The 55212-nt window shown below is 66.3% G+C and carries 54 protein-coding genes and 1 tRNA gene (1 of these 55 only partly in view); 38 read left to right on the forward strand and 17 right to left on the reverse strand.

What is annotated here, in order from left to right; all coding sequences use genetic code 11:
* Positions 1-69: 69 nt before the first annotated feature.
* Positions 70-1317 carry a TIGR03862 family flavoprotein gene (locus ACTJJM_RS06640; protein WP_126560460.1) on the reverse strand — a complete coding sequence of 416 codons (1248 nt, stop codon included), beginning with the start codon at positions 1315-1317 and terminating at the stop codon, positions 70-72.
* Positions 1304-1738 carry an FKBP-type peptidyl-prolyl cis-trans isomerase gene (locus tag ACTJJM_RS06645; RefSeq protein ID WP_010486019.1) on the reverse strand — a complete coding sequence of 145 codons (435 nt, stop codon included), beginning with the start codon at positions 1736-1738 and terminating at the stop codon, positions 1304-1306. The genes ACTJJM_RS06640 and ACTJJM_RS06645 overlap by 14 nt, the downstream gene beginning before the upstream one ends.
* A 70-nt stretch (positions 1739-1808) precedes the next feature.
* On the opposite strand from ACTJJM_RS06645, the gene ACTJJM_RS06650 reads away from it, so the two are divergent.
* From ACTJJM_RS06650 to ACTJJM_RS06665, 4 genes are all read left to right on the forward strand, one after another.
* A complete protein-coding gene (locus ACTJJM_RS06650; RefSeq protein ID WP_010486017.1) occupies positions 1809-2174 on the forward strand; it encodes a DUF6164 family protein in 366 nt (121 codons plus the stop codon).
* Between the two features lie 185 nt (positions 2175-2359).
* A complete protein-coding gene (locus tag ACTJJM_RS06655; RefSeq protein WP_010486015.1) occupies positions 2360-3127 on the forward strand; it encodes a sulfurtransferase in 768 nt (255 codons plus the stop codon).
* A gap of 193 nt (positions 3128-3320) precedes the next feature.
* Positions 3321-4316: an LLM class flavin-dependent oxidoreductase gene (locus ACTJJM_RS06660; RefSeq protein ID WP_010486013.1), complete on the forward strand. Its 996-nt coding sequence runs from the start codon at positions 3321-3323 to the stop codon at positions 4314-4316.
* 69 nt (positions 4317-4385) lie between these two features.
* Positions 4386-4883 (forward strand): pyridoxamine 5'-phosphate oxidase family protein, encoded by a 498-nt coding sequence (locus ACTJJM_RS06665; protein WP_010486012.1) that lies wholly within the window; start codon positions 4386-4388, stop codon positions 4881-4883.
* Between the two features lie 57 nt (positions 4884-4940).
* Here the strand turns inward: ACTJJM_RS06665 and ACTJJM_RS06670 are convergent, their stop codons facing one another.
* Positions 4941-5600: an exopolysaccharide biosynthesis protein gene (locus ACTJJM_RS06670; protein ID WP_010486010.1), complete on the reverse strand. Its 660-nt coding sequence runs from the start codon at positions 5598-5600 to the stop codon at positions 4941-4943.
* A complete protein-coding gene (locus tag ACTJJM_RS06675; protein WP_032952709.1) occupies positions 5584-6888 on the reverse strand; it encodes a hemolysin family protein in 1305 nt (434 codons plus the stop codon). Before ACTJJM_RS06675 ends, ACTJJM_RS06670 begins: the two co-directional genes overlap by 17 nt.
* Before the next feature lie 292 nt (positions 6889-7180).
* Here ACTJJM_RS06675 and ACTJJM_RS06680 point away from each other — a divergent pair, with 292 nt between their 5' ends.
* Entirely contained in the window at positions 7181-7807 is a 627-nt protein-coding gene (locus tag ACTJJM_RS06680; protein ID WP_004152833.1) for a DUF47 domain-containing protein, read from the forward strand.
* Between the two features lie 13 nt (positions 7808-7820).
* A complete protein-coding gene (locus ACTJJM_RS06685; RefSeq protein ID WP_010486005.1) occupies positions 7821-8942 on the forward strand; it encodes an inorganic phosphate transporter in 1122 nt (373 codons plus the stop codon).
* Between the two features lie 330 nt (positions 8943-9272).
* Here ACTJJM_RS06685 and ACTJJM_RS06690 read toward each other — a convergent pair whose 3' ends face one another.
* From ACTJJM_RS06690 to parE, 3 genes are all read right to left on the reverse strand, one after another.
* Complete coding sequence (locus ACTJJM_RS06690; protein WP_099559598.1) at positions 9273-10769, reverse strand: S10 family serine carboxypeptidase-like protein; 1497 nt, start codon at positions 10767-10769, stop codon at positions 9273-9275.
* 109 nt (positions 10770-10878) lie between these two features.
* Positions 10879-11457, reverse strand: coding sequence for a GNAT family N-acetyltransferase (locus ACTJJM_RS06695; RefSeq protein ID WP_010486002.1), 579 nt, complete (start codon positions 11455-11457; stop codon positions 10879-10881).
* A gap of 153 nt (positions 11458-11610) precedes the next feature.
* Positions 11611-13500 (reverse strand): DNA topoisomerase IV subunit B, encoded by a 1890-nt coding sequence (gene parE / locus ACTJJM_RS06700; RefSeq protein ID WP_106467663.1) that lies wholly within the window; start codon positions 13498-13500, stop codon positions 11611-11613.
* A gap of 172 nt (positions 13501-13672) precedes the next feature.
* Between parE and ACTJJM_RS06705 the strand changes: the two genes are divergently transcribed.
* From ACTJJM_RS06705 to truD, 10 genes are all read left to right on the forward strand, one after another.
* Positions 13673-13906 (forward strand): hypothetical protein, encoded by a 234-nt coding sequence (locus ACTJJM_RS06705; RefSeq protein ID WP_010485998.1) that lies wholly within the window; start codon positions 13673-13675, stop codon positions 13904-13906.
* A gap of 400 nt (positions 13907-14306) precedes the next feature.
* A complete protein-coding gene (locus ACTJJM_RS06710) occupies positions 14307-15971 on the forward strand; it encodes a CTP synthase (RefSeq protein WP_019338186.1) in 1665 nt (554 codons plus the stop codon).
* Positions 15972-16061: 90 nt separating this feature from the next.
* Positions 16062-16892 carry a 3-deoxy-8-phosphooctulonate synthase gene (gene kdsA, locus ACTJJM_RS06715; protein WP_126559567.1) on the forward strand — a complete coding sequence of 277 codons (831 nt, stop codon included), beginning with the start codon at positions 16062-16064 and terminating at the stop codon, positions 16890-16892.
* Positions 16889-17236, forward strand: a complete 348-nt coding sequence (locus ACTJJM_RS06720) for a hypothetical protein (RefSeq protein WP_126559569.1) — start codon at positions 16889-16891, stop codon at positions 17234-17236. Before kdsA ends, ACTJJM_RS06720 begins: the two co-directional genes overlap by 4 nt.
* Positions 17236-17565 carry a hypothetical protein gene (locus ACTJJM_RS06725; RefSeq protein ID WP_010485991.1) on the forward strand — a complete coding sequence of 110 codons (330 nt, stop codon included), beginning with the start codon at positions 17236-17238 and terminating at the stop codon, positions 17563-17565. Before ACTJJM_RS06720 ends, ACTJJM_RS06725 begins: the two co-directional genes overlap by 1 nt.
* A gap of 95 nt (positions 17566-17660) precedes the next feature.
* Positions 17661-18953: a phosphopyruvate hydratase gene (gene eno, locus ACTJJM_RS06730; RefSeq protein WP_049409213.1), complete on the forward strand. Its 1293-nt coding sequence runs from the start codon at positions 17661-17663 to the stop codon at positions 18951-18953.
* A 4-nt stretch (positions 18954-18957) separates the two neighbouring features.
* A complete protein-coding gene (gene ftsB / locus ACTJJM_RS06735) occupies positions 18958-19311 on the forward strand; it encodes a cell division protein FtsB (protein WP_043402126.1) in 354 nt (117 codons plus the stop codon).
* Positions 19308-20006 (forward strand): 2-C-methyl-D-erythritol 4-phosphate cytidylyltransferase, encoded by a 699-nt coding sequence (gene ispD, locus ACTJJM_RS06740; protein WP_126559571.1) that lies wholly within the window; start codon positions 19308-19310, stop codon positions 20004-20006. Before ftsB ends, ispD begins: the two co-directional genes overlap by 4 nt.
* A gap of 34 nt (positions 20007-20040) precedes the next feature.
* Complete coding sequence (ispF, locus tag ACTJJM_RS06745; RefSeq protein ID WP_005409005.1) at positions 20041-20538, forward strand: 2-C-methyl-D-erythritol 2,4-cyclodiphosphate synthase; 498 nt, start codon at positions 20041-20043, stop codon at positions 20536-20538.
* Positions 20535-21566: a tRNA pseudouridine(13) synthase TruD gene (truD, locus tag ACTJJM_RS06750; protein ID WP_010485982.1), complete on the forward strand. Its 1032-nt coding sequence runs from the start codon at positions 20535-20537 to the stop codon at positions 21564-21566. The genes ispF and truD overlap by 4 nt, the downstream gene beginning before the upstream one ends.
* Positions 21567-21665: 99 nt before the next feature.
* Here truD and ACTJJM_RS06755 read toward each other — a convergent pair whose 3' ends face one another.
* Complete coding sequence (locus tag ACTJJM_RS06755; RefSeq protein WP_005409007.1) at positions 21666-22205, reverse strand: Smr/MutS family protein; 540 nt, start codon at positions 22203-22205, stop codon at positions 21666-21668.
* A gap of 209 nt (positions 22206-22414) precedes the next feature.
* On the opposite strand from ACTJJM_RS06755, the gene surE reads away from it, so the two are divergent.
* Genes surE through ACTJJM_RS06775 form a run of 4 tightly spaced genes read left to right on the forward strand, consistent with a single transcriptional unit; the run spans position 22415 to position 25280 of the window.
* Complete coding sequence (gene surE, locus ACTJJM_RS06760) at positions 22415-23194, forward strand: 5'/3'-nucleotidase SurE (protein ID WP_010485979.1); 780 nt, start codon at positions 22415-22417, stop codon at positions 23192-23194.
* Positions 23191-23868, forward strand: coding sequence for a protein-L-isoaspartate(D-aspartate) O-methyltransferase (locus ACTJJM_RS06765; protein WP_010485977.1), 678 nt, complete (start codon positions 23191-23193; stop codon positions 23866-23868). Before surE ends, ACTJJM_RS06765 begins: the two co-directional genes overlap by 4 nt.
* A gap of 18 nt (positions 23869-23886) precedes the next feature.
* On the forward strand, positions 23887-24501 hold the full coding sequence (locus tag ACTJJM_RS06770) for a YqaA family protein (protein ID WP_043402113.1): 615 nt from the start codon (positions 23887-23889) through the stop codon (positions 24499-24501).
* A complete protein-coding gene (locus ACTJJM_RS06775) occupies positions 24498-25280 on the forward strand; it encodes a peptidoglycan DD-metalloendopeptidase family protein (protein ID WP_126559573.1) in 783 nt (260 codons plus the stop codon). Before ACTJJM_RS06770 ends, ACTJJM_RS06775 begins: the two co-directional genes overlap by 4 nt.
* 138 nt (positions 25281-25418) lie before the next feature.
* Here ACTJJM_RS06775 and ACTJJM_RS06780 read toward each other — a convergent pair whose 3' ends face one another.
* Both ACTJJM_RS06780 and yhbY read right to left on the reverse strand, forming a co-directional pair.
* The gene (locus ACTJJM_RS06780; RefSeq protein WP_126559755.1) at positions 25419-25793 is read right to left on the reverse strand and encodes an Mth938-like domain-containing protein; all 375 of its coding nucleotides are present in this window, start codon (positions 25791-25793) and stop codon (positions 25419-25421) included.
* Positions 25794-25806: 13 nt separating this feature from the next.
* Positions 25807-26112, reverse strand: a complete 306-nt coding sequence (gene yhbY / locus ACTJJM_RS06785; protein WP_004152868.1) for a ribosome assembly RNA-binding protein YhbY — start codon at positions 26110-26112, stop codon at positions 25807-25809.
* Positions 26113-26177: 65 nt separating this feature from the next.
* Between yhbY and rlmE the strand changes: the two genes are divergently transcribed.
* The 15 genes from rlmE (at position 26178) to ACTJJM_RS06860 (ending at position 41477) form a co-directional block, all read left to right on the forward strand.
* Positions 26178-26810, forward strand: a complete 633-nt coding sequence (gene rlmE / locus ACTJJM_RS06790) for a 23S rRNA (uridine(2552)-2'-O)-methyltransferase RlmE (RefSeq protein ID WP_005409014.1) — start codon at positions 26178-26180, stop codon at positions 26808-26810.
* Positions 26811-26879: 69 nt separating this feature from the next.
* Positions 26880-28814 (forward strand): ATP-dependent zinc metalloprotease FtsH, encoded by a 1935-nt coding sequence (gene ftsH, locus ACTJJM_RS06795; protein ID WP_043402105.1) that lies wholly within the window; start codon positions 26880-26882, stop codon positions 28812-28814.
* A 102-nt stretch (positions 28815-28916) separates the two neighbouring features.
* Entirely contained in the window at positions 28917-29102 is a 186-nt protein-coding gene (locus ACTJJM_RS06800; RefSeq protein ID WP_010485963.1) for a hypothetical protein, read from the forward strand.
* A gap of 587 nt (positions 29103-29689) precedes the next feature.
* Positions 29690-30586 (forward strand): dihydropteroate synthase, encoded by an 897-nt coding sequence (gene folP, locus ACTJJM_RS06805; protein WP_010484246.1) that lies wholly within the window; start codon positions 29690-29692, stop codon positions 30584-30586.
* Entirely contained in the window at positions 30586-31539 is a 954-nt protein-coding gene (gene miaA / locus ACTJJM_RS06810; protein WP_049412635.1) for a tRNA (adenosine(37)-N6)-dimethylallyltransferase MiaA, read from the forward strand. Before folP ends, miaA begins: the two co-directional genes overlap by 1 nt.
* Before the next feature lie 96 nt (positions 31540-31635).
* Positions 31636-31911: an RNA chaperone Hfq gene (gene hfq / locus ACTJJM_RS06815; protein WP_004152891.1), complete on the forward strand. Its 276-nt coding sequence runs from the start codon at positions 31636-31638 to the stop codon at positions 31909-31911.
* A gap of 14 nt (positions 31912-31925) precedes the next feature.
* Positions 31926-33236 carry a ribosome rescue GTPase HflX gene (gene hflX / locus ACTJJM_RS06820; RefSeq protein WP_019338214.1) on the forward strand — a complete coding sequence of 437 codons (1311 nt, stop codon included), beginning with the start codon at positions 31926-31928 and terminating at the stop codon, positions 33234-33236.
* 103 nt (positions 33237-33339) lie between these two features.
* The gene (locus ACTJJM_RS06825) at positions 33340-33834 is read left to right on the forward strand and encodes a CinA family protein (RefSeq protein ID WP_010484249.1); all 495 of its coding nucleotides are present in this window, start codon (positions 33340-33342) and stop codon (positions 33832-33834) included.
* A 34-nt stretch (positions 33835-33868) separates the two neighbouring features.
* Positions 33869-35551: a 2-polyprenylphenol 6-hydroxylase gene (gene ubiB / locus ACTJJM_RS06830; protein WP_049412675.1), complete on the forward strand. Its 1683-nt coding sequence runs from the start codon at positions 33869-33871 to the stop codon at positions 35549-35551.
* 165 nt (positions 35552-35716) lie between these two features.
* Complete coding sequence (gene lexA / locus ACTJJM_RS06835) at positions 35717-36352, forward strand: transcriptional repressor LexA (RefSeq protein WP_126559299.1); 636 nt, start codon at positions 35717-35719, stop codon at positions 36350-36352.
* Between the two features lie 204 nt (positions 36353-36556).
* A complete protein-coding gene (recA, locus tag ACTJJM_RS06840; RefSeq protein WP_010484252.1) occupies positions 36557-37594 on the forward strand; it encodes a recombinase RecA in 1038 nt (345 codons plus the stop codon).
* A gap of 110 nt (positions 37595-37704) precedes the next feature.
* Positions 37705-38196 carry a recombination regulator RecX gene (gene recX / locus ACTJJM_RS06845; RefSeq protein WP_049412637.1) on the forward strand — a complete coding sequence of 164 codons (492 nt, stop codon included), beginning with the start codon at positions 37705-37707 and terminating at the stop codon, positions 38194-38196.
* Positions 38197-38306: 110 nt separating this feature from the next.
* On the forward strand, positions 38307-40955 hold the full coding sequence (alaS, locus tag ACTJJM_RS06850; protein ID WP_126559301.1) for an alanine--tRNA ligase: 2649 nt from the start codon (positions 38307-38309) through the stop codon (positions 40953-40955).
* 147 nt (positions 40956-41102) lie between these two features.
* Positions 41103-41306: a carbon storage regulator CsrA gene (gene csrA / locus ACTJJM_RS06855; RefSeq protein WP_004152909.1), complete on the forward strand. Its 204-nt coding sequence runs from the start codon at positions 41103-41105 to the stop codon at positions 41304-41306.
* A gap of 78 nt (positions 41307-41384) precedes the next feature.
* A tRNA-Ser gene (locus tag ACTJJM_RS06860) sits at positions 41385-41477 on the forward strand.
* A 95-nt stretch (positions 41478-41572) separates the two neighbouring features.
* On the opposite strand, the gene ACTJJM_RS06865 is transcribed toward ACTJJM_RS06860, so the two are convergent.
* Positions 41573-42028 carry a DUF4189 domain-containing protein gene (locus ACTJJM_RS06865; protein WP_032953406.1) on the reverse strand — a complete coding sequence of 152 codons (456 nt, stop codon included), beginning with the start codon at positions 42026-42028 and terminating at the stop codon, positions 41573-41575.
* 114 nt (positions 42029-42142) lie between these two features.
* Positions 42143-44473, reverse strand: coding sequence for a TonB-dependent receptor (locus ACTJJM_RS06870; RefSeq protein WP_440865329.1), 2331 nt, complete (start codon positions 44471-44473; stop codon positions 42143-42145).
* A gap of 139 nt (positions 44474-44612) precedes the next feature.
* Here ACTJJM_RS06870 and ACTJJM_RS06875 point away from each other — a divergent pair, with 139 nt between their 5' ends.
* On the forward strand, positions 44613-45548 hold the full coding sequence (locus tag ACTJJM_RS06875; RefSeq protein WP_126560116.1) for a helix-turn-helix transcriptional regulator: 936 nt from the start codon (positions 44613-44615) through the stop codon (positions 45546-45548).
* A gap of 111 nt (positions 45549-45659) precedes the next feature.
* Positions 45660-47831, forward strand: coding sequence for a TonB-dependent alcaligin siderophore receptor FauA (gene fauA / locus ACTJJM_RS06880; RefSeq protein WP_053092550.1), 2172 nt, complete (start codon positions 45660-45662; stop codon positions 47829-47831).
* Positions 47832-47848: 17 nt separating this feature from the next.
* Here fauA and ACTJJM_RS06885 read toward each other — a convergent pair whose 3' ends face one another.
* From ACTJJM_RS06885 to ACTJJM_RS06900, 4 genes are all read right to left on the reverse strand, one after another.
* On the reverse strand, positions 47849-48955 hold the full coding sequence (locus tag ACTJJM_RS06885; RefSeq protein ID WP_010484259.1) for a YdcF family protein: 1107 nt from the start codon (positions 48953-48955) through the stop codon (positions 47849-47851).
* Positions 48955-51450, reverse strand: a complete 2496-nt coding sequence (locus ACTJJM_RS06890) for a TonB-dependent receptor (RefSeq protein ID WP_126560114.1) — start codon at positions 51448-51450, stop codon at positions 48955-48957. The genes ACTJJM_RS06885 and ACTJJM_RS06890 overlap by 1 nt, the downstream gene beginning before the upstream one ends.
* 86 nt (positions 51451-51536) lie before the next feature.
* On the reverse strand, positions 51537-52694 hold the full coding sequence (locus ACTJJM_RS06895; protein ID WP_126560112.1) for an ROK family protein: 1158 nt from the start codon (positions 52692-52694) through the stop codon (positions 51537-51539).
* On the reverse strand, positions 52691-53920 hold the full coding sequence (locus ACTJJM_RS06900; RefSeq protein ID WP_126560110.1) for an MFS transporter: 1230 nt from the start codon (positions 53918-53920) through the stop codon (positions 52691-52693). Before ACTJJM_RS06900 ends, ACTJJM_RS06895 begins: the two co-directional genes overlap by 4 nt.
* Before the next feature lie 191 nt (positions 53921-54111).
* Here ACTJJM_RS06900 and ACTJJM_RS06905 point away from each other — a divergent pair, with 191 nt between their 5' ends.
* Complete coding sequence (locus ACTJJM_RS06905) at positions 54112-54594, forward strand: hypothetical protein (RefSeq protein WP_010484263.1); 483 nt, start codon at positions 54112-54114, stop codon at positions 54592-54594.
* A gap of 51 nt (positions 54595-54645) precedes the next feature.
* Here ACTJJM_RS06905 and aceE read toward each other — a convergent pair whose 3' ends face one another.
* Positions 54646-55212, reverse strand: partial view of a pyruvate dehydrogenase (acetyl-transferring), homodimeric type gene (aceE, locus tag ACTJJM_RS06910; RefSeq protein ID WP_440865330.1) — the end only. It continues 2106 nt past the right edge of the window; the window shows 567 of its 2673 coding nt (coding positions 2107-2673); the start codon falls outside the window, past its right edge; the stop codon is at positions 54646-54648.

A 55212-nucleotide genomic window follows, 5' to 3' on the forward strand; every position in this document is an offset into this window, starting at 1 on the left:
GCCATCATCCAGCGCACCCAAGCGCACGCCGCCGGCGGTGCTGATCACTTCGGCCGTACAAGGCAGGCGTCACCGCTCCGCCAGCCACCCGATCACGCCTTCTGCAGCGCGCAGGCCACTGGCGTAGCACGCGGTCAGCAGGTAGCCACCCGTCGGTGCCTCCCAGTCCAGCATCTCGCCGGCACAGAACACGCCGGGCACTGCCCGCAGCATCAGGCCATCATCCAGCGCACCCAAGCGCACGCCGCCGGCGGTGCTGATCACTTCGGCCATCGGCCGGGGACGCAGCAGGCGCAGCGGCAGGCGCTTGAGCGTAGCCGCCACGGCAGGCAGATCATTGCCCGCTTCTTTACCCAGAATCTCGAACACCAGCGCGGCTTTCACTGCATCCAGGCCGGCCTGGCGGCGCAGGTGCTCGCCGAAGCTGCGGCCCTTGCGCGGGCGTGACAGATCGGCCAGCAGGCGCGCCTCGTCACGGCCCGGCACCAGGTCCAGCCACAGCATCGCGTGGCCATCGCGGTTGATGGTCTCGCGCAGGTCCGCCGCCAACGCATAGATCAGGCTGCCTTCGATGCCGTACTCGCTGGCCACGCATTCGCCCTGCAGCGACTGTGGCTGTCCGGCCAGGTCGATCCAGTGCGCGACCACCGGCTTCAACGGCGCGCCGGCATTGCGCTGGGCGAAGAATGGGGTCCAATCCACGTCGAAACCGCAGTTGGCCGACTGCAGCGGTGCGATGTCCACGCCACGGGCCTGCAGTGGCGAGACCCAGGTGCCGTCGCTGCCCAGCTGCGGCCAGCTGCCGCCGCCCATGGCCAGCAGGGTGGCATCGGCATGTACTTCAACGGCGCCGTCTTCGGTTTCAAAGCGCAAGGCGCCGTCGTCACGCCAGCCGATCCAGCGGTGGTTGGCGTGCAGGCGCACACCCTGTTCCTTCAACCGGCGCACCCAGCCGCGCAGCAGCGGCGCTGCCTTGCGGTCGACCGGGAACACGCGGCCAGAGCTGCCCACGTAGGTCTCCACGCCGAAGCCGGCGGCCCAGTCACGCAGTGCCTGCGCGTCGAAGTCATCCAGCCAGCTGCCGACCACGGCAGCCTGCTCGCGGTAGCGGCTGTCGAACAACGGCCGCGGATCGGAATGGGTGAGGTTGAGCCCGCCCTTGCCGGCGATCAGGAACTTGCGGCCGGGTGACCCCTTGGCCTCGTACAGGTCGACCTCCAGCCCAGCGGCGCACAGGCGCTCGGCGGCGAACAGGCCGGCTGGGCCGCCGCCGATGACGGCGACCCGCTGGGGCAGTGCAGTATTACGGTTTGACATCGAGCAGCTCGACGTCGAACACCAGCGACGAGCCAGCCGGAATCGGGCCAACCCGGCGGTCGCCGTAGCCGTAGTCCGGCGGGATCATCAGCGTGCGCTTGCCGCCGACCTTCATGCCGGCCACGCCCTCATCCCAGCCGCGGATGACCTGGCCGGCGCCGAGTGCGAAGGTGAACGGTTCGCCACGGCTGACCGAGCTGTCGAAGGTCTTGCCGTGCTTGGTTTCGGTGCGGTTGTCGTAGATCCAGCCGGTGTAGTGCACGGTCACCTTGCTGCCGGAGACGGCTTCGGCGCCGGTGCCGGGCACAGTATCGATGCGCTCGAAGGTGGTCAGGGTGCCGCCGGGCGGCGGGCCGGACGGTTCGGTCGAGCAGCCAGCGGCGGCGAGGGACAGCAGCAGGGGAAGCAGCAGGCGGCGCATCGGGCGTCTCCGGAAGGGCGCAGGGCGAGGGCGGCAAGGGTAGCGCATCGGCGCCGGGTATCATGGGTACATGGCAAAACTCCTGCTCAATCTGCGCAATGTCGGTGACGACGAATATGCCGATGTCTGCACGCTGCTCGACCAGCACGGCATCGCCTGGTATCGCACCGAACCCAGCCCCTGGGGCATTTCCAACGGCGGCCTGTGGCTGCGCGAGGACGCCGATCATCCGCGTGCGAAGGCGCTGATGGCGGAGTATCAGGCCGAACGCGGGCCGCGGATCCGTGCCGAGCGCGAGCAGGCGTTGCGCGAGGGGACGGCGGAGACGTTCGGCAGCCTGTTCCGGCGCCGACCGGGGTATGTGGTGCTGGTGCTGCTGGCGATGGCCGGTGCGGCGGCGCTGGTGCTGCTGCCGTTCGTGTTATTGCGGGGGTAAGGGGGTTCGGCCGGGTTGCACCCGGCACCCGCAGAGGCAACGGCAACGTCAACGTCAAAAGCTGGTTCCCGTGGGATGGCGCGGCTGTTGGTAGGTATCGACCTTGGTCGACACAGCAGACCCACCCCATGCGTGGATGAACGGGTAAATCTGACCCTGGGGCACTCTGGCGCTAAAATGGCGGGATGATCGCCAATACCGCTGCCTACCATTTCGCCGTCATCGACGCTCCCCAGGCCCTCTGCGACCAGCTGCTGGCGTGTGCCGAGGCGGCGGAGCTGCGCGGCACGATCCTGGTGGCGGGCGAGGGGCTGAACCTGTTCCTGGCAGGTGCGCCAGAGGCGGTCGAGGGTTTCTACGTGGCACTGCGTTCCGACGCGCGCTTTGCCGATATGCGGGTCAAGACCAGCCTCAGTGAGCACCAGCCGTTCGCGCGGCTGAAGGCCAAGGTGAAGGACGAGATCATCAGTTTCCGCCGCAATGATGGCCAGCCGCTGGACTATCCGCGTGCGCCGGCGGTCGATCCGGCCACGGTGCAGCGGTGGCTGCGCCAGGGGCATGACGACGCCGGCAAGCCGGTGGTGATGCTCGACACGCGCAACCTGCAGGAAGTGGAGTACGGCACCTTCAAGGACGCGCTGGTGCTGCCCATCCACAAGTTCACCGACCTGCCCGAGGCGTTGGCGCCGCATCGCGAGGCGCTGAAGGGCAGCACCGTGGTCAGTTTCTGCACCGGCGGCATCCGCTGCGAGAAGGCCGCGCTGTGGATGGTCAATGACGGCATGGACAATGTACTGCAGCTCGATGGCGGCATCCTCGGCTACTTCGAGGAGGTGGGCGGCGAAGGCTACGAAGGCCGCTGCTTCGTGTTCGATGAGCGCGTGGCGCTGGACGCCGAGCTGAAGCCGATGGTGGACCAGCCGCTGCCGGAGCCGCGCCCCAGCGCGTTCTGACCGCGCCTCTGTAGCGCCGAGCCCATGCTCGGCCGCTGTTGGTCGACGAACGGCAGCCGAGCATGGGCTCGGCTCTACACGATCCGGTGGGCGCTGAACCTGCCCCCACGGGAATCAGCATCCCGCCACCGTCACTGGCCGCGGCGCCGGGCCGTCCCCATGCATGGGGGATCCTGTGACGGAAAAACGCCTGATGATCCCGTTGTCGATCCTTGACCTGGCCCCGGTCTGCGAGGGCAGTGACACCACAGCCGCTTTCGCCAACATGCTGGAACTGGCCCAGCACACCGATGCGCTGGGCTACCGCCGCTACTGGCTGGCCGAACACCACAACATGCCCGGCATCGCCAGCGCGGCCACCGCTGTGCTGATCGGCCATGTGGCCGGGGGTACAAAGCGCATCCGCGTCGGTGCCGGCGGCATCATGCTGCCGAACCATGCCCCGCTGCAGGTGGCTGAGCAGTTCGGCACGCTGGCCTCGCTGTATCCGGATCGCATCGACCTCGGCCTGGGCCGCGCGCCGGGCACCGATCAGCCGACCGCGCGTGCACTGCGCCGCTACTTCGACAGCGCCGACCAGTTCCCGCAGGATGTGCGCGAGCTGCTGCACTACTTCGAGCCGGTACAGCCCGGGCAGGCGGTGCAGGCGGTTCCAGGTGGTGGCCTGCGGGTGCCGACCTGGATCCTCGGTTCCAGCCTGTTCGGTGCGCGCATGGCCGCCTCGATGGGCCTGCCGTATGCGTTCGCCTCGCACTTCGCGCCCGACGTGATGGACGAAGCGCTGGCGGTGTACCGCCGCGAGTTCCGCCCTTCGGCCACGTTGAAGCAGCCGCACGCGATGCTGGCCCTGAACGTTGTCGCCAGCGACAGCGAAGCCGAGTCACGCCGCCTGTTCACCAGCCAGCAGCAGAGTTTCGTCAATCTGCGCCGTGGCCGGCCGGGCAAGATTCCGGCGCCCATCGACGACATCGAATCGTTCTGGGAACCGCATGAAAAGCTGGGTGTGGAGCGGGCATTGGCCTGCACCGTGCTGGGTGATCCGCAGCAGGTGGCCGAGGGCATCGCCGCCTTCGTCGAACGGCACAAGCCCGACGAACTGATGCTCACCGCCAATCTGTACGACCACCGCGCACGCCTGCGTTCGTTCGAACTGGCGATGCAGGCCTGGCACGCCCGCCACGCGGGCTGAACAATTGCGTCACGGCCTGTTGCGGCCGATCCGCGTCTGATGGGGGCTCCCACTTCTGGAGTCCCCACCATGGCCGAGACCCGTGCCGAACACATTGCCCAACTGGCCGAGCTGATCAAGGACGTGGAGGTGGCCATGTTCACCACCACCGGCGTCGACGGGCGACTCTACAGCCGGCCGCTGGCCACCCAGCAGGTCGCCTTCGACGGTGACCTGTGGTTCGTGATCACCGGCGACAGCCCGAAGGTGGCCGAGATCGCGCTCGATCCGCGGGTCAACGTGGCCTACGCCTCGCCCTCGAAGAACACCTACGTGTCGGTGGCGGGGCGGGCACGCGTGGTCGATGATCGCGCGAAGATCGAGGAGCTGTGGTCACCGGCGATGAAGCTGTTCTTCCCCGGTGGCAAGGATGACCCCAACCTTCGCCTGATCCATGTGCGCGCCGACAGTGCCGAATACTGGGATGGCCCGGGCACTCTGCTGGGCACGGCGCTGAGCTTCGTGCTGTCTGCAGTGCAGGACGAGCCGACGGCGTTGGCCGACAACGGGTTCATCGACCTTCGGTGATGGCCGATGTCCGGTAGTGGTAGTGCCGGCCAGCGGCCGGCTCTACCGGCTTCCGGCTCAGAACCAGCGCTGGAACAGTTCCACCGTATAGCCCACCAGCTGCCCCGAACTGAAACCGAAGAATGCGATCGCTGCCAGCGCCGCGATCCAGTTGAACAGCATCAGCGCGCCATCGCGTTCCAGCAGCGCCAACGAGAACAGCAGCAGCTGGAAGCCGAACAGGAAGTTGGTGAAGGGAATCGGCAGCGACAGCAGCAGGCCCAGCAACACCAGCAGCAGGCCGCTGAAGGCGTGGGCGGGCAGCGGTGTCAGCAGTTGCGGCATGCGTGGTTTCAGCATCTTGTCCAGGCGCCGAAGCGGGCGGTCGATGCGGTCCAGGAAACGGTGCATGGTGCCGCGCTTTGGCCCGCGGCGGGCGATGAAGCCCGGCAGCCAGGGGCGGCGCAGGCAGCACAGCATCTGCAGGCCGATCAGGATCACCAATGGACCGCTGACCGCGCCGCCCATGCCCGGAATCGGAATGAACGAGGGCAGGATCGCCACGAACAGGAACACGCCGAACGCGCCCTGCTGCAGGTTGCACAGGATCTGGCCCAGCGGCATGTGCTCGGCCGGATCGCCGGAGGCGAACATCTCCAGCAGGGTGCGGATGCCCTCGTTGCGGTAGGCCGGGCGCTGGGCGCCCGGACCCTGGCCGGCCTCAGGCGGTGAGCTCATCGGCCTGCTCGTCGGACAACGTGCGCAGCAGCAGCTTGTCCACCCGCGCACCGTCCAGGTCGACCACCTCGAAGCGCCAGCCGGCCCAGTCGAAGTACTCGCCCGCGTGCGGAATGCGGCCGAAGTAGTGGATGCACATGCCGGCCAGCGTGTAGTAGTCGCCGTCCTCGGCGTCGGGCAGGTCGTTGCTGCCGATCAGTTCGCGCACGTCTTCGATCGGCAGTGAGCCGTCCACCAGCAGCGAGCCGTCCTCGCGGGTCACCACCAGTGCATCTTCGTCGGCGTTCTCCACCGCCTGCAGGCGGCCGACCACGGCACCCATCAGGTCACTGATGGTCACCAGGCCCTGGATCTCGCCGTACTCGTCCACCACCAGCGCCATCGACTGCTGTTCCTCGCGGAAGATCTCCAGCAGCTTCATCGCGTGGGTTGATTCGGAAACGTACAGCGGTTCCCGCAGGGTCTGGAACAGCGCGTTGTCGCCGCGCGCCATGCGCGTGGCCAGCGATTTCAGTTCGAGCACGCCGACCACGTCCATGTCGTTGTCGCGGTACACCGGGTACCGCGAGAACTCGTGCTCGGCCATGATTTCCAGGTTGCGCTCCAGCCCGGCCTGGGTGTCGAGCCAGGCGATGCGGTTGCGCGGGGTCATCAGGCTGTCGGCGGTGCGGTCGCCCAGGCGCATCACGCGGTTCATCATGTCGCGCTCGTGGGCGTCGATCACCCCGGCCTCGTGGCTCTCGGCCACCAGCATGCGGATCTCTTCTTCGGTCACCGAGGCGACTTCATCCTTGCCCAGGCCGAACAGCCGCAGGACCAGCTGGGTCGTCTTGGACAACAGCCAGACGAAGGGCAGGGCCAACCTGGCCAGCCAGCTCATCGGCATGGCGACCAGGCCGGCAATGGCCTCGGAGCGGGTCAGGGCCAGGCGCTTGGGAACCAGTTCGCCGAAGATCAGCGTGATGAAGGTGATCAGCGAGACCGCCAGGGCGGTGCCTACCTCGCGCGCGTACGCAAAGCCGGGCATCAGGCCCTGCAGCCAGCCGGCGATCGCGTCGCCGATCGCATCACCGCCGAGGTAGCCGGTCAGCACGCCGATCACGGTGATGCCGATCTGCACGGTGGACAGGAAGCTCTCCGGCTTTTCCGACAGCTCCAGCGCCTTGGCGGCGCGCTTGGAGGTGGCGGCCATCTGCTTCAGGCGGCTCTTGCGCGAGGTCATGACCGACATCTCGGACATGGCGAAGAAGCCGTTCAGGAGAACCAGCGCGAAGACAATCAGGATCATTTCAAACACGGGCATCGTCCCCGGTTGATGGCAGGGAGGGCGGGTGCTTGCGATGGCGGCTGGCGCTCAGGAACAGGGTCCGGCGCGGCGCAGGGAGATAAGGGTCGTCGTCCATAAGGTGCGCCCGAGGGCGCGCTGGCATCTTAGCAAAGGGGCGTAGCAGGGTGGCAACCGCCTGTTCAGGTTGGGGGCTCCAGAGCCCCGAAAGGGGACGGGGATACCCGTGATGGTCATCTAGCCGTCATAATTCCGTCTGGTGCCGTCCTTCCCGCGACGGCTGACAGGTTTCTCAATGTTCTCTCTGCAGACCATTTTCGGTTCCGGCAAACAGTTCTACACCCTGCTTGATGAGGCTGCCGTCGCGGCCTCCGACGCCGCCAAGGCGCTGCATTCCATGCTGCGCGAGGCCGACCGCCAGCCCGCGCTGGACGCCTTCAAGCTGGCCCGCCTGCGCGAGCGCGCGGCCTCGGACAAGATCAGCCAGGCGCTGGTAGACAGCTTCATGACCCCGATCGAGCGCGAAGACATCGAAGCGCTGGGTTCGGCCCTGTACAAGATTCCGAAGCAGATCGAGAAGTTCGCCGATCGCTATTCGCTGGCCACGACCCACCTGGAGCACATCGACTTCGCGCCGCGCGCGGCGATGCTGGAACAGGCTGCCGGCGTGGTGGTGGAGATGGTCGCCGACCTGCGCCACATGAACCTGGACCGGATGACCGCGCTCAACGAGAAGCTGCGCTCGCTGGAGAACGAGGCCGACCGCCTGATGCTCGAGCTGTACCGCGATATCTATTCCGGTCGCCTGGACAACCTGCAGATGTTCCTGCTGAAGGAATTCTTCGAGATCCTGGAAAAGGCCATCGACCGTTGCCGCGAGGCCGGCGTGGTGGCGTACCAGATCGTGTTGAAGAACAGCTGACGGACGCCGCCGCATGTTGACCCTTGTCCTGGTGGTGATCCTGGCCGCGCTCGTTTTCGAGTTCATCAACGGCTTCCACGACACCGCCAACTCCATTGCCACCGTGGTGGCGACCAAGGTGCTCTCGCCCGGCTGGGCGGTGATGCTGGCCGCCTTCATGAACCTCATCGGCGCGTTGACCGGTACCGCGGTGGCGCTGACCATCGCCTCGGGCCTGCTCAACACCAACGTGGTCGACGTCACCCCGCAGGTGATCCTGTGCGCCCTGCTGGGCGGCATCATCTGGAACCTGATCACCTGGTGGAAGGGCCTGCCGTCCTCGTCCTCGCACGCCCTGATCGGCGGCCTCTGCGGCGCCGGCCTGGCTGCGGCCCACAACAACTGGGACGCCCTGATCTGGTCCGAGCGGCTGGGCAGCTGGGCGCAGAACAAGGGCCTGCTGTGGAAGGTGTTCGTGCCGATGATCACCTCGCCGATCGCCGGCTTCCTGCTCGGCATCGTGGTGATGGTGCTGCTGTGGGGCCTGATTGCCGGCCTGGCCAAGATCGGTGGCGCCATCGGCCGCCTGGCCCGCCCGCGCATCGTCAACGCGTTCTTCGGCAAGGCGCAGATCGCCTCGGCGGCCTACATGGGCTTTGCCCACGGCCACAACGATGCGCAGAAGACCATGGGCATCATCGCCATGACACTGATCGGTGCCGAAGCCACCGGCGCACTGAACGACCTGCCGTCCTGGCTGGCCTTCATGCACCCGGACGCCCACGCCGGTGACGGCATCGCGATGTGGATCGTGCTGACCTGTGCGGTGGTGATGGCGGCCGGTACCGCCTCGGGTGGCTGGAAGATCATCAAGACCCTGGGCCACAAGATGGTCAAGCTGCACCCGATCCATGGCTTCGCCGCGGAGACCAGCTCGGCCACCATCCTGACCCTGGCCGCCCACTTCGGCATGCCGGTCTCGACCACGCACAGCATCTCCACCGCGATCATGGGCGTTGGCTTCGCCAAGAACCCGCGCTCGCTGAAGTTCGGCGTGATCGAACGCATCGTCTGGGCCTGGATCCTGACCATCCCGGCAGCAGGCGGTTGTGCGTACCTGATCCTGAAGCTGTTCGAGCTGGTCGGCTGGACCTGATCTGCACGCACACGTTGCACAAAAAAAGCCCGCCGTATTCCGGCGGGCTTTTTTCATGGGCAGATCATTCTTCCGTATCAAGCGTGTCGACCAAGGTCGACACCCACCAGAGCAGTGCACGACGCCGTTCCGACAGTTCGCGGAGATCTGTCGAAGGCGGGGCGGGGCCGGTTGTGGGGGTGTCCGCGGCATGGATGCCGCGGCCAAGCCCCCAGGGACGGGTTTACGGCGTCCCCCGCAACCGGCCCCACCCCGCCCAACCACGGAAAGCCCGCTTTTGCCGTTGCCGTTGATTCGGCGGGTGCCGGGCCGCAGGCCCGGCCGAACCCCTCAATTACGCTGGAACAGCGCCTGCACATCCTTGCGGAACGCCGCCTGGCTGTCGGCCCGGCTGTAGAACATGTGCCCACCCGGATAACTACGCACCTGCACCCGGTCCGGATTGCTGCCCATCGCCGGCATCTGGTCCACCGTCAGGATCGACCCCATGAACGGGCACGACAGGTCGTTCCACCCATGCACGATCAGCACCTGGAGGTGCGGGTCGATCGCCACCGCCTGGCGCAGCTGGGTCACCGCGCCCTGGCGCAGCTCGCCGTTGCGGTCCCACAGCCGGTTCACGTCGTAATTCAGCGCCTGGTAGCGCGCATCCACCTTCCAGCCGACCACGCGCGTCACGAAGTCGACCATCGCCGTGGTGGTCGGTGCAATGATGCTGTCCAGCAGCGGATCATTGGCGCGCTGCTCCGGATCATTCGGGAACGGATCGAACGCGGTCACGTTCGAGTCGTAGCGGCTGCCCAGCGTGCCCTTGTCGCGGAACACCTCACGCAGATAGGCCTGCGTCTCCAGGCGGCCACCGGCGCGACGCACGAACTGCGGGTCCAGCCCGGTCAGCTCGGTTACCCGGCGCAGCATCGCCTCGGTCGCCTGCGGGTCGCTGCGGCCCTTCATCAGCGCGGTGGCGTAGTCGCCACGGGTGTACTCCACCACGTCACGCATCGCTGCATCCGTCAGCTTGCCCTGGCGCTCCAGGTGCGCTGCAGCGATCGACGGCAGCGTCTGCATCCATGCCATCGGCGAGACATCGGCGTTGTCTTCCAGGGTCGGGCTCAGGTAGGGCGAGACCAGCACCAGGCCGTTCATCGCCACGCCCAGCCGGGTCTGCAGGAAGTGGGTGATGCGGGGGCCGCGATAACCACCGTAGCTCTCGCCGGTCAGGTACTTGCGTGCGCCCATGCGCTGGTTGCGCAGCAGCCAGTCGTAGATCGAGCGCGACAGGTATTCGATGTCGGCGCTGGGGTTGTACAGCTGCTTCTTCGCTTCGTCATCGCCGATGCGCGCGCGGCTGAAGCCGGTACCCACCGGATCGATGAACACCAGATCGGTGAAGTCCAGCCAGGTGCCGGGGTTGTCGTGCAGGGTGGCGGGTGCCGAGGCGCTGTCACCCTCCGAACCAAAGGTGACCACCTTGGGTCCGATTGCGCCCATGTTGAGGTAGACCGACGATGCACCCGGGCCGCCGTTGAGCGCGAAGGTCACCGGCCGGTCCTTGCCCGGCATCGTATAGGCGGTGAACACCACATCGGCGATCACCTTGCCTTTCGCATCACGCACCGGCAGGGTACCGACGGTGGCGGTGTAGTCCAGGGTGCGGCCCGCCAGGCGCATGCTCTGGCGGGCCGAGGCATCGGCGGGCAGCGCAGTCGCTTCGGTCTTGTCGTCTTTCGGATCGGCCTTGGCCTCGGCGTCAGGCGCGGCCAGCACGCTTGCAGGGGCGATGAGCAGGCCGACGCAGAGCGCGGCAGTATGCAGCAGGGACTTCATGGCACCGGATTGGCAGCGGAAGGGGGTTCCGATGCTAGGCCGGTGGCGGGCATGCCGTATGTGTCCAAAGGCATGGCCGCGCGTCGAGGCCGCCACTGGCCAGATTGGGTCAAGCGGGCAGAGGAGTGCGCACGTCGTCGTCGGCCAGCAGGCCGTATACCGCCGAATCGGACAGTTCGCCCTGGATGCGCCAACGCTGCCGCAGCACGCCCTCCAGGTGAAAGCCCAGCCGTTCAAGCACGTGTGCCGAGGGCCGGTTGCGCGGGTCGACTTCGGCTTCCACGCGATGCAGGTGCAGGGTCTGGAACAGGTAGTCCAGCAGGTGCTGAAGCGCTTCGTGCATGTAGCCTTGGCCCTGCCTGTCGGGGGCCAGCAGGTAGCCGATCTCGGCACGTGCGGCATCGCGGTCCAGGGCGAACACCACGCAGATGCCCAGCAACGGTCCGTCCAGCGTTTCGCGCACGGCCAGCTTGAGCTGGGTGCCGGTGGCCTGTGCGGCCAGGTCATCGTCGATCTGCGCACGCGCCTCGGCCGGTCGTGTCCACGCCGGGTGGTTCCAGAACCGCATCACGTCCGGATCGGACTGGATCGCGAACAGGGCGGCCGCATCGTCGCGGCGGATCGGGCTCAGGACCAGGCGTGCGCTGTGCAGCGGCAGGCCCGGGAACAGCAGCGAGTGGCTGGCCAATACGATGATCCACGCGGATGGACGCGCATTATGGCGCCGCCGGGTTTGCCGATGGGGGCGGGATGTCTGTAGAGCCGAGCCGATGCTCGGCTGCCCGGCACGGCGCGGAATGCAGCCGAGCGTGGGCTCGGCTCTACAGGAGGGCTGCGGGAGTCAGACTTCCAGCGAAGCCAGGTCGCCCTTCGACTCCAGCCAGCCCTTGCGGTCGGATGCACGCTTCTTGGCCAGCAGCATGTCCATCAGCGAACTTGTCTGCTCGCGATCGTCCACGGTCAGCTGCACCAGCCGGCGCGTATCGGGGTGGATGGTCGATTCACGCAGCTGAGGCGGGTTCATCTCACCCAGGCCCTTGAAGCGGGTCACGTTGATGGCGCCCTTGATCTTCTCGCGTTCGATCTTGTCCAGCATCGAGCGCTTTTCTTCCTCGTCCAGGGCGTAGAACACCTGCTTGCCCACGTCGATGCGGAACAGCGGCGGCATCGCCACGAACACGTGGCCGGCATCGACCAGCGCCGGAAAGTGCTTGAGGAACAGCGCGGTGAGCAGGGTAGCGATGTGCAGGCCGTCGGAGTCCGCGTCGGCCAGGATGATGACCTTGCCGTAGCGCAGGCCGCTGATGTCGTCCTTGCCCGGGTCGCAGCCGATCGCGATCGCCAGGTTGTGCACTTCTTCCGAGGCCAGCACGCTGTTGGAGGAAACCTCCCAGGTGTTCAGGATCTTGCCGCGCAACGGCATGATGGCCTGGAAATCCTTGTCGCGGGCCTGCTTGGCGCTGCCGCCTGCCGAATCACCTTCCACCAGGAACAGCTCGGTGCGCGACAGGTCCTGGCTGATGCAGTCGGCCAGCTTGCCGGGCAGGGCCGGGCCCTGGGTGACCTTCTTGCGGACGACCAGCTTTTCGGTCTTCAGGCGCGCACTGGCGCGCTCGATGGCGATCTGCGCGATCTTCTCGCCCAGTTCCACGTTCTGGTTCAGCAGCAGGCTGAAGGCATCGTGGGCGGCACCTTCGATGAAGCCCGCAGCCTGGCGCGAGGACAGGCGTTCCTTGGTCTGGCCGCTGAACTGCGGGTCGGTCATCTTCAGCGACAGCACGAACGACACGCGGTCCCACACGTCTTCCGGGGCCAGCTTGACGCCACGCGGCAGCAGGTTGCGGAAGTCGCAGAACTCGCGCAGCGCCTCGGTCAGGCCGGTACGCAGGCCGTTGACGTGGGTGCCGTGCTGGGCAGTGGGAATCAGGTTGACGTAGCTTTCCTGCACCAGCTCGCCTTCCGGCAGCCAGGCCACGGCCCAGTCAACAATTTCGGTGTCCTTCTTCAGGTTGCCGACGAACAGCTCGGCCGGCAGCATCTCGCGATCGCCCAGTTCCAGCTTCAGGTAATCGCGCAGGCCGTCTTCGTAGTACCAGGTATCGACTTCACCGGTGGCTTCGTCGGTCAGCTTCACGGTCAGGCCCGGGCACAGCACGGCCTTGGCGCGCAGCAGGTGCTTGAGCGCGCGCACCGCGAACTTGGGCGTGTCGAAGTACTTCGGGTCGGGCCAGAAGCGCACGCGGGTACCGGTGTTCTTCTTGCCGACGCTGCCGACCACTTCCAGCGGGGTGGCACGGTCGCCGTTGCGGAAGGTGATGCGGTGTTCGGCACCTTCGCGCTTGATGTGCACTTCCACCAGGGTCGACAGCGCGTTGACCACGCTGACGCCGACGCCGTGCAGGCCGCCGGAGAAAGTGTAGTTGTTGTTGCTGAACTTGCCGCCGGCGTGCAGGCGGGTGAGGATCAGCTCGACGCCCGGGATCTTCTCTTCCGGATGGATGTCCACCGGCATGCCGCGGCCGTCATCGCTGACCTCCACGCTGCCGTCCTTGTACAGGGTGATCTCGATCGAGCGGGCGTGGCCGGCGAGGGCCTCGTCCACCGAGTTGTCGATCACTTCCTGCGCCAGGTGGTTCGGGCGCGCGGTGTCGGTATACATGCCGGGACGGCGCTTGACCGGGTCAAGGCCGGACAGGACTTCAATATCGGCGGCGTTATAACGGGCGTTCATCTGTCTTCGAAAGCTTGGAGCGACGGGCAAGTGTGGGGTCTGGCACGGGATTTTGCACGCCTGCGGTTCAGTCTCGGCGACGCAGAGGGGGTAAAATGGCAGCCGCTGGAATCTGAACGCCGGCGACCCCCGTTGGGTCGAAACATCCAAGCCGTACCGCGAGGAGGACCTCATGAAGAAGTTGCTGACCATTGCGATCCTGGCCGCTGCCGCCGTTGCGGTGCCGCTGGTGATGGCGCAGAACGCCGGCCAGCCGGCCCCGCAGCAGGGTGACCAGGCCGACAAGGCGCAGGCCGAGGCCGATGCCAAGGCCAAGCGTCGGGCCCAGGCCAATGCCGAAATGAAGGCGCAGGGCCAGCCGGCCCCGCAGCAGGAAGAGGAAGAGGAGGCGCGCAAGAAGCGCTGATCCCGCAACCTGCCAGGCGCCCTTGCGACAAGGGCTGCGCTCCGGAACGCCCCGCATTGCGGGGCGTTTCTTGTTAGTGGCGTGCCATCTGCCTCTTGGGTTGGCGGCCATCAATCTGTAAACTATGGCTTTCCGGGAGTAAGTGCGTGTCCACCCTTTGCGAATGGGCTGGAGCGGCCAAGCGTGGCTTCCAGCATGGCGGGTCGCAGGTGACGGTCGATTTGACCGGCACGGCCGCCCCGACCTCGCACGGTGGTCCCGGTCCGGCGCCTGCCGCCGCACGGATCCGCACCTCCCTCGCTGTCCCAGCGAACCGGAAAACCCCCTCTGAGCACCATGCCTGCCCTCCGGGCGCGCGTGGTGCTGCCGTTTTCCATTTCCAGACAGGATGCTTGCAGCCATGACTCCCTTGATTTTCGTAACCGGCGGCGTGGTGTCCTCGCTCGGCAAAGGCATTGCCGCTGCGTCACTGGCCGCCATTCTTGAAGCCCGTGGCCTGAAGGTCACGATGATGAAGCTCGACCCGTACATCAACGTCGACCCGGGCACCATGAGCCCGTTCCAGCACGGTGAGGTCTACGTCACCGACGACGGCGCCGAGACCGACCTCGACCTGGGCCACTACGAGCGCTTCGTGCGCACGCGCCTGAGCCGCAAGAACTCGGTCACCACCGGCCGCATCTACGAGAACGTGATCCGCAAGGAGCGCCGCGGCGACTACCTGGGCGCGACCGTGCAGGTCATTCCGCACATCACCGATGAAATCCGCCGTTGCATCGACGAAGCCACCGAAGGCTACGACGTGGCGCTGGTCGAGATCGGCGGTACCGTCGGCGACATCGAGTCGCTTCCGTTCCTGGAGGCGATCCGCCAGGTGCGCACCGAGCGTGGCCCGGAGAAGGCGCTGTTCATGCACCTCACCCTGGTGCCGTACATCGGCGCCGCCGGTGAGCTGAAGACCAAGCCGACCCAGCACTCGGTGAAGGAACTGCGCTCGATCGGCATCCAGCCGGACGTGCTGCTGTGCCGCTCCGAGCAGGCGGTGCCGGATTCGGAGCGCCGCAAGATCGCCCAGTTCACCAACGTTTCCGAGCGCGCGGTGATCAGCGTGCCGGACGTGGACGTGCTGTACCGCATTCCGTCGGGCCTGCACGCGCAGGGCCTGGACGAAATCGTGGTCAACCAGCTGAAGCTGGCCGACAAGGCCGGTCCGGTCGATCTGTCGATGTGGGAAGACGCGGTCGACGCCACCCTGCACCCGTTGGACGAAGTGACCATCGCCGTAGTCGGCAAGTATGTGGACCATCAGGACGCCTACAAGTCGGTCGGTGAAGCGCTCAAGCATGGCGGCCTGCGCCAGCGCACCAAGGTCAACCTGAAGTGGCTGGAAGCACAGGACCTGGAAGGCACCGACATGGCCGCACTGGCCGATGTTGACGGCATCCTGGTGCCGGGTGGCTTCGGTGACCGTGGTTTCGAAGGCAAGGTGCAGACTTCGAAGTTCGCCCGCGAGCAGCACGTGCCGTACTTCGGCATTTGCTACGGCATGCAGGCGGCCGTGGTCGATTACGCGCGCAACGTGGTCGGCCTGGAAGGCGCCAACAGCACCGAGAACGACCGCCAGTCGCCGAACCCGGTGATCGGCCTGATCACCGAATGGCGTACCGCCACCGGCGATGTCGAGAAGCGTGACGACAAGAGCGACCTGGGTGGCACCATGCGCCTGGGCCTGCAGGAGCAGCGCCTGAAGCCGGGCACGCTGGCCCGCGAGCTGTACGGCAAGGACGTGGTCGCCGAGCGCCACCGCCACCGCTACGAGTTCAACAACCGTTACCGCACCCAGCTGGAAGACGCCGGCCTGGTGATCGCCGGCAAGTCGATGGACGACACCCTGGTGGAAGTGGTTGAGCTGCCGCGCGATGCGCACCCGTGGTTCCTGGCCTGCCAGGCGCACCCGGAATTCCTGTCCACGCCGCGTGACGGCCATCCGCTGTTCATCGGTTTCATCCGTGCCGCGCGCGAGCGCAAGGCCGGTGGCAAGCTGCTTTCCGAAGCGCGCGCCTGACTTGTGAATGGGGGCTTCGGTCCCCATCCTGCATGCTTCAACCCCCCAGCGCACCGGCCCGGCCGGTGCTGCGGACAACAAGGAAACGCCATGAAACTGTGTGGATTCGAGGTCGGGCTGGACCAGCCCCTGTTCCTGATCGCCGGCCCCTGCGTAATCGAGTCGATGCAGCTGCAGCTGGATACCGCCGGCAAGCTGAAGGAGATCACCGACAAGCTCGGCGTCAACTTCATCTTCAAGTCCAGCTTCGACAAGGCCAATCGCACCTCGGGCACCGCCTTCCGCGGCCCGGGCATGGAAGAAGGCCTGAAGGTCCTGGCCGAAGTGAAGAAGCAGATCGGCGTGCCGGTGCTGACCGACGTCCACGAATACACCCCGATGGACGAAGTGGCCTCGGTGGTGGACGTGCTGCAGACCCCGGCGTTCCTGGTCCGCCAGACCGACTTCATCCGCAAGGTGTGCTCGGCCGGCAAGCCGGTCAACATCAAGAAGGGCCAGTTCCTGGCACCGTGGGACATGAAGCCGGTCGTGGAGAAGGCCAAGGCCACCGGCAACGAGCAGATCATGGTCTGCGAGCGTGGTGCCAGCTTCGGCTACAACAACCTGGTCAGTGACATGCGCTCGCTGGCAGTGATGCGCGATACCGGTTGCCCGGTGGTGTTCGACGCCACCCATTCGGTGCAGCTGCCGGGTGGGCAGGGCACCAGTTCGGGCGGTCAGCGCGAACACGTGCCGGTGCTGGCCCGTGCCGCGGTGGCGGTGGGCATCTCCGGCCTGTTCGCCGAGACCCATCCGGACCCGTCCAAGGCCCTGTCCGATGGCCCCAATGCATGGCGGCTGGACCAGATGGAAGCGCTGCTCGAGACCCTGATGGAACTCGATGCGGTGACCAAGAAGCACGGCTTCTCGCGCTTCGCGTGAGTCGTGACCCTTGGCTGGCGCTGGAGGCCCAGCGCCGCCGCCGGCACTGGAAACAGGGGCCCTGGGGCCTGATTGCACTGGGCCTGGCCGTGCTGTTCACCGTGGGCATGTTCGGGCTGGTGCTGATCGGCGCAGCGTCCGTGCGGCCACCGGGTGATGGTGGCAGCGCGCTCAATCTGCGCGCGTACTTCATTGCGCTGCTGGTGGCAGAGCTGCTCGGTGCCGTGGGATGCGTCGCTGCCGCTGTACTGGCCTGGCGGCTGAATCGCGGCAAGGTGATGGCTGGCCTGGCGATCATCCTGCTGTCGCTGTGGTTCGGCGCCCTGTTCTACGGAGTGCTTTGATGAATACGACCACGTCGGCGCGCGGCTGGCCATGGGGGCTGATCGCTCTGGGCCTGGCCGTGTTGACCTGGATGGCCCTTGTGGTGGGCGTGCTGGCCTTCACCGCCAGTTTCCGGCCGCCGGGGGACGGAAACAACGGCGTGCAGGCCACGCAGTGGTGGTTGCTGGGCGCGCTGGTCACGATGGTGCTGTCCTTCCTGGGTAGTCCGGTGGCGATGGTGCTGGCCTGGCGACGGCGGCGTGGCCCCATCCTGGCGGCGATTGCCGGTGCGTTGCTGGTGATGTTGGTGTCGCTGGTGCTGATCGTGATCGGGTCCAGCTGGGGCTGAAGCCGCCCATTCCATTTGGCAAGTGGCGGGCAGCCGGGGATAATCACGCGGCATTCGTTTTGTCGCCCCTCTCCAGACAGGTAACCGGTCCGACCATGAGTACGATCCGCAGCATCCACGCCCGTGAAATCCTCGACAGTCGTGGCAACCCCACGCTGGAAGCCGAAGTCATCCTGGAGGACGGTTCGTTCGGTCGTGCCGCGGTTCCCTCCGGCGCCTCGACCGGCACCAAGGAAGCGGTCGAGCTGCGTGACGGCGACAAGACCCGTTACCTGGGCAAGGGCGTGCGCAAGGCCGTCGACAACGTCAACACCACGATTGCCGCCGCACTGAAGGGCTTCGAGGCCACCGACCAGGCCGGCCTCGACCGTCGCCTGATCGATCTGGATGGCACCGAGAACAAGGGCCGCCTCGGCGCCAACGCACTGCTGGGTGTTTCGATGGCCGCCGCGCACGCCGCTGCCGCATCAAGCAAGCAGGCGCTGTGGCAGTACCTGGCCGCCAAGACCGGCGTGACCCCGTCGCTGCCGGTGCCGATGATGAACATCATCAACGGCGGCGCGCATGCCGACAACAACGTCGACTTCCAGGAGTTCATGGTGCTGCCGGTCGGCTTCACCTCGTTCTCCGAAGCGCTGCGCGCCGGTACCGAGATCTTCCATTCGCTGAAGTCGGTGCTGAAGGGCCACGGCCTGAGCACGGCGGTCGGCGACGAAGGCGGCTTCGCACCGGACTTCCGCAGCAACGTCGAAGCGCTGGACACCATCCTTGAAGCGATCGGCAAGGCCGGCTACACCGCCGGTGAAGACGTGCTGCTGGGCCTGGACGTGGCCTCCAGCGAATTCTTCGAGAATGGCAAGTACAACCTGGTCGGCGAGAACAAGCGCCTGACCTCCGAGCAGTTCGTCGACTTCCTCGCCGACTGGGCCGCGCAGTACCCGATCATCACGATTGAGGACGGCCTGGCCGAGAACGACTGGGCCGGCTGGAAGCTGCTGACCGACCGCATCGGCAAGAAGGTGCAGCTGGTCGGTGACGACCTGTTCGTGACCAACCCGAAGATCTTCCAGGAGGGCATCGACTCGGGCACCGCCAACGCGATCCTGATCAAGGTCAACCAGATCGGCACCCTGAGCGAAACCCTGGAAGCGATTGCCATGGCTGACCGCGCCGGTTATGCCGCGGTGGTCTCGCACCGTTCGGGCGAAACCGAAGACACCACCATCGCCGACATCGCAGTGGCCACCACCGCCACCCAGATCAAGACCGGCTCGCTGTGCCGCAGCGATCGCGTGGCCAAGTACAACCAGCTGCTGCGCATCGAGGAAGCCCTCGGCGCCGGCGCGCGTTACGCCGGTCGTGACGCGTTCGTTTCGCTGAAGCGCTGAGCCGATGCGCGACTGGCGCTGGATGCTGCTGGTGCTGGCCCTGCTGCTGGGCTGGCTGCAGTACCGCTTCTGGTTCGGTCCGGGCAACTCGGGCGAAGTGATGATGCTCGAAGCCCAGGTCACCAACCAGGAGCGGGACAATGAGGGCCTGCAGCAGCGCAACGATGCGCTGGCTGCCGAAGTGAAGGACCTCAAGGAAGGCCAGTCCGCCATCGAGGAACGCGCGCGCAGCGAGCTGGGCATGATCAAGCCTGGCGAAAAGTTCTACCGCGTGGTCGAGGATGCGCCGGTCCACCCGGCGCAGCCTGCTGCAGGCGTCACTGCCCAGGCTGGCGAACATCCGGCGGACGTGCCATGAGCGCGGCCATCTGGGTCGTGGTTCCGGCTGCTGGCCGTGGCACCCGCTTCGGTGCGCCGCTGCCCAAGCAGTACCTGCAGGCAGGTGGGCAGATCCTGCTCGCCCATACCCTGGACGCCCTGCTGGCGCACCCGGCCGTGGCCGGTGCGATGGTGGTGATCGGCCAGGACGACACCGACTGGCCGGGCTGGAACGAGTGGGCGGGCAAGCCGGTGCTGACCTGTGTCGGGGGTGCGACCCGTGCAGCCTCGGTGCTGGCCGGGTTGCAGGCGTTGCCGGAGTCGGTGCGCGCCGATGAGTTCGTGCTGGTCCACGATGCGGCGCGACCGAACCTGTCCCTGGCCGATCTCGGCCGCCTGCTTGAAGTCGGCCGTGCCGACCCGGTTGGCGCGATCCTGGCCGCCCCGGTGCGCGACACGCTCAAGCGTGCAGGCGACGACGGTGGCATCGACGGCACCGAGCCGCGCGAGCGCCTGTGGCGCGCACTGACCCCGCAGCTGTTCCGTCGCCACCAGCTCAGCCGCGCGCTGTCCGAAGCTGCCGCCGCCGGCGTTGAAGTCACCGACGAGGCCATGGCCATGGAGCGCCAGGGCCAGCGTCCGCTGCTGGTGGAAGGCAGCGAGGACAACTTCAAGGTCACCACCCCGGCCGATCTGGACCGGTTCGAATTCGTACTTTCCCGCCGCGCCAGCTGATTGCCCGCGCGGCCCTGCTGCAAGGGTTGCATCCATGAGCACCGCACCTTTCCCGCCCGTCCGCATCGGCCAGGGCTATGACGTCCATGCCTTCGGTGAAGGCGATCACATCATGCTGGGCGGCGTGAACGTACCGCACAGCTGCGGCGTGCTCGCCCACAGCGACGGCGACGTGATCTTGCATGCGCTGTGTGATGCGATGCTCGGCGCATTGGCGCTGGGTGACATCGGCCAGCATTTCCCGCCGAGTGACGACCGCTGGAAGGGTGCCGACAGCAGTGATTTCGTGCGCCACTGCGACAGCCTGCTGCGTGAGCGTGGCTGGCGTGTCGGCAACACTGACATCACCGTGATCTGCGAGCGACCCAAAGTCGGCCCGCATGCGCTGGCCATGCGCGAGCGCATCGGCGGACTGCTGCAGTTGCCGCTGGATGCGGTCAGCGTCAAGGCCACCACCTCGGAAAAGCTGGGCTTCACCGGCCGTGGTGAAGGCATCGCCGCGCAGGCCGTGGTGCTGCTGGTGGCCGCATGATTCCGCTGCCGCTTGCATTCGGTGCGCCATTGCTCTCGGCGCGCATCCGTACCACCCCGGAAGATTTCCAGGTGGACGAACTGCCGGCCTTCGAAGCCACCGGCGAAGGTGAGCACCTGCTGCTGCACATCCGCAAGCGCGGCGCGAACACCGTGCATGTGGCCAAGGTGCTGGCCAAGTGGGCCGGCCTGCCGGAAATGGCGGTCAGCTACGCCGGCATGAAGGATCGTCACGCGGTCACCACCCAGCGTTTCAGCGTGCACCTGCCCAAGCGCATTGCGCCGGACCTGGCCGAGTTGGCCAGTGATGAGATCGAAGTGCTCGAAGCGACTTGGCACAACCGCAAGCTGCAGCGTGGCGCACTGGCCGGCAACCGTTTCAAGCTGGTGTTGCGTGAAGTGCAGGGCGATGCCGCAGCGATCAGCGAACGCCTGCAGCAGGTTGCCGAGCGCGGCCTGCCGAACTGGTTCGGCGAACAGCGCTTTGGCCGCGACGGCGGCAACGTGCCGGCGGCACTGGCGATGTTCGGTGGCCGCCGCATGCGCAAGGATCAGCGTTCGCTGCTGCTGTCAGCCGCGCGTTCGGCGCTGTTCAACCGCGTGCTGGCCGCGCGCGTGGAGCAGGGCAACTGGGATCAGCCGCTGGAGGGCGAAGTGTGGATGCTCGATGGCAGCCGCAGTGTGTTCGGACCCGAGCCGTACACCGACGTGCTGGCCGAGCGCCTGGCGCGTTTCGACATCCATCCCAGCGCGCCGCTGTGGGGCGAAGGCGAGCTGCGCAGCACCGATGCGGCACGCGAGCTGGAGCTGGCCGCGCTGGACGACGAGGAATCGAAGGCCCTGCGGGCCGGCCTGGAAGACGCACGCCTGAAGCAGGAGCGCCGCGCGCTGCGCCTGCGTCCGGCGCTGCTGCAGCACCAGTGGCTGGCCGATGACGTACTGGAGCTGTCGTTCGCGCTGCCGCCTGGCTGCTACGCCACCGCCGTGCTGCACGAGCTCGGCGCGGTGGAAGACGCCTCGCAGGCCTGACAGAAAAAGGGGACGGAGGCGAAGAGCATCCACGCATGGCGTGGATCTACTTTCCTCCGCTCACCACAGTAGATCCACGCCATGCGTGGATGCGTTACCTCACCGCCGTGCCAGCAGCACCAGTACCGCGCCGGTGCCGCCTTGTCCGGTCGGCGCCGAATGGAAGGCCAGCACGTCGTTGCGCAGCCGTAGCAGGCGATCAACCAGGTTCTTCAGCACCGGCGCACCGCCATCGGACTGCAGGCCCTTGCCGTGGATGATGCGCACGCAGCCATACTCGTGTGCATGCGCCTCCAGCAGGAACTGGCGCAGCAGCGTCTCCGCCTGCGCGGCGGTGGCACCATGCAGGTCCAGCTCGTCCTGCACCGAATACTGGCCACGCTTGAGGCGCTGGAACAGGCGCGGTGGCAGGTTGTCGCGGCGATAGCTGGCCACGTCGCCGGCTTCCAGCGGCGTGCTGTCGCGCAGCAGCCGGGCGAACTCGCCGGCGGCTTCGGCCTCGTCACGTTCGGCCATGCGCGCGCGCGGCTTCGGCCGGGGCGCAGCCGGTGCCGGCTCGGCATCCTTGCGCAGCGGCGTCACTTCGCCGATGGCTGCACGGAACAATGCGGCCGGATCTTCATCTTCAGGGTGCGACATGCGCACAGGGTAAACCGCCGGCGCAGGTCTGCCTATGACGGTTCGATGTCGGCCGTGACCGCCGGCAGGGTAGGACCAGCGGCTCGCATGCGGCACAATAGACGATGCCCTTGCAGGGTCGACGGCTTCCGCAGGGGAGTACGACGGTCCCGCCCACACTGCACGGTGATGGAATCGAATTCTTGGAAAATCAAGCGGTTAAATCGAAGATGCGAATCCTGGTCAGTAACGACGATGGCGTCGACGCCGCAGGCATCCGGATGCTTGCTTCGGTGCTGCGCGAGGCCGGACACGAAGTCACGGTGGTGGCACCCGACCGCGATCGCTCCGGCGCCAGCAATTCGCTGACCCTGGACCTGCCGATCCGCCTCAAGCGCATCGACCATTACACCGTCTCGGTGGCCGGCACCCCGACCGACTGCGTGCACCTTGCGCTGACCGGGCTGCTCGAGTTCGAACCCGACATTGTCGTGTCCGGCATCAACAACGCCGCCAACCTCGGCGATGACGTGATCTATTCCGGCACCGTCTCGGCGGCGATGGAAGGCCGCTTCCTCGGCCTGCCGGCGGTGGCGGTCTCGCTGGTCACCCGCAACCACGATCCGAAGCACTTCGAGACTGCTGCGCGCGCCGCGGTGGAGATCGTCGCCCGGCTCAAGGCCGATCCGTTGCCGGCTGACACCATCCTCAACGTCAACGTGCCGGATCTGCCGTGGAGCGAGGTCAAGGGCTTCGAGGTCACCCGCCTCGGCAACCGCCATCGTGCAGAAGGCTGCATCGCGCAGAAGGACCCGCGCGGCAACGAGGTGTACTGGATCGGCCCGGCTGGTCGTGAGCAGGACTCCGGTCCCGGCACCGACTTCCATGCGGTGCGCACCGGCCACATCTCCATCACCCCGATCCAGGTCGACCTGACCCGCTACCAGGCACTGGAGAAGGTGGCCAGCTGGGTTGGCGGCCTCAGTGCGGCGCTGGACCAGCCGGCATGAGCCCACGCCTGCGCCTGCAACCGGAAGCCGTCGGTATCGGCATGACCTCGCAGCGCGTGCGTGACCGCCTGGTCGATCGCCTGCGCGAAGCCGGTATCGTCGACGAGCCGACCTTGAACGCGATCCGGGTGGTGCCGCGCCATCTGTTCATCGACGAGGCACTGGCCTCGCGCGCGTATGAAGACACCGCGCTGCCGATCGGCCACGGCCAGACCATCTCGCAACCCTGGGTGGTCGCGCGGATGACCGAGGCGGTGCTCCAGGTCGCGCCGAAGCGGGTGCTGGAAGTCGGCACCGGTTCCGGTTACCAGGCCGCCATCCTCGGTGCGCTGGGCCTGGAGGTCTACACCGTGGAGCGCATCGGTGATCTGCTGCGCCAGGCCCGCAAGCGCTTCCGTGCGCTGGGCATGAACATCCGCACCAAGCATGACGACGGCCGCGTCGGTTGGGCCGAGCACGGTCCGTTCGATGCCATCGTGGTCACTGCGGCGGCGCCGGCACTGGTCGACGCCCTGATCGAGCAGCTGGCCGAGGGCGGCCGCCTGGTGGCGCCGGTCGGTGGCCCCGGAGCGCAGTCGCTGGTACAGCTCGACCGCAAGGCCGACGGCAGCATCGAACAACACGTGCTGGCGCCGGTCACGTTCGTGCCGCTGCTGTCTGGCATGCTCGACTAATCCACGGAGCAGGGTTGCATGAAGATTTTCGGGCCGCTGTACGAGCGGGCGATGAAGTGGGCGGCGCACGAACGCGCGCCGACTTACCTGACGGTGTTGAGCTTCTTCGAGGCGATCATTTTCCCGGTGATGCCGGAGGTGATGCTGGCGCCGATGTGCGTGGCCCAGCCCAAGCGCGGCTGGTGGTTCGCCACCCTCAGCCTGGCCGGCTCGATGGTCGGCGCGCTGGTTGGCTATGCACTGGGTCATTACGCCTTCGAGGCGATCAAGCCGCTGTTCGAAGCGCTGGGCATGCTGCCGGCGATCGAGCAGGGCATCATCACCGTGCAGGCGAAGATGGCCGAGTCGCCCTGGGCGGTGTTCACCTTCCTGGTGCTGGGCGGATTCATGCCCATCCCGATGAAGGTCTTCACGTGGGCATCGGGTATCGTCGGCGTACCGATGCCGCAGTACCTGCTGAGCATGCTGATCGGTCGCGGCAAGCGCGTGTTTGTGCTGGCTGCGGTCATCCGTATCGGTGGTGCGCGTGCCGAAGCGGCACTGCGTCGCTGGATTGAACCGCTGGGCTGGATCGCCACCGCGTTGGTGGTGGTGCTGATCGCCTGGCTTGTATGGAGGTCGAAGTTCGCATGAGTCCTGATCGTCTGAGCAAGGGAGTGCGCATCGGCGCGCTGGCGTTGCTGGTTTCCACCCTGGCCGCCTGCGGCACCGCCACCGTGGTCCGCCCGGGCGGCGGCAGCACTGGTGGCGTGACCACGCCGAAGACCTCGGTGCCCAAGCCCGGGCAGACCGTGGTGGTGCGCAAGGGCGATACCATCTATGCGCTGGCCCGCATCCATGACATCACCCCGGCCGACCTGATTGCCTGGAATCGTCTGGACAACCCGTCGACCATCTACCCCGGCCAGGTGATCCGCCTTTATCCGCAGGGGGCCACCAGCGGCCGTGCGCCGACCACGGTGGTCACCCCGCCGCGTTCGGCTGGCAGCAGTGGCGGCAGCACCGCGCCGGCCCCGGCGCCGGTCGGGCCGGTCAAGAGCAACATCGCCTGGCGCTGGCCAGCCGATGGCGCGATCGTCGGCCGCTACGTGGCCGGTGATGCGACCAAGCAGGGCGTGGACATCGCCGGCACCAGCGGCCAGGCGGTCAAGGCCACCGCCAATGGCGTGGTGGTGTATTCCGGCGCCGGCCTGGTCGGCTACGGTGAACTGATCATCATCAAGCACAGTGACCAGTGGCTGTCGGCCTATGGCCACAACCGCAAGCGGCTGGTGAACGAAGGCCAGAGCGTGAAGGCCGGTGAGCAGATTGCGGAAATGGGCCGTACCGGTGCGAACCGCGACATGGTCCACTTCGAGATTCGTTACAACGGCAAGCCGGTCGACCCGCAGCAGTATTTGCCGGCACGCTGATCACCGTGTGATCGGGTAGCGCCGGGTCACGCCCGGCGGCTTTTCGCGCCGCGACGCGGCGCCGCCCGAGCATGGGCTCGGGCGCTACAGAGTACGTGTGATCCAGGGCACTGCCGGGCCATGCCCGGCGACGCCACGTCAGCCTTCGAGAATGAAGGCGGCGGCGACCTTGCGGCCTTCGCCGGCCAGGATGTTGAAGGTGCGTGCGGCGGCCGGATTGTTCATCACTTCCAGGCCGATGCCGCGTGACAGGCAGGCGGCCATCACCACCGCCGGCGGGAACACCTGGCGGTCACCGGTGCCGAGCACGATCAGCGCCGGGTTCAGCGCCAGGATCGGCTCCAGGTCGCCCAGCTGCAGTTCGGTGGCCTGCTTCACCGGCCAGCGCTCGACCAGCTGGTCCGGGGTCAGGAAGAAGCTGCTGCCCAGCACCAGTTCGTTGACCCGGGCCGAGCGGCCATCGGCGGCGCGCAGGCTGTAGGCGTAATCCGGCGGTTCGTGGTTCAGCTGCATGGCAGTAGGGCGATCAGCCGCGCGGCAGCACGATCTGTCGCTGTTCCTTGCTCGGGCGGTACAGCACGGCGACGTGGCCGATGCGCTGCACCAGCGCGCTTTCGGTGGCTTCGACGATCTCGCCGATCATCACGTCACGGGCGTCGCGGTCTTCGGCAGCGACCTTCACCTTGACCAGCTCGTGGCGCTCCAGCACTTCGTTCAGCTCAGCGATGAAGGCCGGGGTCACACCCTTGCCGCCGGTCTGCAGCAGGGCCTTCAGGTCGTGGGCTTGGCCGCGCAGGAAACGGGTCTGGGAAGCGGTCAGGGCGATGGACATGCAGGAAAACACGGTTGAATGGGGCGATCAGGGTATCATGAGGACCCCATCAGCCCCTATTTTCAATGGCTACCCGCAGCAAAAGCAGCCAGCGCTGGCTCAAGGAACACTTCTCCGACCCCTTCGTGAAGAAGGCCCAGGCCGAAGGCATGCGTTCGCGCGCCGCCTACAAGCTCGAAGAGCTGCTGGAACGTGACCGGTTGCTGAAGCCGCACATGGTGGTGGTCGACCTCGGCGCGGCCCCGGGCGGCTGGTCTCAGCAGGTTCGGAGACAGATCGGCGACACCGGCCGCGTGCTGGCCCTGGACATCCTGGACATGCCGCCGCTGGCCGGCGTCGAGTTCCTTCATGGTGACTTCAGGGAAGAAGCCGTTCTATCACAGTTTGAAGCCATGCTCGGGGATCAGCCGGTAGACCTTGTGCTGTCGGACATGGCCCCCAATAAGAGTGGTGTGGGCGCGGTCGACCAGCCGCGGATGATGCACCTGGCGGAGCTGGCCCTGGATTTTGCCGACAACCACCTGAAAACCGGTGGGGCATTCCTGATCAAGCTGTTCCAGGGCGAGGGCTTTGACGACTACGTGCGCGACATGCGCCGCCGGTACGACAAAGTCTCCATCCGCAAGCCGGAGGCCTCGCGCAAGCGCTCTCCCGAGGTGTATGCCTTGGGTCAGGGAAAACGCGCCCACATGAAGTAAGCTCGCAACGTACGCAAGTTCGACCCCAACGCAACGCCAGCACTGAGAGGAACACCGGAGCCAATGAGGATGAACGACTTGACCAAGAACCTCCTGCTATGGGTGGTCGTCGCCGTCGTGCTGATGGTGGTCTTCCAGAGCTTCTCGCCCAAGTCCTCCGGGGCCGGGGCGCAGGGCGCGTCGTATTCGCAGTTCCTGGACCAGGTGGACAGCGGCAACGTGCAGAAGGTCGCCTTCGGCGGCGACATGCGCGGCGGCACCAGCCAGCTGACCTACACCACCCGCGGTGGGCAGTCGTCCACCATCACCGCGCCGTTCGATCGTGACCTGATCAACGTGCTGCGCACCAAGAACGTGGAGATCGTGCAGGAGGAGCCGTCCAGCGGCATTTCCCTCGGCGCGATCCTGATGAATTTCCTGCCGGTCATCCTGATCATCGGCTTCTGGTTGTTCATCATGCGCCAGATGCAGGGCGGTGGCGGCGGTGCCAAGGGCGCGATGTCCTTCGGCAAGTCGCGCGCCAAGCTGCAGGGCGAAGACCAGATCAAGGTCACCTTCGCCGACGTCGCCGGCTGCGACGAGGCCAAGGAAGAAGTGGGTGAACTGGTCGACTTCCTGCGCGACCCGTCCAAGTTCACCAAGCTGGGCGGCAAGATTCCGCGCGGCGTGCTGATGGTGGGCCCGCCGGGTACCGGCAAGACGCTGCTGGCCAAGGCCATCGCCGGCGAAGCCAAGGTGCCGTTCTTCTCGATCTCCGGTTCGGACTTCGTTGAAATGTTCGTCGGCGTCGGCGCCAGCCGCGTGCGCGACATGTTCGAGCAGGCCAAGAAGCACGCGCCGTGCATCATCTTCATCGACGAAATCGACGCCGTCGGTCGCCACCGTGGCGCCGGCCTGGGCGGCGGTCACGACGAGCGCGAGCAGACCCTGAACCAGCTGCTGGTCGAGATGGACGGGTTTGAAGGCGGCGAAGGCGTGATCGTGATCGCCGCGACCAACCGTCCGGACGTGCTGGACCCGGCGCTGCTGCGCCCGGGCCGTTTCGACCGCCAGGTCGTGGTCGGCCTGCCGGACGTGAAGGGCCGCGAGCACATCCTGAAGGTCCACATGCGCAAGCTGCCCCTGGCCGACGATGTCGAGCCGATGGTGATCGCGCGGGGTACCCCGGGCTTCTCCGGTGCCGACCTGGCCAACCTGTGCAACGAGGCGGCCCTGTTCGCCGCACGTGGCAACGAGAAGGAAGTCCGCATGGACCACTTCGACCGTGCGCGCGACAAGATCCTGATGGGTGCCGAGCGCCGCTCGATGGCCATGAGCGAAGAAGAGAAGACCCTGACCGCCTACCACGAAGCCGGCCACGCCATCGTCGGCCGCCTGGTGCCTGAGCACGACCCGGTCTACAAGGTCACGATCATCCCGCGCGGCCGTGCGCTGGGCGTGACCATGTACCTGCCGGAAGGCGACAAGTATTCGATGAACCGCGTGGCGATCAAGTCGCAGCTGTGCTCGCTGTACGGTGGTCGTGTGGCGGAGGAGCTGATCTTCGGTGCCGACAAGGTCACCACGGGCGCCTCCAACGACATCGAACGCGCCACCAAGATGGCTCGCAACATGGTCACCAAGTGGGGCCTGTCCGACCAGCTCGGCCCGATCGCCTATGGCGAAGAGGATGACGAGGTGTTCCTGGGCCGTTCGGTCACCCAGCACAAGAGCGTGTCCAACGACACCGCGCGCCGCATCGATGAGGAAGTGCGCAACATCCTCGACGAGGCTTACGCGCGCACCACCGAGCTGATGACGGCCAACCTGGACAAGTTGCACGCGATGTCCCAGCTGCTGCTGCAGTACGAGACCATCGACGCGCCGCAGATCGACGCCATCATGGAAGGCCGCGATCCGCCGCCGCCGGCCGGCTGGAGCAAGTCGAACAAGGATGGTGGCAACGACAAGGGCGGCGACGCCCGCCCGCTGCCGCCGATCGCGGGCCCGGCCGAATCGCACTGACGGCCCGCTACGCGTGACACCAGACGAGGCCGGGGCAACCCGGCTTCGTCGTTTCCGGGCTACCGGCCCATTCCGAAGAACCGAACTGACGCTGGAGCCCGCATGTCCGCCCCGAAGCCCGAACCGATTTCCCACACCGCCGAAATGGTCATCGCCACCGTGGTCGGCGTGGGTGTGGGCCTTGGCGCAGACAACCTGCTGCTGGGCTGTGGGGTGGGTATCGCCGTTGGCATCGTGCTGAGCATCGCCAGGACCCTGTACGTGGATCGCAAGCGCCGCCGCCGTTGAGGGGTATCGGCAGGGCTGCGCCCTGCACCCGCGGTAGTGCCGGCCGCTGGCCGGCAACCTCAGCAGCAACAGCAACAGCAACAGCAACATTCCGTGGTTTGGCGGGGCGGTGTCGGAGGGCGGGGACGCCGTGAACCCGTCCATGGGGGCTTGGCAGCCGCATCCATGCGGCTGACACCCCGCCCTCCGACACCGCCCCACCTCTGACAGATTTCTGCTGCTGTTGGTGGGTGTCGACCTTGGTCGACACGGTAGATCCACGCCATGCGTGGATCAATCTCCATCGAATTCGAATTTCTCGAGAATTGAACGAAGAGCATCCACGCATGGCGTGGATCTACTGAAGATCGCGGAAGACTGTCGAAGGCGGGGTGGGTCCGGTTGCGGGAGTGTCCGCGGCATGGATGCCGCGGCCAAGCCCCCATGGACGGGTTCACGGCGTCTCCCGCAGCCGGACCCACCCCGCCTACCCTCAGGAAACCAGCTTCTGCTGTTGCTTGGGCTTTTGCTGTGGCCGTTGCCTCGGCGGGTGCAGGGCGCCGCCCTGCCGAACTAAACTACCTTTCGTTGTCCCAGCAGGATTGCCCATGTTCGATACCTCGCCCCAGCTCGACTGCGCCGGCCGCATCCTGCGCCTCGACCGTGCCCAGGTCATGGGCATCGTCAACGTCACCCCGGACTCGTTCTCCGATGGCGGCGCGCACGACACCACCGAGGCGGCCGTCGCCCACGGTCTGAAGCTGGTCGAGGAGGGCGCCGACCTGCTCGACATCGGCGGCGAATCGACCCGCCCGGGCGCTGCGCCGGTGTCGATCGAGGATGAGCTGCGCCGGGTGATTCCGGTGATCGAGCAGCTGGCCGCCCGCACCCAGGTGCCGATCAGCATCGACACCTTCAAGCCGGAGGTGATGCGCGCGGCGGTGGCCGCTGGCGCCGGCATGATCAACGACATCTTCGGCCTGCGTCAGGACGGGGCGCTGGACGCCGCCGCTGCAACCGGCGTGCCGGTGGTGCTGATGCACATGCAGGGCGAGCCAGGCCACATGCAGGCCGATCCACATTACGACGACGTGGTCGCCGAGGTGCACGGCTTCCTGGTCCAGCGCCTGTTCGCTGCCGAGATGGCGGGCATTGCGAAGAAGAACCTGTTGATCGATCTCGGTTTCGGTTTCGGCAAAACCACTGCCCACAACATGACCCTGCTGGCGCGCTCGGAACGCTTCCTGGAACTGGGCGTGCCGATGTTGGCTGGCCTGTCGCGCAAACGCAGCCTGGGCGAACTGACCGGCCGCGACACGCCATCCGAACGGGTGGCTGCCTCGGTGGCGGCGCATCTGATCGCGGTCCAGCGCGGTGCGCGAATCGTGCGCGTGCATGACGTGGCAGCCACCGTTGATGCGCTGAAGATCTGGCAGGCCGTCGACGCCGTGCCGACGCCGCGTGCCGATGCCACGCCGTCGATCCGCTGGCCGGACGAAGACTGATGGGCATCGACCGGCGGCCGCTGGCGATCGCCGTGATGGGGCCGACTGCCAGTGGCAAGACCGCCACGGCGATCGCCCTGGCGCGGCAACTGGACGGCGAGATCGTCAGCGTCGATTCGGCGCTGGTCTACCGGTATCTGGATATTGGTTCGGCCAAGCCCGACGCCGCCGAGCGTGCGCAGGCGCCGCATCATCTGCTGGACCTGCGCGATCCGTGGCAGACCTATTCGGCGGCCGAGTTCGCGGCCGATGCCAGCCGGGTCGTGGCCGACATCGTGGCGCGTGGCAAAACGCCGATCCTGGCAGGTGGTACGGGGCTGTACTTCCGGGCCCTGCTGCAGGGCCTGTCGCCGATGCCGGAGGCTGACCCGGTAATGCGCGAGGCGCTCAGCGCCGAGGCGGCCGAGCGTGGTTGGGCGGCACTGCATGCGGAGCTGGCCGAGGTCGATCCGGCAGCGGCCGCGCGCATCCATGCCACCGACCCGCAACGCATCCAGCGGGCGCTGGAAGTCTACCGCCTGACCGGTACCCCCATCACCGAATGGCAGCGTCGGCCGGGCGTGGCGCCGTTGCCGGTACGCACCCTCAAACTGATCCTGGCCCCGCGTGACCGCGCCGTCCTGCACCAGCGCATCGAGGCCCGCTTCGACGCCATGCTGGCGCAGGGCTTCCTGGACGAGGTGCGGGCACTGCGTGCAATGCCGGAAATGGCCGCCGTGACGGCGCCGCTGGACCTGCCGGCGGTGCGTGCGGTCGGCTATCGCCAAGCCTGGGAATACCTCGACGGCGAGGGCGATGCCGCCCGTTTCCGTGACAAGGCGATCTTCGCCACCCGCCAGCTGGCCAAGCGCCAGCTGACCTGGCTGCGTGGCGAGCTTGATGCGCGCTGGTTCGACCCCCATATGGACAGGGAGCGCCTGGCCGGCGCGGTGTCGACCTTCGTCGCACGCTGAACCCCCGCCAGCCGTGTAACATCATCGGTCGGCGGGCGGCTCGGGGGCCGTGGCAACCGTCGGCAACCCAATAAGAACAATAATCAGGAGTGTGCAATGTCCAAGGGGCAATCGCTGCAGGATCCTTTCTTGAACGCACTGCGGCGCGAACGCGTGCCGGTTTCGGTGTACCTGGTCAACGGCATCAAACTGCAGGGCACAATCGAGTCGTTCGACCAGTTCGTGGTCCTGCTGCGCAACACGGTCAGTCAGATGGTCTACAAGCACGCCATTTCCACGGTCGTTCCGGCACGCAACGTGAAGGTCGGTCCGGGCGGTGGTTACGTGCAGTCGGGTGAAGGTGGTCAGGCAGGTGATGAAGCAGACGAGTAATACCGGAGCGGTGAATGTTTGACCGCTCGAAAAAGGGCGAACACGCCCTGTTGATCCAGCCCCATTTCGGCAAGCTGGAAGACGATGTGCTGGAAGAATTCGGTGATCTGGCCCGCTCGGCTGGGGCCAGCATTGCCGCGACGATCACCGCGCGCCTGGACCGTCCGAATCCGTCGACCCTGATCGGCAGCGGCAAGCTGGACGAGATCAAGGCGGCGGCCGACGCCAGTGGTGCCGACCTGGTCCTGGTCAACCATGCGTTGAGCCCGGGCCAGGAGCGCAACCTGGAACGGTTCCTGGAGCGCCGGGTGATCGACCGTACCGGCTTGATCCTGGACATCTTTGCCCAGCGTGCGCACAGCCACGAGGGCAAGCTGCAGGTCGAGCTGGCGCAGCTGCGTCACCTGGCCACGCGGCTGGTGCGCGGCTGGACCCACCTGGAGCGCCAGCGCGGCGGTTCGATCGGCCTGCGCGGCCCGGGTGAAACCCAGTTGGAAACCGACCGGCGCCTGCTGCAGAAGCGGGTCGAGCAGCTGCAGAAGCGCCTGGAAAAGGTCGAGGTGCAGCGTACCCAGATGCGCCGTGCGCGTGTGCGCAGCGAGCTGCCGCGCGTGGCCCTGGTGGGCTACACCAACGCTGGCAAGTCGACCCTGTTCAACGCCATGACCGGCGCCGAGGCCTATGCCGCCGACCAGCTGTTCGCCACGCTGGATCCGACCGTGCGCCGCATTGCGGTGCCGGGTGGCAACGTGGTGCTGGCCGACACCGTTGGTTTCGTCCGCGACCTGCCGCATGACCTGGTCGCCGCGTTCCGCTCGACGCTGTCGGAGGCACGCGAGGCCGATTTCCTGCTGCACGTGGTCGACGCCGCCGATCCGCACCGTGAGGAGCGCATCGCCCAGGTGGACGAGGTACTGACCGCAGTCGGTGCCGGTGATCTGCCGCAGTTGCTGGTGTTCAACAAGATCGACCGCATTGAAGGCGCCGACGTCCGTCACGACGGCCAGGACGGTATCCCGGACGAGTCGCGCCGCGAGCGGGTGTGGATTTCCGCGCGTGACGGGCAGGGCCTGGACCTGCTGCAGGCGGTGCTGGGCAAGCGCTTGGGACTGCAGCACGTCACCGGCGAACTGCGCCTGCCGCCGGATGCGGGCCGCCTGCGCGCGCGCCTGCACCAGCTGGAAGTGATCCGCAGTGAGCAGGCCGACGAGGAAGGCTGGCTGCTGCAGGTCGACCTGCCGATCGCCGAAGCCGAAAAGCTGGCCGCCAGTGCCGACGGCGCACCGATCCGGGCGCTGCTGCCGGAGAAGCTGCCGGAGTGGTGAGGCAGCGCCGGGCCATGCTCGGCGACTGCTATCGCGGCGGCGCGCGACATCAGCCTGTCATCTGCGGTACAACGTGCAGGCTCTTCATCCCACCGTCATGCCGATGTCCATCCCCACCGACGCTGAACTCAACGCCCAGTCCGCCGCGCTCGGGCAGCGCCTGCAGCAGGCCTCGCTGCAGCTGGTGACCGCTGAAAGCTGCAGTGGTGGCTGGATCGCCAAGTGCATGACCGACATTGCCGGTTCCTCGGCGTTCTTCGACTGCGGCATGGTGGTCTACAGCTACGAGGCCAAGCAGCGCCTGCTGGGCGTACGCGCGCAGACCCTGGAGCAGTTCGGCGCGGTCAGCCGCGAAACCGTGCTGGAAATGGTCTCCGGCGCGCTGGTCAATTCTGGTGCCGGCATCGCGGTGGCGGTGACCGGTATCGCCGGCCCCGGCGGCGGCAGCCCGGACAAGCCGGTGGGCAGTGTCTGGATCGGCTGGAAGCGCCGTGGCGGCTATGCCCGCGCCGAGCTGTTCCAGTTCGATGGCGACCGCGAAGCCATCCGCCGGCAAACCGTGGCGGCGGCATTGCGCGGCATCGACGCCCAGCTGTGACATGCTGCTCCGGTAATCGTCCGGAGCACGCATGATGTGGGAAACGCTGGGCACGGTCCGTGACCTGGGCCGACTGCAGGAAATCGCCGTTGTCCTGATCCGCTATGGCTTCGGCGACGTGGTGCGGCGCATCGGCCTGGCCACCACGCTGGAGCGGGCAGGGCGCCTGCTGCACTGGAACGAGGACCGCCAGGAGCTGCTGCGGATGACCGCACCGGTGCGCGTGCGCAGCGCGATGCAGGATCTCGGCCCGACCTTCGTCAAGCTCGGCCAGGTACTGGCGACGCGCGTCGACCTGCTGCCACCGGAATGGATCGCCGAGCTGTCCGAACTGCAGAACGCGGTACCTGCGCTGCCGTATGCGGACATCCGCGAGCAGCTCGAAGCCGATCTTGGTGCGTCTCCGCAGGACGTGTTCGCGTTCCTCGACGAAACCCCGATGGCGGCCGCCTCGCTGGCGCAGGCCCATCGTGCGCGCCTGCATGACGGTCGCGAGGTGGTGCTGAAGGTACGGCGCCCCGGCATCCGCGATGTGGTCGAGGCCGACCTGCGGTTGCTGGCCCGCCTGGCCGAGATCGTCGAGGCCCGACTGCCGGATCTGCGACGTTACCGCCCGGCCGAAGTCGTGCAGCAGTTCACCGTGTCGCTGCGCCGCGAGTTGGATTTCGCCGCCGAATGCCGCAATGCCGAGCGCATCGCGCGCAACTTCAATGGTCGTGATGACATCCTGATTCCCCGCGTGCACTGGCAGTGGACCTGCGAAAGCCTCAACGTGCAGGACTTCGTCGACGGCATTCCAGGGCGTGACCTGGCCGGTGTCGATGCGGCTGGGCTGGACCGCCGCGAACTGGCGCGACGCGGTGCCGACATCGTGTTGAAGATGGTGCTGGAGGACGGCAGCTTCCATGCCGACCCGCACCCGGGCAACATCATCTACCTGCGTGACGGCCGCATCGGCGTGATCGATTTCGGCATGGTCGGCGCCTTGTCGGAAGTGCGGCGTTTCCAGGTGGCTCAGCTGCTGCACGGGCTGGTCGAGCAGGACCCGCAGGGCGTGGCCGACGTGCTGCTGGACTGGGCCGGCGGTGTCGAGGTGGACGAGAACCGGCTGCAGCACGACATCAGCCAGTTCGTCGACCAGTACCGTGGCGTGCCGCTGAAGGACCTGCGCATCGGCCTGATGCTGGGCGACATCACCCAGCTGCTGCGCAGCTACAGCCTGACCCTGCCGGCTGACCTGGCGTTGATGATCAAGGCGTTCCTGACCCTGGAAGGGATGGGGCGGCAGCTGGACCCGGATTTCGACATGGCCAGCGCCGCGCGCCCGTTTCTGGAACGGGTGGTGCTGCAGCGCTATGCCCCCAAGGCGCTGCTCAAGCGTGGCCGACGCAGCTTGTTGGGCCTGGTCGACTTCGCCGGCGAATTACCGCGCGACCTGCGCAAGCTGGTACAGGCAGCGCGCCGTGGGCGCCTGCAGCTGAAGGTGGAAACCACCGCACTGCAGGGCTTTGGCGAACAGGTGAACCGGGCCGCGAACCGGCTGGTGATGGGCATCGTCACCGCCGCGTTGATCATCGGCTCGTCGATCGTGATGCACAGCGTCGGCGGCGTCTCCAGCCGCTGGCTGCTGGCGCTGGGCGTGTGTGGTTTCATCGGCGCCGCCTTCTGCGGTGTGTGGATTCTGTTCTCGATCTGGAGAAGCGGCAAGCACAACTAGTGTGCTTGCCGCAGCGATTCCTGTAGAGCCGAGCCATGCTCGGCTGCTCTCGCCCAGGTCAGCCCGGCCATTCGCCACATTGCCGAGCACGGCTCGGTACTACAGATGTCGCCGTGTCGTCTCCGGCACTTGCAGTCCTGTGAGTTAGTAGTAATACTACTAATCATGGACCTGACCGACACCCAGCAGGCGATCCTGCAGTTGATCGCCGAGCGTATCGAGAGCGAAGGCGCACCGCCGTCGCAGACTGAAATCGCACGTGCGTTCGGCTTCAAGGGCGTGCGCGCGGCCCAGTACCACCTGGAGGCCCTGGAGCAGGCCGGTGCGATCCGTCGCATCCCCGGCCAGGCCCGCGGCATCCGGCTGGTGCAGGCGCCGCGGGTCGAGAAGCTGGCCGAGCCAGGCCTGCCCGACAGCGTGCTGCGCCTGCCGGTGCTCGGCCGGGTTGCGGCGGGCCTGCCGATCGGCGCCGATATCGGCTCGGACGATTTCGTGGTGCTGGACCGGGTGTTCTTCTCGCCAGCGCCGGACTACCTGCTGAAGGTGCAGGGCGATTCGATGATCGACGAGGGCATCTTCGACGGTGACCTGATCGGCGTGCACCGCACCCGCGACGCCCATTCCGGGCAGATCGTGGTGGCCCGCATCGATGACGAGATCACCGTCAAGCTGCTGAAGATCGCCAAGGATCGTATCCGCCTGCTGCCGCGCAACCCCGACTACAAGCCGATCGAGGTGCAACCGGACCAGGACTTCTCGATCGAAGGCCTCTATTGCGGCCTGTTGCGACCCAACCGTTGACCCGTTCCATAGCGCATTACCCCGCGGTCTTTTGTGGCGATTCTCTGGTTCCACTGAGGTTGGTACGGATGTCCGATAATTCTTTTCAGAGCGCCGGGCAGAATCTCAGCCTGTGCGATACGTCCGACTTAAAGTGAGCCCATGGCAAAGAAGACCCCCAAAGACAGCACCTCCAACGACACGACCTCTGCAAGGACCCAACCGATGGACGAGAACAAGAAGCGCGCCCTCGCTGCAGCTCTGGGCCAGATCGAAAAGCAGTTCGGCAAGGGCTCGGTGATGCGCATGGGCGACCGCGTGGTCGAGCCCGTCGAAGCCATCCCGACCGGTTCGCTGATGCTCGACATCGCACTGGGCATCGGCGGTCTGCCGAAGGGCCGTGTCGTCGAGATCTACGGGCCGGAATCCTCGGGCAAGACCACGCTGACCCTGCAGGCCATCGCCGAATGCCAGAAGATGGGCGGCACCGCGGCCTTCATCGACGCCGAGCACGCGCTGGACCCGATCTACGCCGCCAAGCTGGGCGTGAACGTGGACGACCTGCTGCTGTCGCAGCCGGATACCGGTGAGCAGGCGCTGGAAATCGCCGACATGCTGGTCCGCTCGGGTTCGGTCGATATCCTGGTGATCGACTCGGTCGCCGCACTGACCCCGAAGGCCGAAATCGAAGGCGAGATGGGCGATCAGCTGCCGGGCCTGCAGGCCCGCCTGATGAGCCAGGCGCTGCGCAAGCTGACCGGCAACATCAAGCGCTCCAACACCCTGGTGGTCTTCATCAACCAGCTGCGCATGAAGATCGGTGTGATGATGCCGGGCCAGAGCCCGGAAACCACCACCGGCGGCAACGCGCTGAAGTTCTATGCCTCGGTGCGCCTAGACATCCGCCGTATCGGCGCGATCAAGAAGGGTGACGAGATCATCGGCAACCAGACCAAGATCAAGGTCGTCAAGAACAAGCTGGCGCCTCCGTTCAAGCAGGTCATCACCGAGATCCTGTACGGCGAGGGCATCAGCCGCGAGGGCGAGCTGATCGACATGGGTGTGGATGCCAAGCTGGTCGAGAAGGCCGGTGCCTGGTACAGCTACGGCGAAGAACGCATCGGCCAAGGCAAGGACAACGCCCGCGGTTACCTGCGCGACAACCCCACAGTTGCTGCGAAGCTCGAAGCCGAGCTGCGCGAGAAGTTCCAGCCGACCGAAGCCAGCCGTGAGGAAGGCGACGACGAAGGCGACGACGAGTAAAGCTTGCTGTGGGGCAGGGCGGCGCCGTCAGTGACGTCGCCCTGTCCCGCAGGTTCGAATCGCCCAGGGATGGGCTGGGCGCCACGGATGGCGCCACCCTTGGAGTACGCATGTCCGACGCCGACGACATTCCCAACGGTCGCAAACGCCGGCCGCGTGAGCAGACCCCCGTGCAACGGGCGCTGGGCCTGCTGGTACGCCGCGAGCACTCGCGCAAGGAACTCACCCGCAAGCTGACCGCACGCGGCATCGAAGACGATGCGGCGCAGGCGGCTGTCGCCAAGCTCACCGAGGCCGGCTGGCAGGACGACACCCGTTTTGCCGAGAATCTGGTGCGGATGCGTGCCAACACCGGCTATGGGCCGATCCATGTCCGCGCCGAGCTGGGGACCCACGGCCTGGATAGTGCCGCGATTGCCGCGGCGATGGACAGCTACGAAGGCGACTGGCAGGAAAACGCCCGTGACCTGGTCCGCCGACGCTTTGGCGAGGCCGGCCCGCAGGACCTGACGCAGCGGCGCAAGGCCGCCGATCTGCTGGCCCGACGCGGCTTCGACGGCGACAGCATCCGCCGCGCGACCCGCTACGACCCGGATGACTGAGACTGGCGGCGCCGGGCCTGATACCCTTTAGGTTTTCGGCGGTCCCTCGCGACCCTGGCCAATGCGGCCGGTGGTCCGGGCCCGCCGGCCCGCAGACTGCCAGCCCCCCAATGAACGCATCCGCCAAATTCACGACTTCCCAGATCCGCAGCGACTTCCTTGAATTCTTCAAGGGCAAAGGCCACACCATCGTGCCGTCGGCGCCGCTGGTGCCGGGCAATGATCCGACCCTGCTGTTCACCAACTCCGGCATGGTGCAGTTCAAGGACGTGTTCCTTGGTGCGGAGAAGCGCAGCTATGTGCGCGCGGCCGACGTCCAGCGCTGCCTGCGCGCGGGCGGCAAGCACAACGACCTCGACCAGGTCGGCTACACCGCACGCCACCACACCTTCTTCGAAATGCTGGGTAACTGGTCCTTCGGCGACTACTTCAAGAAGGACGCGATCGCCTGGGCCTGGGAACTGCTGACCCAGGTCTGGAAGCTGCCGGCCGAGCGCCTGCTGGTCACCGTCTACCAGACCGATGACGAAGCCTACGAACTGTGGCGCGACATGGTCGGCATTCCGGAAGCGCGCATCGTGCGCATCGGTGACAACAAGGGCGCGCCGTTCGCTTCGGACAACTTCTGGCAGATGGCCGACACCGGCCCCTGTGGCCCGTGCACCGAGATCTTCTACGACCACGGCGACCATATCGCCGGTGGCCCCCCGGGTTCTCCGGATGAAGACGGTGACCGCTTCATCGAGATCTGGAACCTGGTGTTCATGCAGTTCGACCGCCAGCCCGACGGCACCCTGGTGCCGCTGCCGGCCCCGTGCGTGGATACCGGCATGGGCCTGGAGCGCCTGGCGGCGATCCTGCAGCACGTGCACACCAATTACGAGATCGACCTGTTCCAGGCCCTGATCCGCAAGGCCTCCGAGCTGACCGGCACCGCCGACCTGGAAAACAAGTCGCTGCGTGTGATCGCCGATCACATCCGTGCCTGTTCGTTCCTGATCGTCGATGGCGTGCTGCCCTCCAACGAAGGCCGTGGCTATGTGCTGCGCCGTATCATCCGCCGCGCCCTGCGCCATGGCTGGATGCTGGGTGTGCGCCAGCCGTTCTTCAGCAAGCTGGTGCCGACCCTGGTCGAGCAGATGGGCGAGGCCTATCCGGAACTGCCGGCAGCGGTTGACACCGTCACCCGTGCGTTGCAGGCCGAGGAGGAGCGTTTCGCTGAAACCCTCGACGCCGGCATGAAGATCTTCGAAGACGTCGCGGGCAAGGCCAGCAATGGCGTGATCCCGGGCGTTGACGCCTTCCGCCTGTACGACACCTATGGCTTCCCGCTCGACCTGACCCAGGACATCGCCCGCGAGCGCGACCTGACCGTCGACATCGCCGGCTTCGATGCTGCGATGGAACAGCAGCGCGAAACCGCACGTGCGGCCGGCAAGTTCGGTGGCGGCGTGACCCTGCCGGCCGAGCTGGTGGCGACCCTGAGCCCGACCCGGTTCCTCGGCTACGACCGCCTGCAGGCCGACGGCCTGACCGTGCTGGCCGTGCTGAAGGACGGTCGTCCGGTGCAGTCGGCCGATGCCGGTGACGCAGTCATCGTGATCACCGACCAGACCCCGTTCTACGCCGAATCCGGTGGCCAGGTCGGCGACACCGGCGTGCTCACCGGCAACGGAGTGCGCCTGGCGGTGGACGATACCCAGAAGTTCGCCGGCCAGTTCCATGGCCACGTCGGCACCCTGTCCGACGGCGGCCTGAAGGTCGGCGACGTGCTGTACGGCCAGGTCGATGGCGAGCGCCGCGGCGCCACCATCCTCAACCACTCGGCCACCCATCTGCTGCATGCCGCCCTGCGCGAAGTGCTGGGCACCCACGTGCAGCAGAAGGGCTCGCTGGTCGCTCCGGACCGCCTGCGTTTCGACTTCTCGCACTTCCAGCCGATCAGCGCGGAAGAGCTGGCTGTGATCGAGCGCAAGGTCAACCAGCAGGTGCGCGCGAACAACGCTGCCGAAGTGCACAACATGGGCATGCAGGAAGCGCTGGACTTCGGCGCCATGGCCCTGTTCGGCGAAAAGTACGGTGAGCACGTGCGCGTGCTGAAGATGGGTGATTACTCCACCGAGCTGTGCGGCGGTACCCACGTCAACCGCACCGGCGACATCGGCCTGTTCAAGATCACCTCCGAGGGCGGTGTTTCCGCCGGCGTACGCCGTATCGAAGCGGTCACCGGCCAGGGCGCCCTGGACTACGTGGACGCCGAAGAGGCCCGCCTGGCCGAGGCCGCCGACCTGCTCGGTGGCAGCGCTGCCGACGTGGTCGAGAAGATCCGTGCCCTTGGCCAGCGCCAGAAGCTGCTGGAGCGCGAGCTGGAGGCCGTGAAGGCCAAGGTCGCCGCCGGTGCCACGGCTGACCTGTCCGGCCAGGCTGTCGAGGTTGCCGGCGTGAAGGTGCTGGCTGCCCGCCTGGAGGGCTTCGATGCCAAGGCCCTGCGTGACGCCATGGACCGCCTGAAGCAGCAGCTGGGCGATGCGGTGATCGTGCTGGCCGGTGCCCAGGACGGCAAGGCTGCCCTGGTTGCGGGTGTGAACGGCAGTGCAATGGGCAAGGTCAAGGCCGGGGAACTGTTGTCCCATATCGCCAGTCAGATCGGGGGCAAGGGCGGCGGACGCCCGGACCTCGCCCAGGGTGGTGGCGAGGACGGGCCCGCCCTTGCCACTGCGCTGGCTGCAGTCGTCGAATGGGTCAGCCCCCGCCTGTGATGAACCTGGCCGTCCCCCTCCTTGTAGGAGCGGGACGGCTGACGGTACCATTGCGAATCTTTTCCCTTTGTCGTGGTAGCGCTTCTTGACGGAGCGTCAAGCCGGTGGGGGATACCCTTCCACACGGTTCCATGGAGACTTACAAAAATGTTGATCCTGACTCGCCGCGTCGGCGAAACCCTGATGATCGGTGACTCGGTGAGCGTCACCGTGCTTGGCGTCAAGGGTAACCAGGTGCGTATCGGCATCACCGCGCCGAAGGACGTCGCTGTGCATCGCGAAGAGATCTATCAGCGCATCCAGCGTGGTGATGAAGCCGGTGGCACCGGTAGCGAAAATTCTGCCGAATAACGCTTTACCTTCGCACTCGATTAACGTTATGATTCACGCCCCGCTGAGGTGCAACGCACCAGACGCGGAGAAAACCCCGGAGTGATGCCCGAGTGGCCGAAGGGGCTCCCCTGCTAAGGGAGTATAGGGTCAAAAGCTCTATCGAGGGTTCGAATCCCTCTCACTCCGCCAGATACAAAGAAGCGCCTGCAGATCCTCGATCTGCAGGCGTTTTTCTTTGTTCAACGCGGTAACACACGGCCGCGCCGCACGGGCGTTGTGCAGGCCTAGTGGGTGGTGCCAGCCGCGTCCTGCCCGACTTCGGGCGAGGAATAGAGCCTGGGCTCCGGCACCGCATGACCCGGATGAGCGGGCGGCGCAATGCCGCTTGGCGTTTCGCGCCAGAGAATTGCCAGTGTGCAGTCATTGGCACGTTGCCTGCACATTCTTTCCGCTTTGCGTTGTGCGGCGTCCGCCGTCTTTTCCCCAAGTGCAAAGCCCATGGCGACGGTGCCGGTAGCGATCGCCGAATATCCCACCGCGGTGGTCGTGGCAGTCTGCGCGCAGTTGCGGGACCGAACGGCGCAGTGCTGCAGTGCGCGCTGCATCGCAGCCGACAGCGTGCTGTGGTTCATGGCGTAGCCGTAGCGGCCATCGTCGTCGTAGACGATGGCGGAGGCCGCGTTGGCGCCGGATGACAGGCACAGCAACAGGCCAAGTGACAGGGGGCGCATCCAGTTCATTCCCATCTCCATTTTCTGCTGATGGTGGATCAGACCGGGTTTGAAGCGCAACGTTGCCGCCACTACGCCGAGCCCGCAGTTCATCGAACCGCGGGCGGCGCCATCGGTTGACCGTCAGAGCCTCACCGTCACCCCCACCTGGAAACCACGCCCCGGCAACGGCGCGATGTACTTCAACGGCGAGTTGTGCGGGCGTGCTTCTTCATTGAGCAGATTGCTGCCGTTGATGAACACCTCCATGCCGGCGATGTAGCTGTTGCGTACCGGCAGCTCACGGCTGACCTGCAGGTCGACCAGGTTGAAGGCATCCAGTGGCACTTCCTCGCTGACGTTGCGGCCGAGGTACTTCTGCGTGTCGTAGTAGGTGCTGGACAGCTGCGCCTTCCAACCCTCGCGTTGCCACTGCAGATTGGCGCCGTAGCGGTTGGTCGGCATGTTCGGCAGGTACTCGCCGTCGTTGTGGGCACGCAGCGAATCGGGGTGATCGGCCTTGTTCTTCACCAGGTCGGCGAAGGCGGAGATGTTCAACGTGCCATAGCGGCCAAGGTCCAGGGCCTGCGATGCGTCGATCTCGAAGCCCTTCACCGTGGTGTCGGTCTGCTTCCAGTATTTCAGCGGCAGGCGGTTGGCGGTCTGCACGCCCGAGTAACCCAGGTACAGATAGTTCTCGTACTTCATCCGATACGCGGTGGCCGACAGTTCGAACCCTCCGATATGGAACAGGCCGGTCAGCTCCAGGTTTTTCGCGCGCTCTGGCTCGAGGTTCTGGTTGCCTTCTTCCTGGGTCATCACCGAGTAGTGCGCGTTGCTCGCATACAACTCATTGATCTCCGGTGCGCGCTGCGAGGACGAGTAGCGCACCTTGGCGGCGAACAACGGACCGAGCTCGACATACGAACCCAGGCCGTAGCTGTTGAGCCGGTAGGAACGATCCTGCAGTTTCGTGTTGGCGGCATTGCGCGCGGTCTTGAAGCGGCTTGGTTGCAGGTCATGGTCAATGCGCTCGTGGCGCACGCCAGCGTCGAAACTGGCCCAGCCGAAGTCCAGCGTCTCCTTCAGGAACACCGCGTTGCTGCGGGTGTCGACGTCAGGCAGGTAGCGCAGCGAGCCGCTGCCGGTGACATCGCGCGACTGGTGGCTGTAACCGAGCAGGCCGCTGAGTGGACCGACGCGCTGATGGCTCAGCAGCAGTTCGGCCTGGGTGCTCTCGAAATCGTAGTCGTTGGCCTTGGAAGCACCCAGCCGTTCGCCGGAGGCGTTGTCCAGCTTGGAGACACGCAGTTCGGCGCGCTCGAACCACGGCAGCGGGTCGCGTAACAGGGCTTCCAGTGCGTAGCGTTCCTGCTTGATCACCACGCCCACCGGCAATGCGTTGGCGTAGTTGGAACCGAACGACAGGTTCTGCATCGAGAACCCGGGCACGCCGTATTCGCTGTCCTTGGCATCGATGCTGACACCCACGTAACCACGGTCGAAGAACAGGGTCGACCCGAACGCCACCTGCGAATTGCGCGCGTAACTGTTGCCCAACCGGTGATGGTAATCGGGCGTCACATCATTGTTGATCTGCTTCTGTACGTATGACGGCGTGCCGGCGACATAGGCCGGATTGACCGGATTGATATAGGTACGGCGCTGCCAGACCGAAGTCGGGTTGTTGGTGTAGAACGAGAAATCACCATCGGCCCAGTCCGGGTTCTCGGTCATGAACTGGTCGATGTAAGGTTGCGAGGCCTTGTTGTAGATCTGCTGGACGCGCGCCTCCTTCTGGCAGCTGTCGGCCAGCGCCGAGTTGACGCCGCCGGTCGGCGGAAACAGTCGGGTGTTGCAGACACTGGCCTTGCTGTTGCCGGGGATGTCGTAGTGCGAGATGCGCTGCCGAGAGACCTGCAGGTTGGTCGAGAGGTTGCGCTGGTTGTTGAAGTTCATGCGGAAGCCCTGCGCGTCGGCGGCATTGAAGCCCTTGCGCAGGACCAGTTCCATCGACTGGTCCTTGTCTTCCATGCTGCGCGAGATCAGGCCCGGATCGATCTCCACGCTGCCTCCGATCGCATTGCCGCCGTAGCGCACGGTGTCGGAGGACTTGTTGACGGTCACACTGCGTACGAACAGCGGATCGAACGGAATGTTGATGTCGCCGCTGATCGCGTTCATGCCGAGGATGGACTGGCCGTCCTGCAGGATCTGCACGCGGTTGCCGCTGAGGCTGCGGATGACCGGAGCGCCCGCGTTTGGCCCGAAGGCGCTGCTCTGCACGCCGGAGACGTGTTCGAGCAGGCCGCCGAGGGTGCGGTTCTGCGCCTGTGGGTTGTCGACAGTGACCCGGGTGTCGATGCGCGAGGGCTGGGAGGCCTGGACCTGGAGGGTGGGGAGGGTGGGTTCGTCCGCGGCCTGGGCGGTGTGGACGGCGAACAGAATGGCAGCAGCAAGCAGGTGGCGACGCATGGCATGATCCGTGAAAACAAGGTGAAATGTTATAACGTAACCATTTGTATCGACAAGGGCGAAATGGGCCTTGCGGCAGGCGGTGGATATGAGAATGGTTCTCATATGAAAATGCGGGACGATCCCCTCTGGTCCCATCATGCTCAACCTCACCCTTGCCGACCTTGATCGCCTGGGCCGCAGCAGCGGCTTCCGCTATCGCCTGCCGGCGTCGGCCGCCGATCTGTCGGGTGAACAGTGCGTGGTGCAAGGCAGGGTGGAGCAGCGTCGCCTGCGCCCGGGCATGACCCTGGCGCTGTCGGACGTGATCGCCCATCAGCCGTTCGAGGCAGCTTCTGAATCGCCGCCGGCCTTCTCGGCGATCGTGATGCTGGAGGGACGCGCAGGGGCGCGGCTGGCGGGGCAGGCAGTGATCGGCATGAACCCGGGTGCCGGCACGATGGTGCTGGCCGAGGCAGCACCGATGACCGCGATTCATCCCGCCGGGCAGCGGATGCGCAGCCTGAATGTCTCGTTGGACGCACCTGCCGGGATTGACGACCCGATGATCAGCGAACTGCTATCCACCGCGCATCGCACCGGTCACCCGCGGTTACGTGGTTGGCAGGTTCCCGGGCATCTCGAGCACGCCGCTGACCAGCTGCTGTCGGGCAGCTGGCACGGGGCGATGCATGAACTGCTGTGCGAGAGTATCGGCCTGCAGATGCTGGCCCTGGCGCTGGGGGCGCCTGCGAGGGAGGCATCGCCGGACCTGCGTGTTTCAGCACGTGACCGCCGCATGCTGCAGCGGGTGATGGATTGCCTGCAGGCGGCTCCAGCCGCCGACCATTGCCTGGAGGATCTGGCGCGCCTGGCCTGCATGAGCCCAAGCAGCCTGCGCCTGAAGTTCCAGCAGGTGTATCAGTGCTCGGTGTTCGGCTGGCTGCGCGAGCATCGCCTGCAACTGGCCTGCGCACAGCTGCGGCAGGGCTGCAGCGTACAGCAGGCCGCGCATTTCGTCGGTTACCGGCATGCCACGAATTTCGCGACCGCGTTCCGTGCGCGCTACGGCATCGCGCCCAGCCAGCTGCGCTGACGCCGGATCAGCGTCGGCAGTGCGCATACATCTGCTGCGTCTACGCATACGTGTGCTCACGCTCAAATGACAATAATTCTCATCCAGCCTTTCTCTCCTGCTGGATCTCCCATGCCCGCCTGTATCCGCCCGCGCGCCCTGGCAACCGCCATCGGCACGACCCTGGCGCTGTTCAATACTGCCCACGGCGCCGAGCGCGCCCCCGCCGCGAACACCTCGCAGCTGCCCACCGTGCAGGTCACGGCCGATCTCGATGGCAGCACCGAATCCTCACGTTCCTACACCACCGACTCCATGGGCACGGCGACGGGGTTGTCACTGACCTCGCGGCGGACGCCGCAGTCGGTCAGCGTCATCACCCGCCAGCAGATCGAGGACCGGGGCCTGCTCAGCACCGCCGATGCGCTGGCCACTGCTCCGGGCATCTCGGTCACGCGCAGTGATGCCAACCGCTACTCGTTCTCGGCACGCGGCTTCGACATCGACAACTATCAGTTCGATGGCGTGGTGATGCCGGTGCTGTCGCCGTGGAATTTCGGCGAGAACAATCTGGACATGGTGGTGTACGACCGCATCGAGATCGTGCGCGGCGCCAATGGCCTGATGACCGGTGCCGGCAATCCGTCGGCGGCGGTGAACTACGTACGCAAGCGCCCGCTGCGCGACGTTGCTGCCAGTGGCGGCATCAGCCTCGGCAGCTGGGACGCGCGCCGTGCCTGGGTGGACGTGTCCAGCCCACTCAGCCGGGAAGGGCGCGTGCGTGGCCGCATGGTCGCTGCGCAGGCCGAGGGCGACAGCTACACCGCTGGCCTGGACAGCACCACGAAGACGCTCTACGGCGTGGTCAGCGTGGACCTGGGCGAGGACACCGGATTGATCGCCGGTATCTCCTACCAGGCCAACGACAATCGTGGCTTCGGCAGCGGCTTTGCGCTGTTCAATGCCGACGGCACGCGTACCCGCTTCGACCGCTCGGTATCGGCCACAGCGCCGTGGGCACGGATGAGCACCGATACCCGCAACGGCTTCTTCGATTTCAACCATCGCTTCGGCAACGACTGGCAGGCACGCGTGTCCTACAGCCGCTCGCATACCGATATGGAGATGAAGCATCTCTACCGGGGCGGCTATCCCGATCCGGTGACCGGGGCGATGCCCAATGGCAATAGCTTCACCCGCTACGACGGTCCGGTGCGCCGTGAGGCGGTCAGTGTCAGCCTGACCGGTCCCTTCCAGCTGTTCGGCCGCCAGCACACGGCGTCCGTCGGCTGGTCGCGCTCACGCGACGAGATCGCACTGGGGCAGTACCGCGCACTGGCCCCGTTGCCGCCGTTGGCCAGCTATTTCGACTGGCACGGGCCGGGCACGCCCGAGCCGGTGTGGGCCAGCAACAAGACCCAGGCCGATGATCTGGACAATCATCAGAGCGGTGCCTATGCCGTGGCGCGGCTGTCGCTGGCTGATCCGCTGCATGTGATCGTCGGTGGCCGCCTGAGCAACTGGGAGACCGACCAGGTCTACTTCGGCAGCAAACGGAAGTACCGCTACCGCAACGAGTTCGTGCCCTATGCCGGCGTGGTCTGGGACCTCAACGACTACAGCAGCGCCTACGCCAGCTATACCGGCATCTTCAAGCCGCAGAACAACCGCAACGAATCCGGACAGATCCTCGACCCGGTCAGCGGCCGCAGCTATGAGCTGGGCGTCAAGGGCAGCTGGCTGCAGGAGCGCTTGAATGCGTCGGTGGCGCTGTTCCGCACCCAGCAGGACAACCTGGCCGAGGCCACCGGTGGTCTGGTCGAAGGCAGCACGCAGGCGGCCTACCGCGCAGTGAAGGGCGCAACGGTAGACGGCCTGGAACTGGAACTGGCCGGTGAGCCGCTGCCGGGGTGGAGCCTGGGCACCAGCTTCACCACCTTCATCGCGCAGGACGCGCAGGGCAGGGCGATCAACACCGCCAAGCCGCGCAGCCTGTTCAAGCTGTTCACTACCTGGCGGCTGCCGGGTGCCTGGGACCGGCTGACCATCGGCGGTGGCGTGGACTGGCAGAACCGCATGTACCAGACCGCCACCGCGCCCGGAAATCGCCGGGTGCCGGTGCAGCAGCCCAGCTACGCACTGGTGAACCTGATGGCGCGCTACCAGTTCAGCTCCAATGTGTCGGCGGCGGTCAACATCAACAACCTGTTTGATCGCCATTACTATTCGCAGATCGGCTTCTACAACCAGGGCTGGTACGGGGCACCGCGAAACGTGATGTTCACGGTGAAGGTGGGTTACTGAAGATGCCGTCGCGCGGTTCAGGGATCCAGCGGATCCATCGGATCGATGCGCAGCGATTCGGGAGCCGGCACGAACGGGATCGCGTAGGGCGAAACGCGTGAACCGACCTTGCCCGGAACGTAACCCAGTTCATGGCGGTTGCGCTCGCTGAAGGCGCTGCTGGCGACCGAATCGATATGCGATGGACTGCTGACCACCAATGCCGGTTGCCGCGGCGGTGCCTGCAGGGCCGCCAGCAACCGGGCCGCATTGCGCAGATTGGTGGTGGTGTGGCGGGCATACGGCTCGATGATGATTGCATCTGCGGGAATGCCGAAGCGTGCCATCAGCGCTTCGCGCATCTGTACCGCTTCGACGCTGCGGGTGCCGCGTGGATGTACCGCACCACCCGAGACGATGAGGAAGGGTGCATCACCTGCCGCGTAGCGCTGCGCGGCCGCCTTCAGGCGCAGCTTGCTGCCGGCGCTGAGCGGGGTGGTCAATTCGTCCGGTCCCTGGCCCAGCACGATGATCGCGGTGTACGGATGCGCATTCCAATCGAGCTGCCGCGCACGCGCAAACGGCGCGGCGTTCATTCCCGCGCTGATCGGCTCGAAGCGGATCGCATCGAGGCGGTCATTGGCATCGAGCAGGCCTACCGCCACCGCGATGCTGCGATCGAAGGCGGTGTAGGCCGCGCTGGCGTCCACCTCGCTCATTTGCACGGCAATGGCGACGTCGCCGGCCAGTCGCGTGCTGCCCGCCGCGCCGACCGGGCCGTCGATGGCGTCGTAGCGGGGTGGCTGGCCCTGGCCGTAGACGGAGAGAATGTTGTTGAGGCCTGCCAGTTCCCGTTCGATGGCTTGGGCGTGCGCGGGAGCCGCGGCGATCAACAGGCCGGCCTGCGTGGGCGTCCAGCGTGCGGACGCGAGCGTGCAGGTGGCGGTCCGGCAGTCGGCCAGCTGCTGCATGCGTTCGGCCAGGAGGGCGCGCGCATCACCGGGCAGTGTATCGGGCTTCAACTGCATGAGGGTGGGGAACAGTCGTGCGGCCAGCGCGGCGCTGTCGCGGTCGTCGGCCGCCGCCGCAAGCGGCAGCGCCGCCGCGGCAAGCAGGGCAAGGGACAAGGCAAATCGTCGATGCATCACCAGCTCCTGCTCACCATCAGGCGGACGTTGCGGCCGAACAGCGGCCGTCCATAGATTGCCTCGGCCGAACCCTGTCCGGCCAGGGCATCGGTGCGGGTGTTGCCCTCGGTGAGTCCCTTTTCATTGGTCAGGTTGTCGCCCACCAGCTGTGCGCCCCAGTTGCCGCGTTTCCATGAAACGCCCAGCCCCAGGGTCTGGTAGGCAGGCAGCGCCGTCTGGTTGAACAGATCAACATAGGATTTGCCGACCACGTCATAGCGCAGCCAGGTCTCGAACTGGTCCTGGCCGTGCTGGAAGCTGAAGGTCGGGCGGAGGTTGCCGTAGAGCTTGGGCTCGCGAACGATCTGCTTGCCGTTGACGGCGGCCGGATCGGCGCCGGAATCGTTCTGCAGGCTGTCGTACTGCGGATCGCTGACCGTGATCGAACCGGCAATGCTGAACCAGTCGAGCGGCCGGAACAGCCCATCCAGTTCGATGCCCTTGGAGACGGCGGTACCGATGAACGGGACCGACTGGTCATTGCGGCCGGTCGTCGGGTTGAACGCCACGAACGAGGCGTTGAGCGGGTCGAACTTCGTGTAGAACGCAGTCAGGTACAGGTAGGACCGGCCGAATCCGGCCTTCAGGCCCAGCTCGTACTGGTCCAGCTGCGTCTGCACGATGGTGGGATCGATCGAGCGTGCCACCGACGAGTTGGGAACGATCTCCATGTGCGAGACGCGGGCGTAAGCACCCAACGAAGAGGTGAAATCGAAGTTCGCACCGACGGTCCAGTTGGTCGCGGACGGATCCAGGCGATGGTTCTGGACGACGCCGGTGAACCGGCGCGTGGTGTTGTCGGCCAGTGTGGTGCGGTCGCCGAGGTCGACCTGGGCGGTCTGCTCTGCATAGCCTTCATAGCGGTAGCGTTCATGGCGGATACCTGCGTCGAGCTTGAAGCGGTCCGTCAGTGCCCACGTGTCATTGGCATACACCGCGAACATGCGGGCATCCACTTTGCCGCGATTGAGGGTAGTGGTGTAACGCAGCGTGCCCTTGTCGGTGACGTATCCCAAGGGGGCGCCATCGTTGCCGTAGGCCACCAGATCCAGCAGGCGTGGCTTGCCGCGCATCTCCATCAGCATGTCCTGGTACAGACTGAAGGCCGTGGTGCCGAAGAAGGCCGTATATGCGCCGATGTTCAGATCGTGGCTGCCCCAGGCCGTTTCAAACAACCGCGTCGCACTGAAGTCGGCCTGGCCGGAGTAGAAGTCCGAATCTGCGGCCCGGTACTGGGCCGAGATCACCAGGCCGGAGTCGGCATAGGGGTCGTAGGCGCTCGCCCCGTTGCTGCCGGCCAGAGCGTAGCCCATCCGCGCGACGCCGGCGCCGAAGGCGCTACGGGCCGCGCCCAGATAGCCGTTGGCGAAAGTGCGTGCGTCGACCGGGTTGGTGGTCGAGTACAGTGCGTCGAAGGTGTTGCGGCCCTTGGTGTAACCGGTTTTCAGCGAGATCGTCCAATCGCTGGCGGTATTCTCGTACTGGAAGCCGATGTTGCCGAAGCGCATGTGCCGGCCATCGGCCAGGTCGCGGTTCATGCCCTGCAGGACGCCGCCGCCATCGAGGTATTTCAGGTTGACACTGCGCAGCGACGGCGAGTTCAGCGTACCGTCGAAGTAGTCGATGTACGGGTCCAGCGGGACGCTGGGATTGCGCGGATCGGCGACCGGGATCGGCAGGTAGAACGTATTGTGGTCATCGACGAAGGTACCGCTGACCTTGAACCAGCTGGTGTCATCGAAGTAGTGCTTGATGTTGCCCCTGATCTGCCCGCCCTTGTCGTTCGGGAAGCCGTTGTCGCGGTAGCCATCGTGCTGGCGCAGGAATCCACCGACCGCATAGAAGGTGTCCTTGCCGAGGGCGCCGGACTGGTACATCTCGCCGCGGTACAGCCCGGTGTCACCCACGGTCAGCTGGGCCTTGCCGTGGGTCTGTTCCGAGCCCTCGGCCAGAATGTTGTTGACGATGGCGCCGCCACTGCTCGCATAGATCGGCGCCGGGCCACCACGTACGATCTCCACCCGCTGGTTCATCACGTCGAACCGGTTCATGCCGTCGCCGGAATTGAAGAAGTGGCCATCCAGCTCCTGGTAGAGCGGCAGGCCGTCCTGCTGGAAGGCGATGAAGCCACGATCGGTGGGAATGCCGCGCAGCCGGGTGATGTTCTGCACCTCGCCTCCGGTGGCTTCGACATGGATGCCGGGCACGGACCCGAGCAGGTCGGCGTAGCTTTTCGGTGCGAGTTTCTGCACGTCTTCGCGGCTGAGCGAATTGACTGCGAAGGACGCATCGAAACGACGCTGGGTGCGCGCCGCACCGGTGACCACTACCGCATCCAGCGTTGCGGCGTCGACGCTGCCCTGGTTCTGGACCGGGGCGTCCTGCGCAGAAGCGTTGCCATGCAGGGATATCAAGGCCAGGGAGATTCCCAGGACCAGGGGGCTGATGTTCATCGGAGGGCGGCCATGCAGGAAAGGGGGACCGCTGCACGGTAGGTCCGGGCGATGACGGAATTGTTTACTTCGGCGGAAATAAACAATTAAACGATGGCATCGGCGCCCAGCTGGTGGATCGGCAGCAGCGCCGCGCCCACCGATACCGCGGATCCTCCCAGCCGTGACACATGCACCTGCGGCAGGCGCAGGCTGTCCAGCGCGCTGCTCCAGCGTGCCGGCTGCTGCAGGTGTTGCCCCAACGCCTCCAGTACCTGGCGGGGCAGCGAACCGGACAGGATCACGGCGCCCGGATCGAGCCACGCCACGCCGGTATTGGCCGCTGCGCCCAGCTGGTTTCCCGCGCGTTCGGCCCAGGCACTGATGATGCCGGCATGGCTTTCCAGGCAGGCCTCCAGCTCGAACAACGAAGGAATTCCGGCGCCGGCCTCGCGCAACGTGGCCAGCAGGTCGATACCCGAGGGGCGCGGTGCGTCCATGCGGAACAGGCGGCCGATGTCGCCTGCATTGCCGAACTCACCGCGCATCACATCACGCCGGTGGATCACGCCGCCACCCACGCCGTGGCCGACATACAGCAGCAGCGCCGAAGCGCAGTCGCGGATCAGCCCGCTGTCGTAGTACTCCGCCAACGCCGCCAGGGTTGCATCGTTCTCCACCCACACCGGGAAGCCGAAGTAGTCTTCGAAGAACTGGTCGTTGTCGATATCGCGCCAGCCATGCAGCCAGTCCACCGCGTGCCGGCGTGCCGGACCGGTTTCGACCACGGGCCCCGGAACGGCCACGCCGAGGCCCAGGAACCGCGCGCGCATCAGTCCGGTGCTGCTGGTGAGGCTGCGCAGGCGCTGGTCCACGCAATGGACGAAATCGTGGGGATCTGCGCTGTCGAATGCGGTGGCATCACGGGCGATGAGCTGGCCGGCGAAATCCACCAGTGCGATCTCCAGCCAACCGGGATGCACCGTGGCGCCGGCGGCATAGCCGCCCCGGCCGGACAGCGCCAGTGGCACCGACGGACGGCCGCGCTGGCCATCGGACAGCTGTTCCTGCTCCTCGATCACTTCCAGCATCAGCAGCTCACGCGCCAGGCGGGTCAACGCGCCGTTGTGCATGCCCAGCTGGTGGGCGATGGTGATGCGGGGAACCGCGCCCATCGTGCGCAACAGCCAGATGATGCGCTTATGGTCGGCCTCCAGCGCGATCAGCGGCTTGCGGCGCAGCCGCGATGTCGGGGCCAGGCTCACGGGCGCAGGCCCTCGCTGCGTGCTGGAGGGATGGGCCAGGCCAATGCGGCCAGCGAAAGCAGGCTGCCAATGGCGACCAGCGAGACCAGGGCGACCGAGGTGTCCAGATCGCCCGCCTGTATACCGGGCAGCACTTCGCCCAGCAGCAACGAAGAGGCCGCGATGGATAGCTTCATGGTTCCGGTGAGCAGTGCAAAGCAGCTGAGGTCATCGTCGCGTCCGCCATGGATGGCGTGGCGACGGGCGATCAGCGCGGTGCGTCGCCACAGTACCAGGCCGACGCTGGCCACCGCCGTCCCGTGGGTCGCGGCACATGCAATCGCTATGGGCGTGGAGGGGAGGGCCAGGTACACGCCGACGGCTCCGACGGCCAGCACCGACATCAACGCGAGCATCCCGGTCTCGCTGTGCAGCGTTGTACGCAGGCGCAGGCAGAGCCAGGGGGCAACCACCATGCCCGCCACCATCGCAAAGGTCAGCGCTGCCCCATGTTCGGCGAAGGGGAACAGACGCCCTGCCAGGCCGACCAGCGTCGTCTCCGCCGCCGCGGCCAGCAGAACCGGCAGCAGCGCTGGCAGGGGCAGGGCAACAGCAGCGGGCGTCCTGGTTGCGTTGGGCCGTGGGGGCGTTGCGACGCAGGCCAAAGGAAGCGCAGCGGCCGCGATCAGCACGCCGATGACCGTGCAGATCAGCAACGCGTTGCCACTGCCCTGGGACGCAGGCGTACCGACCACGACGAACAGCGCCGAGGCAATGCACAGCTTGGAGATCGGCACTACCACGGCGCGGATGGAGACATAGCGCATGGCCTCGTCCTCGTCACGGGGCAGCAACGACGTCAACGCGTTCTGGGCCACGTCGTAGACTGCATAGCAGGTACGGAACAGCAACGATGCGACCAGCAATGGCAGGAAGGCGGGCTCGGTTGCGTTGCCCGGGCTGAACAGCAGGCAGGCGCTGGCCGCCGTGCCGAGCCCGCCGATGAGCTGCAGGCGCAGGGCGAGGCGCTGCTGGTTGCGCAGGCGGGTGAACACGGCGGCCAGCAGCAGATCGAGCAGGCTGCTGTAGGCCAGTGAAATGGCCAGCAGCTGGCCGGTGTGGGCCGCCGACAGCCCCAGCCGGGCGTGCAGGTAGTAGCCCAGCACCAGATCCACGAATGACCAGGCCAGGGTGCGGGCAAAGTGGCCGGCGGCATAGAGGTGCCGTGGCGAGGGCTGCGCGTTCAACGCCGTGTACTGGGGGAGAAGAGCCGGAGATGCTGGATCGTTCTACTACCCCTGTGTGACATGGTCCTGACATGGCGGGTGGCCGGGCATTCAGCGCGTGGCTTGCACCCCCTGCCGCGGGCGTGCAGCATTTGCCCTGCTGCCCCCACCACGCGTCACGCAGCGCTTTCTTCACTGGAACGGAGCAACGTATGAAACTGTTGTCCGCTGTGTTGTTGTCTGCGCTTTCGCTCTCCGCCGTTCCGGCGCTGGCAGTGGAAGCTTCGCCCTCACCGCTGTTGGGGCGCTGGTCGCTGGATATCGCCACGTCTGCACTTCCCGAAGCGCAGCGCCCGAAGCATGTGGTGCTCGAGTTCAAGGACGCCGGTGCGGGGCGTTGGAGTTCACATGTGGACATCGTCCTGCACGACGGCAAGACCATGAAGTCCGACGGCACGCTGGCGCTGGACGGCACGCCGGGGCCCTTGTCCGGTACTTACGGTGCGGACAAGGCCAACCTGAAACTGCCGGCGCCGAACACCCTGGTGATGCAGCTGGTGGACCACGGCACGCCGGCCTCCACCCGCATCTATACCGTGGCGGCCGACCGTACGACGATGACCGAGACCAAGGCGTTCTACGGTCACGACGGTACGCCGATCCTGCAGACCAATCTGTTCAAGCGGATACCGTAGCGGCGCCGCCTGCACCACGCCCGCACAGCGGGCGTGGTGAATGCAGCAGCCTTATACCGTAGCCGGGTCGCGCTTGCCGGTGTCGATGCCGTACTTGTCGATGGCCTCCTGCATCCGCGAGCGCTCGATGCGGCCTTCGTCGGCCAGCGACTTCAGGGCTGCCAGCACGATGAAGTGGCGATCCACTTCGAAGAACGTGCGCAGCGACTCACGCGTGTCGGAACGGCCGAAGCCATCGGTGCCGAGTGCGGTGAAGCGACGGTCGTTGATGAAGGGACGGATCTGGTCGCCGACGATCTTCATGTAGTCGGTGGCCACCACCACCGGGCCCTCATGGCCCTGCAGGCACTGCTGCACGTAGGGTACGCGCGGTTCCTCGGCCGGGTGCAGCAGGTTCCAGCGTTCGGCAGCCAGGCCATCGCGACGCAGTTCGGTCAGGCTGGTGGCGCTCCACACATCGCTGGCGACGCCGAAGTCCTGCTGCAGCAGTTCTGCCGCGGCTTCCACTTCGCGCAGGATCGAGCCGCTGCCCATCAGCTGCACGCGTGGCTGCGAGGCGGTATCGGCGGCTGCCGGATGCAGCAGATACAGGCCCTTCAGGATGCCCGCTTCCACGCC

The sequence above is a fragment of the Stenotrophomonas sp. 22692 genome, from assembly GCF_052045015.1.
GTDB classification, from domain to species: Bacteria; Pseudomonadota; Gammaproteobacteria; order Xanthomonadales; family Xanthomonadaceae; genus Stenotrophomonas; species Stenotrophomonas geniculata.

What these genes read in the sequence shown, in the direction of transcription:
- ACTJJM_RS06640 (WP_126560460.1), bottom strand. Translation starts at nt 1,317, where the DNA reads ATGTCAAACCGTAATACTGCACTGCCCCAGCGGGTCGCCGTCATCGGC.
- ACTJJM_RS06645 (WP_010486019.1), bottom strand. Translation starts at nt 1,738, where the DNA reads ATGCGCCGCCTGCTGCTTCCCCTGCTGCTGTCCCTCGCCGCCGCTGGC.
- ACTJJM_RS06650 (WP_010486017.1), top strand. Translation starts at nt 1,809, where the DNA reads ATGGCAAAACTCCTGCTCAATCTGCGCAATGTCGGTGACGACGAATAT.
- ACTJJM_RS06655 (WP_010486015.1), top strand. Translation starts at nt 2,360, where the DNA reads ATGATCGCCAATACCGCTGCCTACCATTTCGCCGTCATCGACGCTCCC.
- ACTJJM_RS06660 (WP_010486013.1), top strand. Translation starts at nt 3,321, where the DNA reads ATGATCCCGTTGTCGATCCTTGACCTGGCCCCGGTCTGCGAGGGCAGT.
- ACTJJM_RS06665 (WP_010486012.1), top strand. Translation starts at nt 4,386, where the DNA reads ATGGCCGAGACCCGTGCCGAACACATTGCCCAACTGGCCGAGCTGATC.
- ACTJJM_RS06670 (WP_010486010.1), bottom strand. Translation starts at nt 5,600, where the DNA reads ATGAGCTCACCGCCTGAGGCCGGCCAGGGTCCGGGCGCCCAGCGCCCG.
- ACTJJM_RS06675 (WP_032952709.1), bottom strand. Translation starts at nt 6,888, where the DNA reads ATGATCCTGATTGTCTTCGCGCTGGTTCTCCTGAACGGCTTCTTCGCC.
- ACTJJM_RS06680 (WP_004152833.1), top strand. Translation starts at nt 7,181, where the DNA reads ATGTTCTCTCTGCAGACCATTTTCGGTTCCGGCAAACAGTTCTACACC.
- ACTJJM_RS06685 (WP_010486005.1), top strand. Translation starts at nt 7,821, where the DNA reads ATGTTGACCCTTGTCCTGGTGGTGATCCTGGCCGCGCTCGTTTTCGAG.
- ACTJJM_RS06690 (WP_099559598.1), bottom strand. Translation starts at nt 10,769, where the DNA reads ATGAAGTCCCTGCTGCATACTGCCGCGCTCTGCGTCGGCCTGCTCATC.
- parE (WP_106467663.1), bottom strand. Translation starts at nt 13,500, where the DNA reads ATGAACGCCCGTTATAACGCCGCCGATATTGAAGTCCTGTCCGGCCTT.
- ACTJJM_RS06705 (WP_010485998.1), top strand. Translation starts at nt 13,673, where the DNA reads ATGAAGAAGTTGCTGACCATTGCGATCCTGGCCGCTGCCGCCGTTGCG.
- ACTJJM_RS06710 (WP_019338186.1), top strand. Translation starts at nt 14,307, where the DNA reads ATGACTCCCTTGATTTTCGTAACCGGCGGCGTGGTGTCCTCGCTCGGC.
- kdsA (WP_126559567.1), top strand. Translation starts at nt 16,062, where the DNA reads ATGAAACTGTGTGGATTCGAGGTCGGGCTGGACCAGCCCCTGTTCCTG.
- ACTJJM_RS06725 (WP_010485991.1), top strand. Translation starts at nt 17,236, where the DNA reads ATGAATACGACCACGTCGGCGCGCGGCTGGCCATGGGGGCTGATCGCT.
- eno (WP_049409213.1), top strand. Translation starts at nt 17,661, where the DNA reads ATGAGTACGATCCGCAGCATCCACGCCCGTGAAATCCTCGACAGTCGT.
- ftsB (WP_043402126.1), top strand. Translation starts at nt 18,958, where the DNA reads ATGCGCGACTGGCGCTGGATGCTGCTGGTGCTGGCCCTGCTGCTGGGC.
- ispD (WP_126559571.1), top strand. Translation starts at nt 19,308, where the DNA reads ATGAGCGCGGCCATCTGGGTCGTGGTTCCGGCTGCTGGCCGTGGCACC.
- ispF (WP_005409005.1), top strand. Translation starts at nt 20,041, where the DNA reads ATGAGCACCGCACCTTTCCCGCCCGTCCGCATCGGCCAGGGCTATGAC.
- truD (WP_010485982.1), top strand. Translation starts at nt 20,535, where the DNA reads ATGATTCCGCTGCCGCTTGCATTCGGTGCGCCATTGCTCTCGGCGCGC.
- ACTJJM_RS06755 (WP_005409007.1), bottom strand. Translation starts at nt 22,205, where the DNA reads ATGTCGCACCCTGAAGATGAAGATCCGGCCGCATTGTTCCGTGCAGCC.
- surE (WP_010485979.1), top strand. Translation starts at nt 22,415, where the DNA reads ATGCGAATCCTGGTCAGTAACGACGATGGCGTCGACGCCGCAGGCATC.
- ACTJJM_RS06765 (WP_010485977.1), top strand. Translation starts at nt 23,191, where the DNA reads ATGAGCCCACGCCTGCGCCTGCAACCGGAAGCCGTCGGTATCGGCATG.
- ACTJJM_RS06770 (WP_043402113.1), top strand. Translation starts at nt 23,887, where the DNA reads ATGAAGATTTTCGGGCCGCTGTACGAGCGGGCGATGAAGTGGGCGGCG.
- ACTJJM_RS06775 (WP_126559573.1), top strand. Translation starts at nt 24,498, where the DNA reads ATGAGTCCTGATCGTCTGAGCAAGGGAGTGCGCATCGGCGCGCTGGCG.
- ACTJJM_RS06780 (WP_126559755.1), bottom strand. Translation starts at nt 25,793, where the DNA reads ATGCAGCTGAACCACGAACCGCCGGATTACGCCTACAGCCTGCGCGCC.
- yhbY (WP_004152868.1), bottom strand. Translation starts at nt 26,112, where the DNA reads ATGTCCATCGCCCTGACCGCTTCCCAGACCCGTTTCCTGCGCGGCCAA.
- rlmE (WP_005409014.1), top strand. Translation starts at nt 26,178, where the DNA reads ATGGCTACCCGCAGCAAAAGCAGCCAGCGCTGGCTCAAGGAACACTTC.
- ftsH (WP_043402105.1), top strand. Translation starts at nt 26,880, where the DNA reads ATGAACGACTTGACCAAGAACCTCCTGCTATGGGTGGTCGTCGCCGTC.
- ACTJJM_RS06800 (WP_010485963.1), top strand. Translation starts at nt 28,917, where the DNA reads ATGTCCGCCCCGAAGCCCGAACCGATTTCCCACACCGCCGAAATGGTC.
- folP (WP_010484246.1), top strand. Translation starts at nt 29,690, where the DNA reads ATGTTCGATACCTCGCCCCAGCTCGACTGCGCCGGCCGCATCCTGCGC.
- miaA (WP_049412635.1), top strand. Translation starts at nt 30,586, where the DNA reads ATGGGCATCGACCGGCGGCCGCTGGCGATCGCCGTGATGGGGCCGACT.
- hfq (WP_004152891.1), top strand. Translation starts at nt 31,636, where the DNA reads ATGTCCAAGGGGCAATCGCTGCAGGATCCTTTCTTGAACGCACTGCGG.
- hflX (WP_019338214.1), top strand. Translation starts at nt 31,926, where the DNA reads ATGTTTGACCGCTCGAAAAAGGGCGAACACGCCCTGTTGATCCAGCCC.
- ACTJJM_RS06825 (WP_010484249.1), top strand. Translation starts at nt 33,340, where the DNA reads ATGTCCATCCCCACCGACGCTGAACTCAACGCCCAGTCCGCCGCGCTC.
- ubiB (WP_049412675.1), top strand. Translation starts at nt 33,869, where the DNA reads ATGTGGGAAACGCTGGGCACGGTCCGTGACCTGGGCCGACTGCAGGAA.
- lexA (WP_126559299.1), top strand. Translation starts at nt 35,717, where the DNA reads ATGGACCTGACCGACACCCAGCAGGCGATCCTGCAGTTGATCGCCGAG.
- recA (WP_010484252.1), top strand. Translation starts at nt 36,557, where the DNA reads ATGGACGAGAACAAGAAGCGCGCCCTCGCTGCAGCTCTGGGCCAGATC.
- recX (WP_049412637.1), top strand. Translation starts at nt 37,705, where the DNA reads ATGTCCGACGCCGACGACATTCCCAACGGTCGCAAACGCCGGCCGCGT.
- alaS (WP_126559301.1), top strand. Translation starts at nt 38,307, where the DNA reads ATGAACGCATCCGCCAAATTCACGACTTCCCAGATCCGCAGCGACTTC.
- csrA (WP_004152909.1), top strand. Translation starts at nt 41,103, where the DNA reads ATGTTGATCCTGACTCGCCGCGTCGGCGAAACCCTGATGATCGGTGAC.
- ACTJJM_RS06865 (WP_032953406.1), bottom strand. Translation starts at nt 42,028, where the DNA reads ATGAACTGGATGCGCCCCCTGTCACTTGGCCTGTTGCTGTGCCTGTCA.
- ACTJJM_RS06870 (WP_440865329.1), bottom strand. Translation starts at nt 44,473, where the DNA reads ATGCGTCGCCACCTGCTTGCTGCTGCCATTCTGTTCGCCGTCCACACC.
- ACTJJM_RS06875 (WP_126560116.1), top strand. Translation starts at nt 44,613, where the DNA reads ATGCTCAACCTCACCCTTGCCGACCTTGATCGCCTGGGCCGCAGCAGC.
- fauA (WP_053092550.1), top strand. Translation starts at nt 45,660, where the DNA reads ATGCCCGCCTGTATCCGCCCGCGCGCCCTGGCAACCGCCATCGGCACG.
- ACTJJM_RS06885 (WP_010484259.1), bottom strand. Translation starts at nt 48,955, where the DNA reads ATGCATCGACGATTTGCCTTGTCCCTTGCCCTGCTTGCCGCGGCGGCG.
- ACTJJM_RS06890 (WP_126560114.1), bottom strand. Translation starts at nt 51,450, where the DNA reads ATGAACATCAGCCCCCTGGTCCTGGGAATCTCCCTGGCCTTGATATCC.
- ACTJJM_RS06905 (WP_010484263.1), top strand. Translation starts at nt 54,112, where the DNA reads ATGAAACTGTTGTCCGCTGTGTTGTTGTCTGCGCTTTCGCTCTCCGCC.